The organism is Pseudoalteromonas sp. MMG007, from assembly GCF_018100985.1.
GTDB lineage: Bacteria > Pseudomonadota > Gammaproteobacteria > Enterobacterales > Alteromonadaceae > Pseudoalteromonas.
In genome coordinates this window covers 173014-230684 of sequence record NZ_JAGJEI010000004.1, presented here as the reverse complement: position 1 = coordinate 230684, position 57671 = coordinate 173014, and the positions used below count along the sequence as shown (strand labels likewise).

Below are 57671 nucleotides of genomic sequence, written 5' to 3'. Positions count from 1 at the left end.
GGGCGAATAGAGCAAGGTGTGGTGTACAGGCTTGGTTCAAAACAAACCTTTGAGCGACGCAATAGCCACGATAACCCCGAAATACTCACCTCGGACATAAGCCAACTTATGCTTGAAGCAAAACAGTGGGGTGCAAATATTAGCGAACTCACCTTGCTTGATAAGCCAACGGCTCAGCAATGCACACAAGCAATGAGCTTACTAACTATGCTTGAAGCCATCGATGGCAAAGGCAAACTAACAAAGTTAGGCATTAACATGCTGGGTTTTGGGGCGGATATACGCTTAGCGCATATGCTTTTAAAAGCGCAGGCGCTTGAGACAAAGCTCCCTGGTATTTATCGCTTAGCACTTTATTTAGTGGCGCTGCTTGAGAGCAGAATAAACAGCGCCAACGAGCTAAGCTTAGCGTTACACAGCCAGCAGCAAAGACCACACCCAGTATTTAAACAGCAGTTAAAATACTGGCAAAGCCGCTTAAAAGTAACCGACAGTAACAGCGAACTAAACACCGAGTATTTAGGTTTGCTGGTGGCATTAGCTTACCCCGATCGCATCGCAAAAAAACGTGGTAATGGCTACTTACTTGCTAATGGTGCGGGTGCTGATTTAAATACTGATTACTGGCATAACGATGACTACCTGGCTATTGCTACCATGGGTGGCCATAAAGGCGCACGTATATTTGCAGCTACAGCGCTTAGCCCATTTGAGCTACAAGATTACTTACCGCATTTGTTTACTACGCTCACTCGTTGTGAGTTTGACGAAAAAACCGCGCGCTTTATTCATCAAGACGAAGTAAAGCTCGGCGCTATTACGCTTACAAGCCAGGCGAGTAAACAAAAGCTAGATAAAAGCGAGCGTGCCAAAGCGTGGCTTAATTTATTTACTAAACACGGCTTTGCATTATTTAATGAACAGCCCGATGCACAACAATTATTAATACGCATGAGTTTAGCCAGTCAGTTTATGCCTGATAAATTCCCAACTATTAGCGAGCAACACCTTATACAAATAGCTGAAGATTGGTTAGGCGTGTACTTACAAGATATAAAAACACTCGATCAGCTTAAAAAGTTTAACTACTTTGAAGCGCTGCAAAATTGTTTTGACTGGCCACAGCAAACAGCACTAAAAACATTGTTACCGCTTAGATTAACGGTACCTAGTGGCTCAAATATAAAAATTAATTATCAGCTAGATGGCCCCGCAAAGTTAAGCGTGCGCATGCAAGAAGTGTATGGTTTAACCAGTACGCCTATGCTTGCCAACGGTAAGCTGCCACTGCTTATGGAATTACTATCGCCAGGTAAGCGCTCATTACAACTTACTCAAGATCTTGCGCACTTTTGGGCAAGCAGTTATCGCGATGTGCAAAAGGAAATGAAAGGTCGCTACCCTAAACATTTTTGGCCAGACGATCCGGCCAACAGCGTGGCAACCAATAGAGTAAAAAGCAAAATGTAGGTTTATTAATTTAAAAGTATTTGTTTTATTTTTGAACTTATAAATGTAGTGTACCTATAAATAAATACTTTTAACTACAAGGAAGAAGTGATGAAACTACTTTTTACATTAGCTTTGCTATTAGTGACTCCCTTTTCGGTTTATGCTGAAAAGTCACTGGACTTAAAAATGTTCGCACAGCATTACTACACTACAATGACCGCCACGCAAGCCCCTAATGCAGGAGCTAAAGAGCTTGAAACCTACCTTGCTTTATTAACAGACGATGTAGGCAGCCAGCATATACCGTATCAACTGGACGACTCACGTACTCCTGATGGTAAAAAGCAGATGCGCAAAGGCATGAGTTTTTATTTAGGCGCGCATACCCTGTATGAAAGTGAGCTACTCAATACCTTTATATTTAACGATAGCGGTTTTGCGATTCGTTATAAAAACCACGCTAAAGGCATTCACCCACAAAGCAAACAGCCAATAGAGTACACCTCAGTAATGATGGAAGTAATAGAGATGGAAAACGGTAAAGTGGCGATGATCCGCAAGTATCACGAATAATAAATAAGGATATATATGAAATATTTACTTATCGCATTATCAATATTAATGCTTAGTGCGTGCGTTAGCACAAAAAATGACTTTAGATTTGATGGCTCCACACCTGAGTCTACCCAAACGGGGGTTACTAAGGTATTAAAAAACTGAAACCTAAAGATTCTATGATTTTTATTGGGTCATTAATTGCTATTCAGTTTTCTGATGTGCAAAGCGCAGAAGATGTTGTTGGCGACCCAACTATGACTAATGAAATAAACTATTTTATTATCGGTAAAAAATTGATGGCCTAAATTATTACGAAGTACTTGATTTAGCTAAACGCTCACAAAATACATTTAGTATTGTTGAGGCTCAGTAGGCTTAAAATGTGCGCCGATATTGTGACCTCATTGGCGCTATATAGATAATACTTAATAACTCACTTTATTAGTTAAACCTCTTTACCATCGTGTTGCTCGGCTAAATCATCAAGCTCGGCAGAGGTGTAATCAAACCCACTTTCATCATACTCATAAGTTACTTTTACACTGTCGCCGCCGTTAAATAAGCGTGTTTTAACATCGCTTATGGGCCAGTCTTTTAGTACATGCACGAATCTGTTAGCAACTTGTGAAGATTCAAAACGGTAACGAATTTCTGTTTTCATAAATAATAAGGCTCTGGCTATAACCCCAAGCAAACAGCTTTGTTAATGGGGGGTTCATGATTCGGTTACAAAAAATAAAAGGTTAAATTGTAAATTTTGTGTTTCAATAATTGCAATAAACTCGGTACAGCTTAATGTGCTGTAATTAACAAATAACGACGACTTTATGCATTATAAAATTTCTTTAATCGCAAGCTCAATATTTATACTTAGTGCTTGCGGTGATTCAGGCTCAGATGATACGCCAACCATTAACGGAAATAAAATCCCTATTTTATCAGTCGCTAATATACCTACCGAAATAGCCAAAGGGCAAACCATTGAACTAACTGCAACTGCCAGCGATAAAGACGGCACTATAAGCAGTGTTGTGTGGCAGCAAACCTCAGGTACTGTATTACTTAATAAGCCAATAGAGGCTACAAGCGCAACAATCACTCTGGCACCAGCATTAAGTTATAAACCAATTGATTATGCATTTAGTGTGACTGCCACAGATAACGAAGGGGCTACAAGCTCTCAGATTGTTTCTTTTACGGCACGTAATAGTATGGACGATCACAGTGCCGCAAGGTTGTTACACCAAGCAAGTATGGGGCCTACCTACACTGAGATACAAAGTGCACGTGGTTTGAGCGAGCAACAATGGCTTGATAACCAAATTGCACAGCCAATTAATTACCACAGTGAATACTTAATAAAAGTAGATGACGACGATGACTTCAAATACATAAGCCGTATTGATGCGTGGTGGAAAGCTGTATTACAAAGTGATGATCAGCTTCGCCAACGGGTCGCGTTTGCGCTCAGTGAAATACTTGTGGTGTCGGATGAAAATAGCGATTTACGAGCACATCCGCAAGGGATGATAGGTTACTACGATTTATTGCTTAAGCATGCCTTTGGTAACTACCGTGACTTACTTGAGGATGTAACGCTTTCACCCATAATGGGCACTTATCTAAGCCATTTAGGTAACGAAAAAGCGGATGAAACTCTTAATATTCGCCCTGATGAAAACTACGCACGCGAAGTAATGCAGCTATTTACGATTGGGCTTGAAGAGTTAAATCTAGATGGCAGTGCTAAGCTTGATGCTAGTGGCAATACCATAGCAACGTATGGGCAAAGACAAATAGAAGGTTTTGCCCGTGTGTTTACAGGTTGGACATTTGCAGACAGCGGAACCTTTAAACGTAAAAGTTACGATTACTTAAGCCCAATGCAAGCGTTTGATGAGTACCACTCAAGCTTGCAAAAAACATTATTGAATAACGAAGTAATACCACAAGGTTACACCGCTAAAGAGTCTTTAGCTATCGCGATCGATAACTTATTTTATCATCAAAATGTCGCTCCGTTTATTTCTAAACAGCTTATTCAACGGCTGATTACTTCAAATCCTACACCGCAATACGTAGAGCGTGTAGCACATGTATTTAATGATAATGGCGCGGGAGTACGTGGTGATCTAGCCGCAGTGGTAAAAGCGATTTATTTGGATGATGAAGCACGCCATTTTGGCTCGGTGCTGAGCTATCAAGGTAAAATTAAAGAGCCACTTTTAAAAACGGTACAATTTTGGCGTAACCTAAATGCAAAATCGCAAGAAGGTGTTTATAAAACCTGGAATTTAATTGACAGTTATGGGCAAGGACCCATGCAGTCGGCTTCTGTGTTTAATTTTTTTCGACCTGATTATCAAACGGCTTCTTTGCGTAATAGCGCTTTAGTGGCACCGGAACTACAAATTGCTAACGACGCCACCTTAATTGGTACCATGAACGCACTATATTCAAGTTTAGTATGGAGTACAGCTGAAGCGCACACAAACCTTAACCCTTCAGGTATTTATGTATACGTGCAAAATGATATGGATTACTTGGCTCAAAATGGCATCAATGCACTTTTAGACAGGTACAACACCTTATATTTTGCAGGCAATATGAGTACCGAGACCAAGCAAGCTTTAAATGATTTAGATGCATATTTTGATGAAGACCAATACCGAGAGCGGGTATCGTATTTATTATACATGATTGCAATTTCACCTGAATTTAACGTGCAGTATTAGGAGCGCATAATGAGCGTTAATAGAAGAGATTTTTTGTCATTATGTTTAAAAGGCAGTGTGTCAGCTGCGGCTTTAACAAGCCTACAATTACAAGCATTAACAGGTGCTACCAATGCTGTTGAGCTAGGCGATTATAAAGCGCTAGTGTGTGTGTATTTGTATGGTGGGAATGACTCATTGAATATGCTGGTACCGCTTGAGGCAGAGCAACGTAACTTGTATGAGCAAAGCAGACAAAACCTAGCAGTAACAAGCCCCATAGAGCTTAGCATTAAAAATCAATTTGCTGGTGGAGTGGGTATTCATCCATCGCTAGCGCCTATTCAAAGTGTGTTTGAGTCTCAAAATTTAGCCTTTATAGGTGGAGTAGGGACTTTGTTAGCACCAACATCGTTAAATGACTACAAAAATAAAGCGGTGCCATTGCCTCTGCATTTATTTTCGCATAATGACCAGCAAGCATCGTGGATGTATGGCCGTGAAAAGGCATCTTTAAACAGTGGCTGGGGAGCGCGTTTACTTGAACGCTTAGCCGTACATGATGAGTTTGCTGCTAATATTTCACTTGATGGTACTAACCTGTGGCAAACAGGAGCTAGCACTAGCGCATTTGCATTAAATAAAAGTGGTATAAGTACTATAAATGCTTTTGGTGGATACCAGCCTCGTACTGAGCATGTAACGAATATAATGAACCGCATACTAGGTAACACCAACCATGTGTTAGGCAGCGCTTACGCAGATGGTTTAAACAGCGCGATTAACAACACGCAAAGTATGAATAATGCGTTAGAAGATGCACCAGCGCTTATTACCTCATTTAGCGAAACAAGTTTTAGTGAGCAACTTGCAGCGGTGGCTAAAACAATCAGTGTTCAAGCTAAATTAAGCACACAACGCCAAGTGTTTTTTGTGTCTATGAGCGGGTTTGACACGCATGATAATCAGTTAACAACGCACCCAGCACTATTAAACACATTGGCTAATGGTTTAGCTGAATTTAATAATGCAATGACTGAGCTTGGTATGAGCGATAAGGTAACCACGTTTACTATGTCGGATTTTGGTCGTACGCTCACTTCAAACGGAGATGGTACAGACCATGGTTGGGCTGGTAATCAAATAGTGATGGGCGGGGCTGTAAAAGGGCAAAATATTTACGGCGACTTACTCACTCAACAACTTGATGGCCCACAAGACACGGGTGGTGGGCGTTTAATACCGCAAGTTGCAAACGAGCAATACTTTGCAACGTTAGCGCAGTGGTTTGGCGTTCCAAGCTCTGAGCTTGTTGATATATTTCCTAATTTAAGTAACTTTAATAACACAACGTTGGACTTTTTTGTGTAATTGGTCGCTAATAGTAATCTAAACGCAGTGCTTGGCGGTATAGTGTACTCGTTAGGTTATTTAAAATAAAAATTACACACAGTAAAGGAATCTTAAAATGAAAGTTTTAGTGAGTTTAGTAAGCTTAATTGCGTTTTTGTTAGTTATATTACCAGGGCCTTTATATAAATTTGGCCTTGTTGAACTTGGCACTGCCTTTACCGGTTTTAGGTTTGGTGTGTACGCGGGTGGTGCGGCATTAGTGCTGCTAATAGTACAAGCTATCTTTATGCGTAAAACGTTAACGCTAAGCAGTGGTTTAATTGCTTTTGTATTTTCTGCCGTCGCCATTGCAATGCCGCTTAATATGATGAATAAAGCTAAAAGTGTTCCTGCAATTCATGATATTTCGACAGACCTGGTTAATCCACCAAAGTTTGTAGCAATTGCTCCACTTAGAGCCGATGCGTCTAACCCTGTCGCTTATGCCGGTGAAGAAACGGCAGCTCAACAACGTAAAGCCTACCCTGAGCTTAAAACATTAAGCTATGCACAATCAAAAACTGATTTGCTGGCTGTCAGTGAGCAAGCAGTTAAAAACTTAGGTTTTGCTTTGGTTAATACAAACTCGGCAACGGGTATTGTAGAAGCCACCGACACAACTACTTGGTTTGGGTTCAAAGATGATGTGGTTATTCGTATTACAGATGATGCTAATCAGCGTTTTGTCGATATTCGTAGTAAATCGCGTGTTGGACGTAGTGATTTAGGTAAAAATGCACAGCGCATCCATGCAATCATTGACGAAATAAATACTTTACTCGAAAAATAAAATAGCAGAGCGTATATAAATCAAAGCCCAACATTGTTGGGCTTTTTTTTGGTCAGTTTAAATTCACAGCTTGTACGTTAACGTGAACTCGACTTAAATTTTTATAAACTATGGAGTTATTATGAAAACAGTAGGATATGCAGCAAAAAGCCAAGGTTCTGAACTTACAGAGTTTGCGTTTGAGCGCCGCGATTTACGCAATAACGATGTAGAAATTGAAATTTTATACTGCGGTGTGTGCCATTCAGATTTACATGCTGTGCGAAATGATTGGGGCGGTGTTGAATACCCGCTCGTACCTGGCCATGAAATTGTTGGTAAAGTTAAGTCGGTTGGTAGCGACGTAAAAAATATAAGCAAGGTGATACAGTTGGTGTGGGCTGCATGGTTGATTCATGCAAAAGTTGCGATCAGTGCGACAACAACGAAGAGCAATTTTGCCGAGAGGGCATGGTTGGCACTTACGCAGGTAAAGATAGAGAAACCGGCGAAATGACCCAAGGCGGTTATTCTAAAAGTGTGGTTGTACGCGAAGAGTTTGTACTTTCAATTCCTGAAAATTTAGATCTTTCGCGTGTGGCCCCCTTACTATGTGCAGGTATTACTACGTATTCTCCACTTCATAAGTGGGGCGTTAAAAAGGGCAGCCGTGTTGCTGTTGTAGGGCTTGGTGGCTTAGGGCACATGGCGGTTAAAAATGCCGTAGCGATGGGAGCAATTGTTACTGTTGTTGGGCGTAGCGAATCTAAAAAAGAGGATGCCGTTAAACTGGGTGCCCAACATTACTTAGTGTCAACAAACGATGATGAAATGAAAAAGTCGCTGTCGGCATTTGATGTAATCATTGATACAGTGCCTGTGAAGCACGACCTATCAATTTATACACCGCTATTAGACATTGACGGCGCTTTAATTATTGTTGGCCAAGTGGGGCCTGTTGATGAGTTAAATACTGTGCCTTTATTAATGGGGCGTCGCCAAGTGGCAGGCTCACTTATAGGCGGTATAGCAGAAACACAGCAAATGCTTGATTTTTGTGGTGAGAATAACGTGCTACCAGAGTGTGAAATGATCAACATAGACGAAATTAATTCAGCGTACGAACGTATGGAAAAATCAGATGTGCGTTATCGATTTGGCATTGATATGGAATCACTCAGTGCATAATGCGCAACTATAAAAAGAGCCGCTACTTAGCGGCTCTTTTTGTATTTGGGAGTGTCTTATTTTGAAATGTGTTTAGCACGTTTGTGCTACTTGCTGCTTTTTATTTAACTGTATGTAGCTTAATAACCACATAAAAAACCCACCAATAAATAAAATTGCCGCAACATAGCCTGTTTGATTTGGTGCTGCACCTTGAGCAATCGCTATACCGCCAACCCAAGGGCCAATCGCATTGGCTATATTAAATGCACATTGCACCAGTGCACCAATCATTGCGTGGCCATCAGGTGATACATCCATTAATAAAGACTGGATAAGCGTTGCTAAGCCTACACTACAGCCAATAAAAAATACTACTGCATAAAGCATCCATATATTATGGCTTGCACTAACGTAGGCAAAAGCAAATACAATAGTACAAACAAGGGCAAAGCCCGTGGTTTTAATTGCTGATTTATCAGCGGCTTTACCTAATACGTAATTACCGAGTGTACAGCCAATACCAAACATTACCATCGCGATAGATATAGTATAAGGCGCTGTTTTAGTTACATCTAAAATAGTGTCGGCAATATAAGTGTATATACAAAAAACACCGCCAAAACCAATAATAACAATACCTAAAATTGACCAAACAAGTTTGTTTTTTAGCACGCCAAACTCGTTTAATAAGTTAGAAGGCTTAGCGTTATCAATATTAGGTACCACTTTATAAACAAAAATAAAGGCGATAAATGCTAAAACAGCAGCACCTGCTAAACAGTAACGCCAGCTAAGGTTTTGCCCAACTAAGGTAACAATAGGCACGCCGACTATTGTTGCGATTGTTAACCCCATAAATACTTTAGACATAAAGCTGGCTCGTTTGCCTTGAGGTGCAATATCAGACGCTAGCAATATAGCTGCACCAAAGTAAGCGCCATGGGGTAAGCCACTTAAAAATCTAAAAATAACTAATTGTTCTAAAGAGGTCGCAAGGGCGCTTAAACCGTTAGATATGCACATTAAGCTTAAAAATATTAGCAGTGCTTTGCGTTTGCGCATATTGGCTGTAGTTAGCATTAAAATCGGGGCACCTATAACAACACCAATAGCGTAGGCACTAATAGCATAACCAGTTTGTGAAGGTGTGGAGCCAAACGTTTCGCTAATTAATGGCAGCATTGGCATCATTGAGAATTCTGATAAGCCTAAAATAAAAGTGCCTAATGCTAATACCACTAAAATAGCAGTTCGGTTTAGTCCGTTTGGCGTCGACGCGATATCTGCGCTCATGAAAGATCCCTTAAGGTTTTAATTTTAAAATAGAACAGCGCTGCAAATCTTAAATAGAGGGCTGAGTATTAACTTAAATTGTGGTGTGAGAGTAGATGTTAAGTGAGAGGGGTATTTTAATTTAAAATGAGTATTGAGTCATGCATAAAGTTAATGGTTTTACAGGGTTTTTTAAATGTTAATTAGAATAAATAACTTTTAAAAAAGCTAAAAGCAAAAAAACTATTTATAAAGCATGAAGCTATAAGATCTTAAAATATTAGGTTATCATCTATTTTAGGCCTATATTTACAGTGTAGCTACATTTCAATATCACATTATTACTTTTAAATTTACTCCTTAAGGTTTTTACATGTTTGGTATTTCTATAAAAAACGCAAAAATTGAAGAGCTGGAGCTTCAATTAATTCAAAAGCAATCGATCTTGTCAGCGATTAACAAGCACGTTGCTTATATTGAATTTTCACCTGAAGGAATAATTTTAGACGCTAATAAACTGTTTTTAGAGACTATTGGTTATAGTAAAGAGCAGATAATAGGCGAGCATCACAAAATATTTTGTGAACCTGAATATGCAAACTCTAAAGAATACAGTCTATTTTGGCACAACTTACAACAAGGTAAATCTACTTGCGGTTCTTTTTTACGCTTTAAAGCCAACGGGGATAAGCTTTGGTTAGAAGCTACATATTTTCCTGTGGAAGAAAATGGCATTGTTACTAAGGTTATAAAAATAGCCTCAGACATTACAACGAGCTATTTACAAAGGCAGGCGCAGGAGGCGATAGCAAAGGCACTTGATAAAGCTTTAGCAACCATAGAGTTTACTCCAGAAGGGAATATTATAAGCGCCAATCAAAACTTCTTATCTACAATTGGTTACAGCCTAAAGGATATTGTTGGGCGGCACCATAAGATGTTTTGTACCTCATTATTTTATGAGAAAAATCCACAATTTTGGAATGAGCTAGCACAAGGCCAGTTTAAGTCTGGTAAGTTTAAGCGCATTACCTCTAATGGCTCAGAAATTTGGTTAGAAGCGACCTATAACCCCATATTAGATAGTAAAGGCAATGTTGTTAAAATCATTAAATTTGCATCTGATATAACCGCTCGTATAAACGACAATACCGCAGTAAGCGATGCCGCAGCAATTGCACACGAGTCGGCTGTGGCTACGGTAGAAACAGCTAAGCAAGGCTCTGAAATACTACAAAGCGCCATTACTAACTCAGATGCAATTGTAAGCCAAGTGCTTAAGTCGGTCGATTTAATTAAAAACCTAAATGAGCAATCAGCCGTTATTGGTTCGATTGTATCGACCATTAGCAGTATTGCCGATCAAACCAATTTATTAGCGCTTAATGCCGCCATTGAAGCGGCTCGCGCAGGTGAGTATGGCAGAGGTTTTGCTGTGGTTGCAGACGAAGTAAGGCAGCTTGCAGCAAGTACAAGTAAATCGACTAACGAAATTGCGACCGTGGTTAAAAACAACCAAGAACTAACAAACGATATTTCTAAGCAAATTACCTCAGTGTCAGACTCGTCTGAACAAGGTAGAGAATTAATATCTAATGTGTCTGAGGTGATTAAAGAAATTGAACGCGGTGCAGATGTGGTTTCGCAAACTGTAGCACAGCTTAATAGCTAATTACTTAATAAAGTGCGACATTATGTCGCGCTTTACATAAACTCCCTCGTTATATAATTATGCCAATTATTACAGTGGCATAACCTCCTATGACTTATAAAAGTAAACCAAATAAAATATTTTTACTTTCTCCTTTAACAATAATTATTAGCGGCTTTATATCGTCAGTTGCTGTTGCCGATGATAACGACTTAGAAGTAATTGAAGTGCACGGGCATGCACAAAATAAGCACTTAGCACTTGGTTCGTCAGAATCGTTATTAAGTGACTTAGGTGTGGATTTTTCCGCTGCGGGTGGGGTGTCTAACTTACCTATTTTAAATGGTTTAATGGGCGATAGAGTAAAAGTACTTGTTGATGGCGCCGATGTAACAGCGGCGTGCGCTAATCATATGAATCCGCCTCTTTCTTATATATCTGCAAATCAAATAACGTCTTACAACGTAGTAGCTGGTGTTTCACCAGTAAGCGCGGGGGGCGATAATATAGCAGGTGTGATTAGTGTTAACTCGATTGCACCACAATACAGTGAAAGTAGTGATTTAGCGTGGCACTCAGGTTATGTATCTGCTAAGTACAGCAGTGTGGATAATGGACGTAAGCTTGGCGCAGGAGCACGCTTAGCAAGCGACACGTTTAGCCTTAATTACCAAGGGTCTTTTAGTGATGCTGATAGTTACGAGGATGGAAATGGCAATGTTGTGCTTGATACATTATACCGAGCACAAAATCACAGCTTAACGGGTGCCATACGCGATGAAAAACAGCAATTAGTTATAAAACTAACACATCAAAAAATTCCGTACCAAGGATTTGCAAATCAGTATATGGATATGACCGATAACACCAGTTACGGTGCGATTGCTCAATACAAACGCTCTTTTGATAATAGCGAATTTGAAGGGCAGTTTAATTGGCACAGTGTAAAGCACGAAATGGGTTTTTTTAGCCAAGAAAAAACAGGCATGATGCCAATGAAAACCGATGCACAAGATATAAGCACACAGCTTAATTGGCGCATTAATCTAGATAAAAATAGCACATTACTGCTTGGTCAAGAATACTATAACTACCGCATTGATGATTGGTGGCCGGCTATTGAAGGCTCAACAATGATGGGGCCAAATGATTATGTAAATATAAATAACGGCAAACGAGAGCGCATAGCTGCATTTGCTGAATACGAGAGCCAAATAAATACAAAACTGTGGTTAAACGCAGGCGTACGTATTGAAAGTGTTAATACCCAAGTAGGAAAAGTTCAATCTTATAACGACGGTATGAGCGTGATGGATATGGGCGATATGAGCGACATGGGTAGTATGGAAAGTATGACCATGAGCGATACGTCTACAGATAATACTGTTGCTGCACAGAACTTTAATGTTGGCGACAGAGATAAAATCGACACTGTAATTGACGCTAATTTATTAATTAACTACCAAATAACAAATTATGATGAGCTACAATTTGGCCTTGCCCGTAAAAACCGCGCCCCTAATTTATATGAGCGATACAGTTGGGGTGTAAGTACCATGGCAACCACTATGATTGGTTGGTACGGCGATGGTAATGGTTATATTGGTAACCCTGATTTAGATGTTGAAACAGCGCATACAATAAGTGCTACTTATATTAAATCGGCAAAAGATGATCGTTGGCGGTTAAGTACCAATGTTTGGTATACCGATGTGAGTGATTATATTGATGCTGATAGTGTAAGAAGCTTTAATAGTTATGACTTGGACAATACAGCGCGTAACATTTTTCAGTTTACTAATGTAGATGCGATTTTGTACGGTGCAAAAATAGATTTATCAGCCAACATTTATGAATCTAAGCAACTAGGTAACTGGCAGTTACACGCTAATGTTACTAATACGAGAGGCAAGCGCGACGATACTAACCAGCCGCTTTATCAAATTAAACCACAGCAAACTCAGCTAGGTATTAGCCAGCAAGTAGGTCGATTTGAAAACGCGTTGTCTTGGCAGTGGGTCGATACTAAAAGCCGTGTAGATAATAATCGTTTTGAAAACCAAACAGACAGCTACAGCTTGGTTAATTTAAGCTCTAAAGCCACATGGGATTCATTAACGCTAAGCGCAGAAGTGAGTAACGTGTTTGATGAGTTCTACCAACTTCCACTAGGGGGCGTAAGTATTGCAGCACTTAAACAAGATAGCAGCAACGGGTTTGAACAACTTGCAGGGCAGGGTCGTTCATTTAATGTAAGCGTTAGTTACGCGTTTTAACTAAACTAAATTTTAAAATAAAGTAAAAGCCATAGCCATAGCCATGTTATGGCTTTTTTGCGTGCTTAAATAATTAAGCTGAAAACTTTTTTTTATGAAATATTTGTATGTAAAAAGCGTTCTATTAAATACGTTTGTATTAATTTTGCAGCGTTATTTTAAGGTAATGCAGTAAATGTTCATTACCCAGTGATTAGGAAGCTCAGTGTTTAAGCAATTTAAAAACAAGGTGATGGGTGCGCCAACAGCCATGAGCGGTTTAGCTTTAGCTATTGCTAGTATGGGGTGGACATGGGAAAACGTTTTTAACTTAAATAATCACGGGCAATTTTTAGGAGCGGTACTCGCTGGCTTATTAGTTTTACTTTTGGCTGCTAAGTTTTTACTACACCCTCATTTATTGAAAGCCGATTTAGCACACCCAGTTGCAGGGAGTGTGATCCCTACATTTGCAATGGCTAATCTTGTTATTTCAAACTCAGTTGGGCAATTTAACCCATTAGCTGGCGACATTATGTGGGTTTTAGCTTTGGTGCTGCATCTCATATTTTTGGTGAGTTTTTTATACCAGCGAGCAAAAAAGTTTAATTTTGAAGATATGGCGCCCAGTTGGTTTGTGCCACCTGTAGGGATAATTATTGCAGATGTTACTTTTTCGGGAAATCCAACATTAGCGTGGTTAGCTTATAGTGCGTTAGTTATTGGTATATCAACGTACGCTATAATGCTGCCAATTATGTTTTATCGTTTTTTGTTAGCGTTAAAAAGTGACTACGAAATACAACCAACACTTGCCATTTTAGCAGCACCAGCTAGCTTAACGTTAGCGGGGTATTTTCATATTGTAGCTAACCCATCATTCTTTATAGTGGGCGTATTATTTATATTGGCGATAACAAAAACACTGATTGTTTATGTGTTATTTATAAAGTTATTACGCAGACCTTTTACGGCTAGCTACGCCGCTTTTACGTTTCCAATGGTTATTGGAGCAACTGCATTATTTAAAATGAAAGATTGGATGCAAAGTACAAACTTCACAATGCCATATATTGATACAGTTAATTATTTAGCTACGTTTGAACTTACAGTTGCCACGGCAGTAGTCGCATATGTGAGTACTCGGTACTTTTGCCACTTTAAATTATCAAAGCAACAGGTAACGTAAAGCTACTCTTGGATTACCTGTGGTTCATTATTTTCTTGTTCAGCTAGTTTTTCGCGCTCAGCTTTTGACACATAAGCTGGTTTGCCGCTTTTATGTAATTTGGCATTAGCGCGTTTATCTTTCTTTTGAAATTTAGTGACGATTTTTTTACGACGATTCACAGCTAAAACCTTTAAGCTAAATAAATTTAAGTCGCGCATTATACTGCTATCTACACCAAACCCGCTATATAAATATTTTACGCTAATAAGTTGTGAGTCCGTCGCAAAGCATTGTTTGCAATACTGTGTGGGCGTTATAATTAAAGCTCTTAGTTATTAATGAAATAGGATCAGTTTTGAAAAAGTTAGCTTTAGTCAGTGCTCTTTTATTTGCGTTTAGCACGCATGCACAGTTACATGAAAATATTGATAGTGTTGCCGATTACGCTGTAAACACCTACCAAAATGCGCAAGTACATACGCTAACTAACTTAGTTGCCTTTCCTACAGTAAATAAAGATTCAATACCTGCACCACAAAACCCAGACTTTATTAACTTTAAATCTGTATTAAAAATGAAAGCCGCAGAGTTGGGGTTCGATTACCAAGATCTTGGCTACACTGTGCTTATTGGCATGGGTAAACAAACAGACAAAGTAACAGTCGTTACCCACGGTGATGTACAACCAGCTAATGCGAATAAGTGGAAGCAAAGCCCATTTATTATTGATACCTCAGAGCCTGGAAAATTAGTTGGGCGCGGTACCGAAGACGACAAAGGCGCCATAGCCACTGCGCTTTACGCTATGAAAGCGATTAAAGATAAAGGCATAGAGCTTGATAACCGCATAGAGCTGATGATTTACCTAGCTGAGGAGTCTGACTGGGGCCCATTGACCGAGTTTATGAAAACTTACGATCAACCAAAGTATGCCGTAACCATTGATGCATCATACCCAGTAGTTGTTGCCGAAAAAGGCTGGAGCTTAATTGCACCTACATTTAGCGCTACTTCAAAACAAACTGGTGTATATGTAAGCGATGTTGCTGGTGGGGCGTTTAAAAGCCAAATACCAGAAGATGCAAGCTTAGTACTGCACAATGCAAGCGAGAGCTTAGTTGATTCATTAAAAGCTAAAGCTAAAACACTTAGTGACGTTGAGTTTAGTTTTAAAGAGCAAGGTGAAGGCTTAAAAATAACTGTAAAAGGAATGTCTGCGCATTCATCAGAGCCAGAGTCGGGCGTTAATGCTATTGCACACCTAAGCGAGTTATTTAAAGACGTCGCACTTGAAAATAATAGCGATGGCCAGCTTATAAAATTTGTAAACCAGTTAATTGGCTTAGATATTCATGGTAAGCAATTTGGCAATATTGCCTACGAGCATAAATTTATGGGCCCAATGACAGTAGCACCTACTGTGATCGAACGTGATGGTAACGCATTAACATTAGCTATTAACGCGCGCCGCCCAGTAGGCAAGGATGAAGATGTACTTAAACAACAAATAAATAGCGCTATTAAGGAATGGGAAACGGTAAATAACGTAATGCTTAGTAAAGTAGATACGGTTATTGGTACACCTATGCTGTTAGATAACGCGCCGCACGCGCAAAAGCTACTCGATATATTTAAGCATTTTACCGGCGACAAAAAAGCTGACTTTGTATCAATTGGCGGCGGTACTAACGCAAAACTATTTGATAATGCCGTGTCATTTGGCCCTTCAATGCCAGGTAAACGTTATACAGGCCATTCAGAACATGAATTTATCACGCTTGAGCAATTAGAGCTTAATTTACGCATGTATACCGCAATGATGATAGAGCTAGGTAATATGTAAGCTATAGATATTTTTAATATAAAAGCCGCCTTGTTTAACTGAAGTGACTCCAACAAGGCGGCTTTTTTGTATTTATTAAAACTGAGCTACAAAACTAAGATTGTATATATCGTAGTCATTGTTATCTGTGTAATTAGCGCTGAAATAGTAGCTATCGTTAATAAAGTATTTACCCTCAATAACCAAATCAGAGTCATTTAAACCAACGCCGACCGCGACATGTTTATTAAAGTAATAATTTGCCAGCACATTTAAAAGAGGGTCATCGCCAGCATCTAGGTAATCAATATTTATAGTAAAGTAGCTATCATCGTAAAGATGGGCAAAGTAACGTGATGATAAGTCCCACGAGTCTATTTCATCATCAGTTTCAACCGTAAAGCCAATGTAATCGGTGTCATTAATTTGATGATTATATTGCGCTTTAAATAGATAAACCGTATCACCATATTCATAATCTACCATGCGTGCAGATACCTTTAACGAATCAGCAAATAAGTAACCTAAACCAACTGAGTAGGTATCATTATCGCCAACATTAGGCAGCTCTACGGTTGCAAAAGTATTACCGTAAAAGCCTTCTCCAAATATTCCTTTTTGGCTATAACCATCTGAATTAAAGTAATTTAAGCCTATGTTACTATCTGTATCTAGGTAGCCATAATCATCCCACACGCCAGAGCTTTGTTGTTCTTCAAAATAATAATGAGTAGATAATCCGTACACATTATCGCTGTAATAGCGTGAATCAATTTTTGCGTAGTTAATTGTATTAAACCATTGCTTTGACGCTGATTGTTCAGCGTTTACTGATGCTGCACAGCTAAGTGCAAGCAAAGAGAGTGGCATTAAAAATCGCATAAGTATCCTTTCTTAAAAAGTTAATTAGTTGTATCCAGAAAGGGTATTATAGTGAAGGGGCTTTAAAATGCATTTAAATAAATGTAAGCAACTGTATGTTTTTATGAGTATTTGTAGGAGGGGGTAAATCTACCGTTAGTGCCTTTTTAAACATGACTGACATTCGTGACAAGTGTCATATTAACTGATGACAAATAACACCTCCAAAGCTTAAAAATTAAGGCAATAATGACCTTACATTTTTAGAGGAGAGTAAACATGAGTACATCAACATTTTTCGAGAACCTAAAACGTTACTTAGCTGTATTAGTATTTTTTACGGTAATTAATTTAATTACATCGCCAAATAATTTATGGGTAGTTTGGCCCGCGTTGGGTATGGGGATTGCGCTACTTAAAGATATGTTAGATTTAACCACTTCAAAAAGGTGTGGGTAGTGCATAGTAAGCCAAGTAATAATTTACTTGGCTTAAGCTTCTTAATTTTAGGATTTAAGTATTAGCGGTCTATGAGGCGCTTTCGAGCGTTGCATCAAGTGATATTTCGGTATTGAGCAGCTTTGAGATAGGGCACTCTTTTTTAGTTTGCTCACACAATGCCTGAAATTGCTCGTTAGCAATATCTTTAATACGTGCGTTTACTTCAAGTGCTATGTGCGTCACTGCAAAGCCATCATCTACTTCATCAAGGCTCACTGTGGCTTTGGTATCAATTTTATCGGCTGTAAAGCCAGCATCACCTAATGCAAGTGACAACGCCATACTAAAACAGGCACTGTGCGCCGCACCTACTAACTCCTCAGGGTTTGACCCAGGCTCATCTTCAAAGCGGGTATTAAAGCCATACGGTTGTTTATCAAGTGCGCCACTTTGTGTAGAAATACTGCCTTTACCTGTTTTAATATCACCAGACCACGTTGAGTTTGCCGTTTTTTTAATCGTCATCATCTTCTCCTTGCTATGAATGTAAACTTTTCAGACCTAATGAGCGTTATTTACATAAAAGCTTGAGTAAGGCCCTGTAAAGCAAAGTTAGCAGTAACGCTGCAAAATAAGCGCCAGTTAGTAAACACTGATGTGGAGGAGTGATGAAATCTAATTTTAAAGATAAATAGGCGCTAATTTTTATTACGTTTACAGCGCTCTGAGCAGTAAATAACGTTATCCCAATCGCGTTGCCATTTTTTACGCCATGCAAATGGCTTATTACAAACAGGGCATATTTTTTGTGGCAGATGTAATTTTTTATGCGCCATGCTGATGACTCTTAGTTTTTTGTTTTACTGTGCGAGTAAGCCCCACGTGTCTTTTTAATATATTAGGAATAGCGCGCCTAACGTCTGCTCGCTCGCGGTATTGCCATAAGCGTTCGCGTGCTTGCTTTGAAGCATCGGTCAAATCAAGCATGGGTTCTGGGTAATCTTCTCCTAATCTAAAGTCGTTAAATAATGCTTCCATTGGTGTTTGTTGCCAAGGCTCGTGTAAATATTCTATTGGTAGTTTTTCAAGTTCGGGGCACCACTTTTTAATAAAGGCGCCGGTGGGATCTTGATCTTCAGATTGCTTAATCGGGTTGTAATGCCTAATAGTATTAATACCCGTAACAGAGGCCTGCATTTGTATTTGCGGGTAGTGGATACCAGGTTCAAAGTCTAAAAAGTAATTTGCCAGCGGTAAACTTGCCTGCTGCCAACTGATATTTAAATGATGTGTTACAAAGCTTACAAGCATAGCGCGCATTCTAAAGTTGATATAACCGGTTGCTTTTAAGCAGCGCATGCAAGCGTCAATAATGGGGATACCCGTTTGGCCTTGTGCCCAGCGCTCAATATCGCGTTCTACATGCTCATCGGTACGATACGGAAATACATGATAACCCGGGTTTAATGCTTTAAATTCCATCGTGCATTCGCTCTCAAACTTTTGCATAAAATGGCAATGCCAATGCAAGCGCGATACAAATGCAGCAAGTGGGCGTTTCCAGCCTTTTTTATTGGGGTGTTTTGAATAGTATTCATCAATAGCCTTTTGGTACACCTGTTTAAGGCTTATATTACCCCACGCTAAATAAGGCGAAAGCCTAGAGCAATGAGTACGGCTTAAACTTGGGCTAGATATTCCTTTTTGATACCCCTTGCCGCGCTCTGCAAAAAAACTGTGTAATACACTATGGGCGTGTAATGGCCCGCCTATTTGAAAGTTGTCATTTTCTCGCGTATAGCTTTTTGGCAGCTCTGGAGTGACATAGTTATTGAGCGCAACGGTATTTATGTTTTTCCAATTAGGGGTTGCGAGGTCAGCTTGCATTGTTTGTTGCCAACGTTCGTTCCAATGACTGCGATTTTTTTTGCCACGAATAACAGCGCCCGTTTGTGACTCAAACCAGTTAATATTTTGTGTTTGACACCAATGGCTAACTAACTTATCTCGATCAAAGGTGTTATTTAGGCCAATTTCTTGATGGCTAAATATATTTTCTATACGGTATTGTGAGTTTAAGGTGCTCAATAGCTCAAGCATGTCTTGGTTAAAAACATAAAGGGTGGCATTAAAGCGCTTAAGCTGCGTATTTATTTCCATTATAGATTGATAAACAAATCGCCAATGTCGCTCGTTATAATGCGGATCTGCAAGCATGAGTGGCTCAAAATTATAGAGTAGTAATGTGGGTAAACCATTACTAAATGCATTTTTAAGTGGCTGATGATCGCTAAGGCGTAAATCGCGTTTAAACCACACTATGTTTATTTTTTTAGGCATGTATTTGTTTATAACTTTAAATAATAAAATTAACTCATTACTAATTTAGGTTTGCTAGGTTTATAACTTATGCTGTGGTTAAATTAGTCTAAGTTTTAACATTAATAATTAAACCAGCGCGAGTTTGTAAGTACCTATACGTAAGATATTAAAATTACGATTTAGCTTTAAATATTAAAAAGGAAAAATATGTTTTTAGATTTAACTAAAAATAAAGATTTGAATGTGTACTCATACCTAGTGGGAGGGATTAGTCCTCGTCCTATTGCATGGGTAAGTACATTAAATGAAGATGGAGTAGCAAATGTTGCGCCATATTCTTTTTTTACTGTAGCGAGCTGTAACCCGCCAGTACTGAGTGTTACGCAGGTAAACCCTCGAGATAAAGCAATCAAAGATACTTTAGCGAATGTATTAGCTACTAAAGAGTGTGTAGTTAATATTGTAAGCCATTCTCAGGTTGAAAAAATGAATCAAAGCTGCGCAAACTACGCCAGTGATGTGAGTGAATTTGATGCGGCTAATATTACTAAAGTAGCGAGTGAAATGGTTGCTGCCCCTGGGGTTGCCGATTCAAAAGTACGCTATGAATGTAAGCTTAGAGAAGTGATTACTTTTTCAAACGCACCCGGTGGTGGGCAAATGATACTGTTAGATATTGTCGGTATTTGCGTTGAAGATGAAACATTTGTTGATGGTTATATAGATCCTACTAATTTAGATTCAGTAGGGCGCATGGGCGGAGATTACTACGCAACCACAAGGGATAAATTTGCTGTAAAACGTCCATCATAGTGTGGGCGTTTAATCTTTCATAATTCGTGCACATTGTTTGCACTTTTACTTGTTAACTTTATTTTATTAAACGTTAATGTAAAAGGTTAAATAGTGAAAGTACAATTTAAAAATAATACCTCAAACATCACCAAATTATTTGCGTTAAGTACACTGTGTATAGCTTTAACGGCATGTAACAGCGACTCAGCAGACACAACGTCAGACAGCGATACCGTTAGTAATAGTGTACCTAGCATTGATGCGGGTATTGATCAAACAGTTAACGCAGGCGATACCGTCTATTTAAATGCAAGCGTTGAAGATGATGATGACGTATCTGTAACTTGGTCGCAAACATCGGGGACTGCTGTTACTCTCACATCAAGTACAACATTAACGAGCGAATTTACCGCGCCAGAAGTACTCGCTGATGAATCGCTAGTATTTGAGTTAAGCGCAGATGATGGCGTAAATAGCGCTGTTATCGACACCGTTACTATTAATGTTGTTGCCTCTGTGGTTGTATCAAATACAGATGCAAAGCTTGCAAGCTGGATAATTAACAACGATACCACATCTACTTATATTCAAAATAATGGTGGTGTTGTTGAAGATGTGCAGTCGGTCGAACTGGTAACTGTATCTGAACAAAGCACTGATGTTGAATACATGTATGTGCAAGCAACGGATATTCCAAAATATGATATTACTCTTACGCAAGATCAGGTTGATGCGTTAAACAATCGCCCGCGCGCAGCAAGCGACTTTTATAATGGGGTTACCTCTGCAGTTGCAGGGCAAACCGTTTTGTTTGGCGAAGACATTGGTTATAAAAGCAGTACCCAAAACTGTAATGACACTGGTGGCGCAGGTTATTGGCCGCCAGGACCAAGTTGTCCTACAGAGCAAAGTGTAGAAGCTTACTTTCCCGTTACGCCTACTGATTTATCAGACACCGATACATGTGAAACAGGTTTAGGTACTGTTGGCTTAATGGTAAATGGTACCAGTATATTTAACTGGGGTGATGGTATGAGTTATGGCAATAATGTGTGGTACACATTAGCCCCAATTGCAGAGCAATATGATGTTGATATATGTGGTGGACATGCTGCAAATGGGGAATACCATCATCATTTTTACACAAGTTGTTTAGCTGATTTATTAGAAGATGATGGCGATGCACATTCTCCTATTTATGGTTTTGCAGCCGATGGTTATCCTCTTTATGGCCCATACGAAAGTAATGGAGAGCTTGCTTTAAGTGGATGGGAAATGCGTGACTATGGTGCTCCTACAAGTGAAGGGGGCTGTGATAGCGAAGGAGAGCGAAGCTGTACGTTAGTTGATCAGTACGATATTAGCCAAGGTACGCAAGAAAGTGAAGCAGGTCCGGATATAGGTGAAGAAGTAACAACACTTTCTGGAAATACACTTAATGCTGACGATGGTTACTATTTTGAAGACTATTATTACGCCCATAAAACGGTAACAGGCGCTCAACTTGATGAGCATAATGGCCATGATACAAATGATGGCAAGGGCTATCATTACCATATAACACTCACGCTAGATAGCGACGGTAAATTACAACCTTCATTTCCTTATCAAATAGGCCCGCGCTTTAAAGGTGAGCTTGCTGATAACTCTATTGGTAGCTGTGATACTGGCGAAACGATGGGTCCGCCGCCAGGCGTTTAAGGAGTTTCTATGCGTTATATTAAATACGCACTGATCCTTGTTACTACTGCGCTATTGAGCTTTAAGCTCTTTGCGCAGCAGGAAATGATGGATCATAGCCACATGCCTATCGCAGTGCCAAATGATGCACCTACACCGGCGCTGAGTCTTGCGTTATTAAAAGATAGTATGTCGGGCTATAACTTAATACTAGACACTCAACGTTACGACCTATCGGTACCGCCGGCGGGAAAGATGAATATGCAGCAAATGATGACTGCTACGATAAATCCTAATAACGGGTTTTTACAAGGGCATGCACATTTGTATATTAATGGCGTTAAAATACAACGAATATACGGACATGCACTACATTTACCCTCGTCTTTATTTAAACGTGGTATAAATACTATATCAGTGACCCTTAATAATCATGGGCATATGTATTGGACAGCACAAGGTAAAAAAATAGTCGCTACATTGTATATTAACGACGAAAGTGAAAAGTTAATAACGTACAGATTTGAAAGCTTCCCAAGTAAGGTTGAAGACGAAGATTAATGAAAATTCATAACAAACTTTTTTTAATTTTATTTAGTTTCACATTCAGTATTATTGCTGGATTGGTTGGGCTTATACAGTACAGTATAGGCCAAGGCGTTATTGATTTTGTAAACGCAAAAGAAGTAAAAGCGCTTGAGCCTTTAACTGTGACATTGGCTCAAAAATACGAAAAAAAGCCATCGTGGGATTACATTATTGGCAGTGATATGCAATTTTTGAGGTTGGTTGAATCTCAGTTGCGCTCAAGCCAGTTTTTATCTGATTTACCCGATATACCACAAAGACCTTTTATGCGAGAAGATAGAAGGCCTAGAAATCACGAACGTTTTGAACAACGAGAGCGCCGACCACCACCTGAACATACAGCACATTATGCTTTGCTTGATGAAAATGGGCAGCGTATTTTCGGTAAATATTTTAACGACTTAACCTATATAAAAACCCCCATTGTTGTAGATGATAAGGTTATTGCATATCTTGCAGTGTCTAAAAGAGATAGTTTAGCTGATGGTTATGAACTCGACTTTTTAGAGCAACAAACTAATTATGTTTGGCTGATAGCGTTAACTGCGGTATTACTCACACTTTTATTATCCTTTTTACTTTCACGCCACTTGGTTGATCCGGTTAAACAAATAGCAAGCGGTATGCATAAGCTCACGAAAGGGCAATACAGCACTAAGCTTTCATTGGATCGAAAAGACGAATTAGGCCAACTAAGTGAAGACTTTAATACACTTGCGTTTACACTTGCTAAAGACGAGCAAGTACGTAAGCGTTGGCTTGCTAATATTTCACATGAGCTAAGAACACCCATGAGCATTTTACTTGGTGAGCTTGAAGCTATGCTACTTGGCATACGCGAGCCCAATAGTAAAAATATTAGCTCTGCTAATGATGAAGCGCTTCATTTAAAACGCTTAATTGATGATTTACATATGCTCAATAGTGCTGAGCTTGGCGGTATGCATTACACCATAGAGCCAACAGATATTGGCCTATTGTTAAACTCTATTGAGCACAAATATCAAGTGTTGTTTGAACAGCATAAAATAAATTTTTATTTATTAAATAGTGCTAAACATGCCATTGTTGAAGCAGATAAAACGCGTATATTACAATTACTGGATAATATTTTAATGAATGCCGTACATTACGCACAGTGCACAACTATTTCTTTAACTGCGAGTAATATAGAGGTTAAAAATCAACCTTATTTAGAAATCGCAATTGAAGACAATGGCGTAGGTGTTGATGAATCTCATTTATCACACTTATTTGAATACTTATATCGAGTAGATAGCGCGCGTAATCGTCAAGAAGGTGGCTCTGGTTTAGGCTTATCAATTTGCCAACATATCGTAAAAGGCCACCAAGGTGAAATAGCCGCAGAAAAAGCGAGCTTAGGCGGTTTAGCGATTATTATTCGCCTGCCCTTAATAAAGGTTTAGAGGACAGAATGGAAGATCAAATACTTATCGTTGAAGATGAAATAAAATTAGCTAACTTAATGAGCGACTTTTTAACAAGCCATCATTACGCAACGCATAAAATTCATCATGGGAATGAGGTGTTACCTTGGCTTGAGCACAATAGGCCAAGTTTAATATTACTCGATATAATGTTACCAGGACAAAGTGGTATTGAACTGTGTAAAGCGATAAGAAAGTTCTCTAATGTGCCTATCATTATGGTATCGGCGAAAGTAGAGGAAATAGACCGTTTACTAGGCCTAGAGCTAGGAGCCGATGATTATATTTGTAAGCCGTTTAGTTATGCGGAGCTGGTGGCGCGCGTAAAGGCAATTTTAAGGCGCTTAACAAGTGTTGGTGAGCTTAGTTCATCAACAATGAAACTAAATGAAAGTACTTACAGCGTGCAATACAAAGCGAGTAGCATAGAGCTTACAAATTTTGAGTTTCAGTTATTTAAACCTCTATTTAATAACCCTAATCGTATTTTTTCGCGTGATAGCTTAATGGATACTATGTACGCTGACCAACGGATCGTGAGTCATCGTACTATTGATAGTCATATTAAAAAGTTACGTAAAAAATTAGATGAAGTCACCCAAACCGCCAGTGTTATTCAATCGGTTTATGGGGTGGGTTATCGATTTGTTCATCCTCAATAGTTAAGCTTTGAGTATTTTTATTCTTCGTCAGCGTTTTTAATACGTTCTAAACGGTCGAACTCTTCATATTCGGCCGCTTGAATTTCATCTAAAACTGAATCAACATCAGCAAGCTCATCACTTTCTTCAAATGTACCGCTTAACACTGTATTAGGTGTTAGATTTGCTTCTTCAAATAAAGCCCACATTTCTTTTGCGTACTGTGTTTGTAATAAGCTTGGTGCAAACTGCCCATAATAACGGCGCATATTGTTCACATCGCGACTAAACATCGCTTGGGCGCTGTTATTAGCTGCTGCATTAACGGCCTGAGGTAGGTCGATAATGACAGGGCCATTACTATCTACTAATACGTTGAATTCAGATAAATCGCCATGAATAAGGCCCGTACAAAGCATCAATTTGATGTTGTGGATCATTATTTTGTATTGTTCAATGGCTTGCTCTTGAGTTAGCGTAATGTGGCCTAATTGCGGCGCTACATCACCCTCTTCATCACACACAAGTTCCATTAACAGCACGCCATCAATACAGTAATAAGTATCAGGTACTCTCACCCCAGCACGCGATAAACGTGAAAGGGCGTCTACTTCAGCATTTTGCCAAATTTCTTCTTCTAATTGACGGCCATAGCTTGAACGTTTACCCATTGCACGGGCTTGTCGACCACCTCGCACTTTACGACCTTCTTGATATTGGGCTGCTTTTTTAAAGCTACGTTTTACCGCATCCTTATACACCTTCGCACAGCGAATTTCACCGCTACTGCGTACTACAAATACGTCGGCTTCTTTACCGCTCATTAAGCGGCTGATTACTTCGTCAATTAAGCCATCATCAACGAGGGGCTGTAGGCGCTTTGGTATTTTCACTGTGATGCAACTAGAAAAAGAGAAAGATTAAACATGTAATTAAATAAGCCTTTATATATTTGTTGAAAGTTTGAACAGTTAACTATTTTCAATAATTATTTAGCACAATAACTGAAATAGTGAGCAAGGTAAAAATAACATGCTAAAAACCGTACTTTTTTCACTTCCTTATTGTTTGCACAATGTTTGCTATTTTTCAGCGTAGTCTATCAGTACACCCTAATTAATATTAAACGCAAGGTTACCACTATGAAGCATTTTTCTATTTTTGCAGCTGCTGCATTATTATCAATGGCTTTTTCTGCCAATGTGGCTGCTCGAGGCGGTGATAACCCACCACCTAAACCTGACTTTTCAACTATAGATGCAGATGGCGATGGTGTTATAAGCTTTGCCGAATTTAGTGAGAGCGCACCACCACAAGGTGATGCACAAACTATTTTCGATGAAATAGACGCAGATGGAAATGGCGAAATTAGCGAACAAGAATTAAGTGAACATAAGCCACCACGTCGTAGCCGCTAAAGGAGATATTAAATGATCAACAGTATTGGTAGTTCATCTAATTTTGTAACTCAGCAAAGTAGCCAGGCGAGTGCTTTAACACAAGAACAAACTGACTTTGTAAAGGAAACGCTCGCTGAGTTTGATGCAGAAAACTTAAGTGCAGAAGACGCGCAAAGTATTCAAGCAGCATTGGAAGAGCAAGGTATTTCGCCTACAAAAGAGCTTGCCGATTTAATGGGTGAACTTGAATTTGATGCCAAGAGTATTGGCGATGCAGGTCGTCCTGAAGGTCAACGTCCGCCGCCACCGCCACAAAATTCATTAGAGTCTGTTGATACTGACGAAGTAGTAAGTTACTTAGATGAATTACTTAGCGAATATTCAAACCAATTATCTGATGAAGATAAAGAGTCCATCTTATCTTCTGTACAAGAAAAGTTTGGTTTAAGTGAAGGCGACTCACTGCTAAATGTAACAGCTTAGGTGTTATAACTTGAGGTAAAGCTGACTGTTTATCCTTAGGTCTTAAGTCCAAAGCTCGGTTAATGTTTTTACATTACCGAGCTTTTTTTATGCATTTTCAAAGCTATTAATTTAGCTGTGTTTCAATTTTGTTGGTGCCATCTTTTTGTGTAAATTTAAAAACAAAATCTTTTTTTCCGTCTTGGTTTACATCGACTAACAAAATATCTTTATTGTGTTTAGGCAGTACTAATTTTAACTTTTTACGTTTTTTGTTCAGCAGTGAGTTTTGCTCACCATAGTAGATATGCAGAGTTTTTTTACTGTATTTATACACTGCATCAATATGACCATCGCCATTTATATCACCTAGATAAAGAGCCGGAGAAGACTCACTTCCATTCATATCTACTTCCATTTCTAAATCGAGCTCAATGTTGGATTCATTAGAAAAGGTTCCATCGCTTTGCTGTTTATATAAATTCATTTCTACATCTACATCGGTACTACCGCCGCCCATAGCCATTGAGGCGATTGTGCCTAGGCCAATATCTAAATCTATTTTTTGTAAATCAATGAGCCCATCGTTATTAAAATCTGTTTTTAATACTAGCTCGCTTGGCCCTTCTGTATTAAATAGATTAATAGGTGTAGTCGCAAAGCCTGTCGCATTTCCTAAATACAACGTATGAGCAATTTTAATATCAAGCGAATCCATGCCTTGTGTAGGCTTAAATTGCCTAGTAGTAAAATCTAAAAATCCATCGTTGTTTACATCTAAGAGCTGCTTAATTTTTCGGGTTTCGCCGTTACTCAGCTCGCCTAGTTCAATATTAAAATTAATAGGGGTCAAGGCATCGGCATAGCCTTGTGCATCCGCTAACAAAACATTAGCACCAAAGTCGCTGGCAAAAACTAAGTCGCTTACACCATCTTTATTAAAATCAATGACGACAGGTTGGTTGTTTATATTAACCTCAAGAGATAGCCCTTCTTTTGAAAATCGCCCATTATACTCAGCTGCTTGTTCAAATTTATGTGGCTTGAATGCTCCCTCATTATTTTGAATATATAAGGTACTGCTTGATAATCCTGGAATTAAAATATCGCTAAGGCCATCGTTATTGGCATCAAAAACAAAATTTATTTTTTCAAATTTATCGACTTTTAATTGGCTAATCACTGAACTGTAATTAAATAAAAGCTCAGCTTCTTTTGCTGTACTTTTATAAACACCGTTATTAGTTAACACAAGGGCTTGTTTATCTGTTGTATTTGCAATGGTAGCTATATCAAAACCAAATGCATTTTTAGGTAAGGTAAGCTCATAGCTCTGCGAGCTCAGCAAGTTTATTGCCTCTAGTTGCTTTGACTCTTTGTTATAAGCGAATAGAGTGGGGGTATCGGTAGTGATCAATTTATCTGTTGTTTTTATTACCATTGTTTGTGCAAAAACGCTTGCTGGTGTAAGTAAAATGGCAAGTGAGTAACAAAGAGGCTTTAGCATGTTAAATCCTTTTACAAAAATTAGTACCACTACAAATAAGTGAAACTGTAGTGATTAAGATGCAATTAGACTACGCTATAAAAGATTTTCTTAGTGTAAGTAATTGTAATAATTTATTTAATAAAATGTGTTTATAAGGACTTGGAACAAAATTTAAAAAAACTAGCTACAGAGCTTATTTTGCTCATTTAAATATGAGTCTACAAATGCTTGCTCCATAGGTTTTGAAAAGTAGTAACCTTGTAAGTGAGATACGCCAATATCTGTTAGTGTATTAGATTGCTCTATGGTTTCTACGCCCTCAGCTACGACCATAAAATCAAGTGAAGAGGCCATCTGAACGATTGCATGGATAATACTTAAACCGCGTTTATCCATATTTTGAATAAAGCTTCTGTCTATTTTTACTATATCAACACCAATATCAAGCATACTAGAAAGTGATGAATAGCCGGTTCCAAAATCATCAATTGAAATACAAAAACCTTGCTTTTGTAGTGCTTTAACAGCAGTTAAAAATGTGAGTTTGTCTTCTGCGAATACAGATTCGGTTATTTCAATATGTAAGTTTTCAGGTTCTACAGTATATAAATTGACTATTTCAACTACTTTGTTAACAAAGTCTGGGTCTTGTAGCTGAATAACCGACACATTAACACTCACTGCAATTTGAGGTTTTAGGTTATTAAACTTTTGCGCTTGGATACATGCTTGTTCTATGACCCAAATGCCTAAATCGGTAATTAAACCGTACTGCTCAGCAATAGCGATAAATTCGTCAGGAAAAATATCTTCTCCATCAAGTTGCCAGCGTAATAGCGATTCAAATGATGTAACTTTATTTGTTTTACTATCAACAATTGGTTGAAAAACAAGCCTCAAACTATTTTCTTTGATTGCATTGGCTAAGCGGTAGCTTAATAGAGTCTCGCGTTCCTGCTTGAGTCTAAGAGAATCGTTATAAATATTTACGTTACTTTTTGCTATGCGCTTTTGATGGTACATAGAGATATCAGCAGAACGAATCAATGTATTTAGTTCATTGCCATGCTCAGGATACATGGCAATACCGATAGTGGCTGAAACCCATTTTTGGTATTTATACTTTTCATGATCTGCACCAATACTTAGTAGTACGTTATTTGCAAACTCTAATAGCTGAGCTTTACTTTGGTACATCGTTAAAATTAAAAATTCGTCACCACCCCATCTGCATTTATACAGGTGCTGATCGCATACGTTACTAATTCTACGGGCGACTTCTTTTAATACTTTATCGCCTACTTTATGCCCTAAAGTGTCATTTATTTGTTTAAATCCGTCTAGGTCTACAAATAATAAAGCAAATGGCTCGTCTGGGTTTTCCTTTAAACGCTTATTTGCATTTTTTAAAAACGCGGTTCTGTTGAAAAGATTTGTAAGAGGGTCTGTGTTTGATAAGCGATAAATTTCTTCGGTACGTTGCTCTACTTTGTCTTCCATTTCATCGAGTAATTCTCTATTTTGATTTCTTAGTTTTATAGCGCTTTGAGTAAATGATGCCGACTTATAAGAGGAAGCCATCATGATCGCAGTAAATGTCAGTCCTAAAATGCCTAATACGTGGTTATAGTTAGCATCAGACAACATTAATAAAAACGAGTAAGGTGCCAGTAATATAAAGCTATAGACAACCGCGGTAATTCTACTGCCAGAAAGTAGGTTAGCAGAGCCTCCAGCAAAGGCAGACAAAATAGCGATAGTAGTGGTTATTTCTATTGTAGATGATCTTTCATGAAACCAAAGCGCATAACCACACCATGAGATAGATGTTAAAATACACCCTAATGAAAAGCGCTTTAGGTAATTATTCGCATAAAATAATGGGTTGTTATTTTTATCCCTTACGAAGCAAATGACATCAACAGCGCGCGCAGCTAATAACGAAATCATGATAGTTAGCCACATCCCTTTTTCATAGGACGTTTGTTGGTTGCTTAAATCAAATGCAAATACCAGTATAAAACTTACAACAGCGGAAATAGCAATGCCTGAAATAGCATTAGAGTATAAAATTTGAACGGCTTCTCTGCGTTCTTCACTATTTAAATTTCTATATGGCACTAAGTAAAACCTTATACAAAAACTACGTTTAATAATGTGTAGCTTTGAAGAAAAGACACCTAATGCTACAGGTAAGAATGCATTAAACACACTTACTCGCAAGGTGCTAATTGTTGGTATAAATATAGTTTATGAGCTTAAAAGAAAAAAGTGCAGGTAGTGAATAGGCCCAAAAATAATATTATGGGCCTATTAAATAAGGTTGTCTATACTATTTAGTTATTAAAAATCGCTATCATTATGGCGCTCAGCCATTTGCTCTTCCTCGGGGCCCCAAACGCGGTTTACACGGCGTCCGCGCTCAACAGCAGGGCGCTGCGATACTTGTTTAGCCCAGCGCATAACGTGCGTATACGAAGCAACATCTAAAAATTCGGCAGCATCGTACAAGTCACCCAGTACTAGTGAGCCATACCATGGCCAAATTGCAATATCGGCAATTGAGTACTCATCGCCTGCCATGTATTCGTTTTCGCTTAAATGGCGGTTTAGTACATCAAGTTGGCGCTTAACTTCCATCGTAAAACGATCAATAGGGTATTGCATTTTACTCGGCGCATAACTATAAAAGTGGCCAAATCCGCCACCTAAATAAGGTGCAGATCCCATTTGCCAAAATAGCCAGTTGCGACACTGCGTTTTAGCTTGGAAGTCTTTTGGAATAAGTACATCAAATTTTTCTGCGAGGTATTGAAGTATTGAACCTGATTCAAAAATACGGGTCGGAGGCGTTGTTGAATGATCCATTAATGCTGGTATTTTTGAATTAGGATTAATATCAACAAAGTCAGAACCAAACTGATCGCCTTCACTAATATCAATTAAATATGCATCGTAATCAGCATCGGTGCAGCCAAGCTGTAAAAGCTCTTCAAACATGATTGTTGCTTTTTGACCATTTGGTGTAGCTAATGAGTAAAGTTGAAATGCATGCTCACCAATTGGTAGGCTTTTGTCATGAGTTGCGCCTGCAATAGGGCGGTTAATATTTGCAAATTTACCACCACTTTCACTTTCCCACGTCCAGACTTTTGCCGGCGTGTATTCGTTATCATTGCTCATATAAACCTCAATTGTTGAAAAATATTGACTGATTAATAATAAATAAGGGCAAAAGAGAGTAATTAAAGGGTGACTAAACGCCCTTTAACCGATCTGATTTTGCTAACTTATAACCTAAGAAGAACCCGCTTAATGCACCAAATAAATGGCTTTCAAATGAAACGTGGAAGCGTTGCGGTAGCACTCCCCAGATAAATCCACTGTAAAGCACTGCAACTACTAGAGCAATTACAATCGATTTGAAGGAGCGTCTTACTATGCCATAGCAAAGTATAAAGCCCCATAAACCATATATAACACCACTTAAACCAACATGATAACTACTACGACCAAAGGCCCATACTAATAGACCACCAGTTAAGGCAGTAAAAATAAACACGGTATAAAAACGTTTCACACTATATTGGCAAATCAACCAACTAAGAACGGCAAAAGGAAGCATATTGCTTGCAAAGTGCCACCAACTACCGTGTAAAAATGGCGCGCATAAAACACCAAATAAGCCCTGTATGCTGCGCGGATATATACCTAATCCATTGAGCGTAATACCAGGTAAACTATTAATTACCTGTAATATTAAACAAACGAACACCACACTAAATATTGCAAAACGAGTACTTTTAATTAATGAAGATGATGAAGGCTTTGTGGTCATTTAAACGTCCTAAGGGAATTATTTTGTCCCAGTATAGGAGTTAGGTTTAGCTATTAAAAGCGATTTACTGTCAGTGCTATAAAGTATAAGAGCGGTACTAAGTACCGCTCTTTAAAACTTAGTTAGCTAAGTTTAGCTAATAATTTTTTAGCAGCTTGTTCAGAGCTTGCAGGATTTTGTCCAGTAATGACTAAACCGTCTTCAAGTGCTAATACACCCCAGTCATCCGTCTTTTGATAATCGCCACCTTTTTTGATTAGCTCATCTTCAACTAAAAATGGCACGATATCGGTAAGCTGCACAGCTGCTTCTTCTGAATTAGTAAAGCCTGTTACTTTTTTACCTGCAACTAAGGCATTGCCGTCTGCATCTTTAACATTTAAAAAGGCTGCACTAGCGTGACATACCGCTGCCACTGGTTTTTGTGATTTTACAAAGTCTTCGATTAATGAAATTGAATTTGTGTTATCTACTAAATCCCAAAGTGGGCCGTGGCCGCCAGGGTAAAATACTGCATCGAAATCGCTCGCACTTACTTCGCTTAGTACTTTAGTGTTTGCCATTAGAGTTTGTGCTGCGCTGTCTGCATCGTAGCGCTTAGTTGCATCTGTTTCAAAATCAGCAAGTGTGCTTGTCGGGTCAATTGGTGGTTGACCGCCATCAGGTGAAGCAAGTGTTACCTCTACGCCTGCATCTACAAATGCATAGTATGGTGCTGCAAACTCTTCTACCCAAAAACCTGTTTTTTCACCTGTGTTACCAAGTTCTGAATGTGACGTAAGTACCATAAGTATTTTTTTAGCCATAACAATATTCCTTCGATTATTGAGTAAATTAATTAATGTTTGGTTTTTACCAAAGCGTTGTAGTTACTATATGAACTTACAAAGCTTTAAACAACGTTGATAAATTAAACTTTATTGATTAAATAATTGATACAATGTTGGCATTGAATAGGTAAAACGGGTTTTATTATGAAAGTGTCGTTTGAGCAACTTAAAAGTATGGTGGTGTTTGCACAAATTGTAGAGCAGGGCAGTTTAACAGCTGCCGCCAAACAATTAGGGTTAACCCGTGCAGTGGCAAGTTACCACTTAAAAAAGCTCGAAACACAGTTAGAAGTAACATTGCTTAATCGTTCAACCCGCACAATGGCGCTAACCGAAGCTGGGGTTGCTTATTACGAGCGTTGTAGGGTAATTACAGAGCAAGCCAATGCGGCAAACCAGCAAATAGAGAATATTAAAAGCGAACCGCAGGGCTTATTAAAAATTAGCTGCCCGGTTAATGTTGGTATGCAATTAATAGTGCCCGCGATTAATACGTTTAAACGCCAATACCCTAAAATTGACATAGACTTACAGCTAAGTGATGACGTGGTTGATATTATTAAAAATGGTTTTGATTTTGCTATCCGAGGCGTTGCACTAGGTGATTCAAATTTACGAGCGACTAAATTAACCACAATGAGCACGTGCATTTGTGGCTCGCCTGATTATTTTGAATATTTTGGTAAGCCTAAAACCCCACAAGCGTTGGCTGATCATAAATGGGTGGTTTACCAATTGGGTAGTAAAACATTAACACTTCAAAAAGAGGGCAAAAAACACGACATTACAATGCAAGGTGGCTTAAGCACTAATAATGCGGCGGCTCGTACGGCATTTGTAGAGGCAGGGCACGGGCTTGGCCGTATTCCGCTTTATGATGCTTGGCCTAAAGTACAAGCTGGGCTGCTAGAAATAATACTTGATGACTATAAAAGTAAAGATATAGAGCTTTATGGCGTATTTCCGCCAGGAGCAGCAGGCTCTAAAAAGCTTAGGTTGTTTATTGATTACTTAAAAGCATATTTTGTAAAACAGCACACCGCGTTGGGCATGCTGAAGAACGTTTAAATAACGAAACAACTAAAATAACTAGGTGTTAAAGCGAACGGCTAAATAACGCAACAGCTTGCTGATACATAGTGATTGCAAGTGCGGCATCGTAGCGCTCGCCCTCATCACGCATAAACGCATGCTGCGCGTTTACTTCTTGCCATTGGTAGTTAATACCCATGGTTACACATTGTTGATAAATTTTACTACGGCCTTCTTGTGGTACATGTGGGTCTTGTTTACCCCAAATAAAGTGTATTTCGCCTTGGATATCGGCCATGCGTTCAAATGAGTTATTACCCGCTTGAGCTGGTAACGTATCGCTGTGAATATCGGTTGCGTATAAGCAAAATGCGGCTTTTATGTGTGGGTTTAATGCGGCTCTGTAAGCTAAATGCCCGCCAATACATACACCCATAGTTCCTAGCGTACCCGTGCAGTAATCTTGCTGCTTTACAAAGTCGATAAGCGCTTGTGTGTCGCTATCGTGGTGCTCAAGTGGCTTTTCCCACTTATCGGCATTACCTTTATCTTTGCCTGCATCATCGTACGCAAGTACAGTACCGATAGGGTTTAGCTCATGAAATACCTCAGGTACTAATACAACAAAACCATGGCTTGCTAAAATAGCGGCACTACGTGCAATCGGTGCTGTTTGCTGAAAAATTTCTGAGTAAAAAATAATAGCGGGGTATTGGCCCTGTGCTTGTGGGCGGTAAACGGTGGTTCGCATTAAACCAGTGGGTGTGTTTAGGTCGGTATTATGGTGTTGAATTATCATAAAGCGCTCAGTTAAATTATTTAATAAGGTTATGGTAACTGAGCGCAAAAAAATAAACGACTACTGATACTGGTTTTTTAAATGCTTGCTGGCATTTTATTACAGCTAGCGTAGTAACTTACCGTTGCTGGCCAGTCTGAAAATATAGCCATAACGCCCACATCTTGTGCCAGCACATCAACAACCTTCATCATGTCGCCATCGTTATCTATTACATCCGCTATCGATTGATAGTAATAACCACCGCCTTCGTTAAGCGGTCCTGAGCGCTCAAGGCTCCATGCTATAAGTTCAAGGCCTGCGGCTTTTGCATCAATTGCATATTGAGAAGGCACAATATCACTATTGTTATCGATACTTAACATCATCCAAATAGGGGGCGCTAAAATTTTAACGCCATCGGTAACCAGTTCTTCCATACTTGGCTGCCACGTATCTGGGTTACTTGGATCAAATCCCGCTTCGCTGTCGCGCCCATCTAAATAAACACTTTGATTAGCAAAGTCGGGGTTGTTATTTATCCAGTATTTAACATCATCTAGATTAAATGATTGCGGATAAACACGATTACTCGGTACATCTAATTGGGTGTACTCATCTAGCATTTTTTGAGCATATTGCTGCTGCGTCATCCCATCAAAAGGCATACTCACCTGAGGCGACTTAAGCTCAGGGGTCATTTTTACACCAAGGGTTTTAAACAATTCAATACTTTGCTTGTGAGTCATTAAAGTACCGCTTGTGGCGTATAAATCTGTGCGCCAGCTGGGCGTGCCTTGCATGTATTCATCGACTGAAGTGGCTTGTGGATTAGCCCCATCCATTTTACCTTCAAGCGTTAAAAACTCAGCTAAACTTATATCACTGGTACAACATTTAGCTGAAGCGGCAATACCACTTGCTGAGTCTGCGGGTGTAAAAGGGACGCTACATTTAGCAGCAAGTTCATCAATGGCTAAAATATTAGTAGTGGTGTGTAAATCACATTGTGAATGGCGACACACTAGCTCTTTGTCGCTTGTAAATGTAACATCGCACTCAACAACACCCGCGCCCATTCGCGCGGCAGCAGTATAAGACTCTTTAGTGTGCTCTGGGTATTGCATAGGGGCGCCGCGATGCCCAATAGAAAAGTCGGTTTTATAAAAGGGGCCGTCTTTACACGATTCTAATTTAGTTTTTAAATCGCTCTCATCCATATCATCAATAAGGTAATCGGCGCGAGTGCCTAGCTGAATGTCTGGCGCATCGCCTTTTGCCACTTCAACAATAACAGGCGTGGGTACTTCAATTACTTCTACTGTGGTATTGGTTACGACAACGTCTTTTTCGACGATTTCTACATCGTCGTCGCAACCGCAAAGAAGCACAAATGCTAAAGAGCTGGTTATTAGGGTGAGATGTTTCATGTTTGTTCCTTAACGTTATTTTCCTCAACCCTAACTGGATTTAATGACAAATTAGCTACACTGATGTGACGTTCTGTTTATTCGACCCGATTTGATTAATTATTAGTGCTGCCAACATAATAGCCCCACCAACACTTAACCTTATAATGTCGGCATCTTTATTCCAAATGAGTACGTTAACTATAATTCCGGCTGGGATCAGCAAGTTATTCATTACCGCTAATGCACCAACGTTTACTTTGGTTGCCCCTTTATTCCATAAAAAGTAGCCAAGGCCCGATGCAATAACGCCTAAGTAAATAAGTATGCCCCATTGGGTAGAAGTGCTTGGTAATTTATTTGAATTGCCAAATAACGCATAACACATTGTAGCTAAAATAAGCGCGCCTATAAAAAACCAGCCAAACACGGTTTTATCATCAAGTTTGTTATTAGCCATTAAGCGTTTGTAAGTAACTTGCCCGGTCGCAAAGCTAAGGTTAGCGCCTTGAACGAGTAATAACCCCATAATAAAATTACTATTTAAGTTTTCCCAGCGAATAGCCACAGCACCTAGCACGGCAATTAATGCGACTATAAAAAAGCGGGGGTTAAAGTGTTTGTTTAAGCCATCGTTTAAAAGTGTAATGTAAAGCGGCGTCATTACTGTAAATAGCAGTACTTCTGGCACAGTTAAATATAAAAACGAATGGTAGTAAAAGCTGTACATTACGCCTAGCTGCACCGCGCCTATTAGCATAAGTTTAAGTGCAACGGGTTTTGGGGTATTTTTGAGTTTTAAAAAAGGTAAAAAAATAAGTGTTGCCAACGCTATACGTATTAAAACGCTAAACCATGCGTCAACTTGGCCTGCTAAATACACACCAATTAAACTAAACGAAAACGCCCAAAGCAAAGTGACTGCAAATAAGTACTGCATAACCATCATCTTTTAAAAAATATTGAGCTAAGTTTATCTGTTATAGGTGAGGGTATAAACAATAAAAGCCCGCAAGCGGGCTTTTATAAAAGTGAGCTTAATAAGCTAAGTTATTTTACTCAACTAAACCACGGCGCTTAAGTAGCGCGTCTGTCGTTGGTTTTTGACCTCTAAACTCAATGTAGCTTTGCATTAAGTCGCGGCTATTACCTTTAGATAGAATTTCTTTACGGAAGTTGTCGCCGTTTTCACGCGTTAAGCCACCGTTGTTTTCCATGTGAGCAAAGGCATCGGCTGCAAATACTTCAGTCCAAAGGTAGGCGTAGTAACCTGCAGAGTAACCACCAGCAAAAGTATGGCTAAAGTAGTTTGACTTATAACGCGGCGGTACAGGGTAGTAATCAATACCATGTGCTTTTAGCGCATCGCTTTCAAACTTTTGTACATCGCTGATTTTTTTATCTGAACCAAACGAGTGCCATTCCATATCAAGTAAAGCAGCGGCTAAATATTCAGTGGTACCAAAACCTTGGTTGAATTTTTGCGAAGCGAGTACTTTATCAAGTAATGCTTTTGGAATTGGCTCACCTGTTTTGTAGTGTTTAGCGTAGTTAGCAAGTACCGTAGGCTCAATCATCCAATCTTCGTGTGCTTGTGATGGAAACTCAACAAAGTCACGGGCTGTAGCTGTACCTGCTAGGCTTGGGTATTTAACGTCTGAGAATAAACCGTGCGCCGCATGACCAAACTCATGGAACATAGTAGACACTTCATCGAAGGTCATTAGCGTTGGCTCGCCTGCCGCCGGTTTTGGAATGTTTTGTGCGTTGTAAATTACAGGTTTAGTGCCTTTTAAGCCACTTTGGCTAACGTATGCACTCATCCATGCACCGCCACGCTTACCTTCACGTGCATATGGGTCCATGTAAAATAAACCAATTGCACTGCCGTCAGCGTTAAATACTTCGTAGGCCGTTACATCTTCGTGATAAACCGGTAAGTCTTTACGCTCTTTAAATGTAATACCGTAAAGCTTATTCATCGCAAAGAATAAACCATCGTGAATTACAGAGTTCATTTCAAAGTATGGCTTAACTAGCGCAGGATCTAGGTCGTATTTTTCAGCACGTACTTTTTCTGCATAAAAAGCCCAATCCCATGGTTTAAGCTCAAAGCTTTCGCCTGAATCGTTAATTACTTTTTGAATTGAAGCGGCTTCAATTTTAGCTTTTTCAACTGCTTTTGGTGCTAGGTCATCTAAAATGCCGTACACGTTATCAGTTGTTTGAGCCATACGCGACGTCATTACATACGATGCCCAATCTTTAAAGCCTAGTAGTTCTGCTTTTTGAGCGCGTAAGTTAGTTTCTTCAATAATAATTGGACCGTTTGTCTCAGCTGCACGATTAGCTGACGCTTTGAAAATTTGCTCGCGAAGGTCACGGTTTTCAAGGCTTGATAAAATTGGTTGTTGCGTAGTATTTACTAGCGTGATCATGTAACCATCTTTACCTGCTTTTTTAGCTGCAGCTGCAAGGCTTGCGATTTCACCTTCTGAAAGGCCTGCAAGTTTTGATTTATCTGTAACTACAATTACATCTTCTTTAAACGATTTTAAAATGTTTTGAGAAAACGCAGTAGAAAGCTCTGCAAGTTGCGAGTTGATTTCACGCATTTTTGCTTTTTCAGCGTCATTTAACTTTGCGCCTGCTTTTACAAATTGCTTGTAGTAAAAATCTACAAGGCGTTGATCTTCAGCGTTAAGCGAGTCTTTGTTGTCGTAAATAGTTTGTACGCGCTTAAATAATGCACCATTTAGGTAAATGTCATCAGAGTGAGCAGATAAAACCGGCGCCATTTTTTTACTTATACGCTGGTATTCATCATCTGAAATTAAACCAGAAAGGTTATAAAATGCAGCCGATACACGGTTTAGTAGCTCGCCAGACATTTCCATTTCAACTAATGTATTTTTAAAAGTTGCAGGCGCTGGGTTGTTGGCAATAGCTTGTACTTGTGCAGTATGCTGAGCAATACCAGCGTCAAATGCTGCTTCGTAGTCTTTTGTACCAAACTTATCAAACTCTGGTGCCATGTATTGCAATGGGCTTGGTTTGAATAAAACATTGTTTGCGGTCATGTCTTGCACTTGTGCTGCGCTTTCTTTTGCCATGTCTGTAGGCTCATTAGATGAACAAGCTGATAGGATTAAAGCACTAGCAATAGTAGTGGCGATCAGGGTTTTACGCATAATAACTCCATAAAAAGATTAGCCGAAATAGGCTTTGCGAGTCGAAAAACCTAGTTAACTTATCAAATTTGGGGGTTTATACAATAAAGTTTATCGGTATTAAGCGGGATTTGAACGCAAATTAGCTAATAATTGGGAGTAGGTTGGGTAAAAGTAGCTCTAAAATCATACGTTAGAGCTACTAGATTATACGATTGTGTGTTTAAGAGGGGGGTTAGTTATAACCCAAAACAAATTTTTTCTCTGAGCCAAAGCTATTAGATTGCTGCCCAAACTCTTTATTAATAGTTGCTAGAGTTTGTTCTTGTTCGGCCAGCAAGCACAAAACTTTATTTCGGTAATCTAGGCTGCTTTCAAACAATTTCAAATCTACCTGCGGCTGCAAAGTAGCGAGTCTTTGATTTAAAGTAAGTTGTGTCATATGTGTTCTCCAGTGCTTGTACACTATTTATATAGCACTCGGTGCAATAAATAGTTAATAAATTACAGAAAAATTTATACTGAATTTATTAACATGGCGGTTTAACACTATTATGCCGTGCTAAGCTTAGCGAAAACTGAACCATACTTATTTTTAATGAATAAATAATAAACAATAACGATGTTGGAAATACTATGACCTTTGATGAAATAAATCATTATCTCGCTTTTGTAATATTCACTTATAACGATGTGGACATTACGGTTGCAAAAGTAATCCAAGTGCCGCTTATATTGTTTGCTATGTGGTTTTTAGTAACGCGCATGGGCAAGCTTATTAAAAAAACACTGCTTGCTAAAAATATAAGCCAAGACGCCGTGCATTTGTTTACACGCATTTATTTTATTCTGAGTATTGCTATTTTAATTTTTACTTCTTTAGAGGTATTAAGTATTCCTCTAACAGCATTTGCATTTGTATCTGGGGCTATAGCAATAGGTGTAGGTTTTGGTGCACAAAACATTATTAATAACTTTATTAGTGGTTGGATACTCATGTGGGAGCGCCCAATTCGCATTGGTGACTTTTTGGAAGTAGGTAACGCAAAAGGCGTTGTTGAAACGATTAATACACGCTCTACACGTATTCGCCGAAACGATGGCGTACATATGCTTATACCTAACTCCCAACTTTTAGAAAACACTGTAACAAACTGGACGCTAATAGATGGTAATGCACGCTCGTCAGTAAGCGTAGGTGTTGCTTATGGCTCTGATGTTGTACTTGTTAAAAAGCTCATTCAGCAAGTACTTGATGATCATGATGCTATTTTAGCTAATCCAACGTCGTCAGTGATGTTTGATGACTTTGCAGATAGCTCCTTAATATTTAATGCTATTTTTTGGGTGTGCGCCGAGTCGGAAACCATGCTTAGGAAAGTACGCAGTGATATTCGCTTTAGCCTTTATGATGTGTTTGAAAAGCACGATGTTTTAATTGCATTTCCACAGCGCGATATTCACATTGATGGCGAAATTGCATTTAAGCGTTCTTAGCGTCAATAGCACAAACTTTAAAGTCACTAATGAGTAACTTTTTTATATATAAAAAATGTAGCTTTTAAATAATATGTAAACTAATCAAAATTTCCTACTTGAATTTACAACCCTCAATAAAGGACATATGTCCTCATTACTGGGTTTTTACATCTAAAAACAGATAAAAATGCATGTTTTTGTAGTTAAATGTTGCAAAAAAGTTTCTAAATTTACACATATTTATGCAGTAATATTATTACACAATGGTATAATATTAACCGTTCGTTCAGCCTTATCACTCCGTTTTTGTACTCTCGGTGATGAGGTCCGCGCGCCATAAAGCAAGACGCGAAAAATTGTACGAGCCCGCAATGAATACATTGCGCAACACAAAAAACCGTTGAACAAGAGTGCATACAAAAGGTTAATACCCGACATGAAATCATTAAAAAAAACTGCAATAGCGACCATTATTAATGCTGCTCTACTATCTGCTGCTGGTACATCTATTTCAGCCTTCGCTGCTGAGGAAGATACCGCTAAAAAAAGCAATCAACTAGAAGTTATTCAGATTACAGCTCGCAAACGTGTAGAAAACGCTCAAGAAGTACCAGTTTCAGCATCAGCATTACAAGGTGATAGTTTAGATGCCTATAGCTCTGCAGGGATGGATATTCGCTTTTTAAATGCGAAAATTCCAAGCCTCTCTGTTGAATCTTCATATGGTCGTACGTTTCCACGTTTTTATGTTCGTGGATTGGGTAATTCTGATTTTGACCTTAATTCCTCACAGCCAGTATCATTAGTTGTAGACGAAATTGTTCAAGAAAGTCCTATATTAAAAGGCTTCCCAGTATTTGATACTGGCCGCGTTGAAGTGTTACGTGGCCCTCAAGGTACATTGTTCGGACGAAATACACCTGCTGGTTTGGTTAAAATTGATTCTGCTCGACCAACACAAGATTTAGAGGGGTACGCTTCGTTATCATATGGCTCATTCAATTCGGTAGACTTTGAAGGTGCTATAAGTACAGGTTTAACTGATAAACTTTCGACTCGGGTTTCTGTTTTAAGGCAAGAGAGAGACGACTACATTGATAATAGGTTAGAAGGGAATATTATTGATGATGCCACGGGTGGTTATCAGGAAACGGCTGCGCGTATACAATTTTTATACGAAGATGATAATTTTAATGCTTTATTTAACTACCACACGCGTGACTTAAATGGTTCTCCTATAGTTTTTCATGCAAATGCTATTGAAAGCGGAACAAATAACGCTGTATCGGGCTTTGATCCAGAGGTTATAACTCAAGATACTGTCCAATATTCTACGCAAGATGTTGAAAGTCAAGGGGCAAATCTAAAGCTAGAATATGACTTTAATGATTATACATTAACCTCTATTTCTGGGTGGGAAAGTGCAGAAATCTATTCTCGAGCAGATGTGGATGGTGGTTTTGGTTGTGGTAATAACTTTGTCCCGGGATGCCCAACTCCTGAAATGGGACCAGGCTTTATCTTTTTAGCTTCTGAAACTGCAGATGCATTACCAGAGCACGACCAATATTCTCAAGAGCTGCGTCTATCAAGTAATTTTGATGGCGATTTCAATTACCAAGTTGGTGCTTTTTATTATAAAGAAGATCAAGTAATAGAAACATACGGTTACGATGGCTTAGGTGCAAACTTTTTGACAGGGTATGTTAGACAAGATCAAGAAACTACTGCATGGGCATTATTTGGCTCAACAGAGTTTCAATTAACAGAAAAGTTAGAGGTGACAGCTGGCCTTCGCTATTCTGACGATGAAAGAGATTTTAATGCTTCTCGTTATTTATCTTCAGATGCTGTAATTACTGATTTAACTAAATCAGTTTCACCTGAAGATAGCCATGTTTCATGGGACTTAGCTGCCGCGTATAAATACTCTGATGATGTTAATTTATTTGTACGCGCCGCGAACGGGTTTCGTGCGCCTAGCGTTCAAGGCCGTATTTTATTTAGTGACGATGTTACTGTAGCTGATTCTGAAACTATAAACTCTATTGAAGCAGGTATTAAATCTGATGTTTTAGATGGTAGTGGTCGTGTTAATGCAACTGTCTTTTATTACCAAATGAATGATCAGCAATTAACAGCCGTTGGTGGTGAATTTGGAAATACAGCAAGGCTATTAAATGCTGATAAAACAGTGGGCTATGGATTTGAAGTTGATACGCAGTGGGTTTTAAACGATGAGTTTGATATGACGTTTAACTTCAGCTACAACAATACAGAGCTGCAGGATGATGAACTATTTGCTTCAGGTTGTTTTGCATGTACTATTACGGATCCTCTAACTGAGCAAGGCTATAGTTTAGATGGAAATAGCCTACCGCATGCCCCAGAATGGATCGCTAATTTTACTCTTCGCTATACTAAAGAATTTGGTGACGGTGAGTTTTATGCTTACACTGATTGGTCTTATCGTAGTGAAATAGATTTCTTTTTATATGACTCAGTAGAGTTTACTGGTGAGGCGTTGCTTGAAGGCGGTGTGCGTGCTGGTTATAAGTGGTTTGATGGTGACTATGAATACGAAGTATCTGCTTTTGCTCGCAATATTACGAGTGAAGAAGTATTTATTGGTGGTGTAGATTTTAGTAACAATTCTGGGATTGTTAATGAACCTCGCTTTATTGGCGCTGAATTTAAAGTTAGCTTTTTCTAAAGATAACCTTAAATTATATTAATTTTTAAAAGCCTGCCTTGTGCAGGCTTTTATGTTTTTATAAAGCTGGTAAAGTAGCGTTAATTAATTTAAAGAGATAAAGAAATGGCTGGATTTTGGAATTACCGTGTAATTTTTTGTGAAGCAACAAAAGATGAAGCAGCGCAATATCAAATACACGAAGTAGAATATAACCTAAATGGTAAAGTGACTAACTGGTCAGAAACCGGTGCTGCACCTTTTGGTACAACGCTTGATGAGTTATCGGCTGATGCTGATAGATTAAAAACTGCCCTAGAAAAGCCTATATTAAAGGTTGTACGCAAAACGCGTGGTTATGAACTGGTTGATGTTGAAACTGGGGAAGAAGCTTATGCTGAGCCGCCAGTAGGCTTGAGCGAGTAATACAAAAAGGCGCCCAGGCGCCTTTTTTTAACGCTAAAATTTAAGGAGTAAGAATGAGCTTAAATGCAGTATTATTTGATATGGATGGTACATTAGTAGATTCAGAAAGCATGCATTTCGTATGTTGGAGTCAACTACTTAAGCCTTATGGTGTTAGCTATTTAGAAAATGACTTTTGTCAGCGCTTTTCAGGGCGACCCACTTTAGAAGCTGCAATAGAGATTAAGCAAGAGCATAACTTATCAGTAAGCGCGCAATTTTTAGCAGATGAAAAATACCGTTTATTTGGCGAGTACGTAAAAAGTAATTTACCGCCTATTATGCCTTATGCTGAGCAAACACTTAAAGCAGTTAAACGCAGCGGCTTAAAAATGGCATTAGTCACGGGCAGTGCAAGCGCTGAGGCTATGCCTATTTTAAAAGGGTTAGGCTTTTACGAATTATTTGATACGGTAGTCACTAAAGATGATGTGATTAACCCTAAACCCGCAGGGGATCCTTATTTATTAGCGCTTAAAAATATTAACGAAGCAGCTGAGAATGCAATAGCAGTTGAGGACACTTTTACAGGTGTAACCGCTGCAAGTAATGCGTCTTTAGATGTTGTTGCTATTGCTAACAGTCATACTCAAGATCACGATTTTAGCCGAGCTACATATAAAATGAGCGACTTAGGTGAGTTTTGGCAATGGGTAGAATCTCAACTATAGTTTAAGCCTTATTTACTTTGCAGGAGTGCAATAATGGCTTTCACAAAATACCTTTTAATATGCTTAAGTGTTGTTTTTGTACCCGCTATTTATGCGGCTCAGCCAGATGTGCTTTTAGCAAAAGTATATGACGAGTCTAAACATGGCAATGTTGAAGATTATTTAGTCAGTGAAAAGTTTGACGGTGTAAGAGCAATATGGACAGGTGATAAATTTGTAACTCGTAAAGGTAATACTATTAATGCACCTAGTTGGTTTACTAAAGCATTGCCACAGGTTTGGCTTGATGGAGAGCTTTGGATAAAGCGTAATCAATTTGCACGTGTAAGCGGCATTATTAGAACCAAAATTCCTAATAACACGGATTGGGAAGGTATTAGTTATCAAGTATTTGATATGCCAGATCCGAGTGTTCCTTTTAGCACTCGCTATCAAAATTACAGTCAATTAGTTGAGAAGCTTGATTTACCTCATATTAAAGCGGTTAAACAACATCGCTTTAATAACCTTCAATCATTAACTACCTATTTTAAAGGCCTAACTACACAAGGCGCAGAAGGGGTTATGCTTCACCTTGCAAGTGCTAAGTATAAGAGCGGGCGCACTGATGCGTTATTAAAGTTAAAGCCTTACCTAGACGCTGAGGCCGTTGTAATTGAGCATTTACCTGGTAAAGGTAAGTATCAAGGTATGCTTGGTGCTATAAAAGTAAAAACATCGGACGGACTTGAGTTTAAAATAGGTACTGGCTTTAGCGATGTGCAGCGTAAAAGTCCGCCTTTAATAGGCAGTACTGTGACGTACCGATACCATGGCCTAACAAAAAATGGTTTACCACGCTTTGTGAGCTTTTTAAGAGTTAGAGAGCCTTTATAGCGTTTATAATTATTATAAAGTGTGCTAAATTGCGCGGCCTTTTTGGTAATGTGTGGTGAAGTATGTTTGTAGGTTTTGATTACGGTAGTTCTAATTGTGCTATGGGTGTTATGGACGAAGGTCTGGTTCAATTAGTACCACTTGAGCAAGGAAAACATTACTTACCTTCTACGCTTTATACCCATCATAGTGCTTTGGTTGTTGATTTTGTTGCTAAGCATTTACACGGTACAGCCCATGAGCACGACTTCTTAACGCAGCGCCAAGCATTATTAAATACCTTACCTCGTATTAAATCAGACCTTGATTTACAACCCTCGGACGAAACGCTTTTTATTGGCCGTGAAGCCATTAGTGAGTATGTACAGTTTCCTGAGGAAGGTTACTTTGTTAAATCTCCTAAATCATTTTTTGGCGCAACAGGTTTAAAGCAAGGTCAAATTAACTTTTTTGAAGACATTGCAACCGCAATGATTTTAAAAATTAAGCAACGCGCTGAGCTCTCTTTAGGTAAAACACTTACACAAACCGTGATTGGTCGCCCAGTAAACTTTCAAGTTGTTGGCGGTGAGCAATCGAATCAGCAAGCTGTCGGTATTTTAGAGCGAGCAGCAAAACGCGCAGGCTTTAAAGATGTTGAGTTTTTATATGAGCCATTGGCTGCAGGGATCGATTATGAAAGTAATTTGACCCAAGATCAAAAAGTATTAGTTATTGATATAGGTGGCGGTACAAGCGATTGCTCGTTTGTACAAATGGGGCCTAGTTTTAGAGGTAATAGTGAGCGAGATAATGACTTTTTGGCGCACAGCGGTAAACGCGTTGGCGGAAACGATTTAGATATAGCGCTGAGCTTTCATGGCTTAATGCCATTACTTGGTTTAGGGAGTACGTTTAAATCGGGCCTTCCTTTGCCTAATCAACCATTTTGGCAAGCGTGTAAAATTAATGATGTAAATTTACAAAGCCAATTTTATAGCGAAAATCATTACCGAGAATTAAGCGCCCAATTACGTGATGTAAGTGCACCTGCGCTTTATAAACGTTTAATGCATTTACAGCAAAACAAACAGGGGCATCAACTTGTACAGCAAGGTGAGGCGGCTAAAATAGCGCTTTCATCGTCAGCTGCTTTTGATTGTGATCTAAGCTTTTTAGATAATGGCCTTAATAAAAATTTATCAGTAAGCGATTTAGCATTAGCGGTAGAAAGTAGTATTAGCCAAATAGTAACGTTAGCAAAACAAGCAATTACTGATGCAGCAACGACACCAGATGTTATTTATTTAACAGGTGGCAGTGCACAATCGCCCTTAATTAAAGCAGCGCTGAGCGAACACTTAGGTGATATAAAAATGGTGAACGGGGATCACTTTGGCAGTGTAACAGCCGGCCTAACAAAGTGGGCCAGCATGCTTTACAAGTAGCTTTAACAGATTTTAAAGACTGATTTGTCGGGTTGCGAGGTATTTTTCGTAATCTGGCAAAGTTCGCTCAAGTTCAGTATCCATCAGTGGTGAACTTAATAGCATATCTGCACTCACTTCATTACACGCTACCGGAATATTCCAAACAGCCGCTAAACGTAGCAAAGCTTTCACATCTGGGTCATGTGGTTGTGATGCCAACGGATCCCAAAAAAACACTAATACATGAATTTCATGTTCAGCAATTTTTGCACCTAACTGCTGATCGCCACCCATTGGGCCACTTAATAACTGAATGACATCAAGCCCGGTGGTTTTTTCAATTAAATGTCCTGTAGTACCTGTGCCATAAAGGGTGTGTTTGCTAAGAGCGTTTTTGTGCTTTTCACACCATAGTTTTAATGCGGCTTTTTTACCGTCATGGGCAACTAAGGCAATATTTTTATTTGCTGGTAACGACTGTGTTTTTTGTTCCATACTGCATCTTATTATTAGTTAAGCAATACTAATTATTTGTAATTAATATAATAAATTTATGGCAAGCGCAATAAACACTATACCGGTGACTCTATCAATCCAAAGCTGACTGTTTGGATGATTCCTGAAAAACTGGGCAATTTTATCGCCAAAATAAATATACGTGCAGTCAATCGGAAAAGCAAAAATAGGATAGAGCAAACCAAAAAAAGCGAGCTGAAAAGTAGCTGATGATAAAGTTGGATCTACAAATTGGGGTATAAACGCAATAAAAAACAACGCAACTTTAGGGTTTAACACTTCAGTCATCATAGCCTGAAACATTACGTTAGATTTTTTACTTGTACTAACGTGCGGTTTTTCTTCGCCAGCGCAGTCGGCCATGGAAGTCGGGTGCTTAAATGTGCCCTTGATCATCATAAACCCTAAATAACATAAGTAAACAGCACCAGCATATTGCACTGCGCTATAAGCCATGGAAGAGGCTTTTAGCACTGCGCTTAAACCAATCACGGCAAAAAAGGTATGTACAACCCCACCTAAAGCAAACCCAAAAGCACTTTGCATGCCGGCCGCTCTGCCATTGGCAAAAGTTTGTGCCATTAAAAATGCATTTGATGGCCCAGGTGCGACAGCCATTAAAAAGCTAGCCAATAAAAAAGAAACTAAAAAATCGGGATTGATCATGTTTTAGCAGGGTGTAACGTATGGGCTTTTTTACTCATTAAAATAAGCCACAGCGGTGCTAGCAGCAATAAATGAAATGCAATTAGCCAAGGTGTACTTAGCCCCAAAAATTGAGTTAAAAATACCAGCATGCTTGCTCCACTCATTTGCATTGCCCCAAGTAATGCAGACGCTGTACCAGCTTGCTTAGGAAAGCTTGAAAGAGCCATACCTGCTGCAGAGCCTAAACTTAACGCAAAACCTAAAGCTGAAATTAAAATGGGTAACATAAGAGCAAATGCGGTTTCTATATGGCTTAATGCAAGCATTAAAATCCCTGAAAAAACCAATAGGCTTACCCCTAAACGCAGTGCTCGTTGGCTATTGCGCTTAATATACATAGGCGTTATAAAACTTGCCACTATGCTCAGTACCGCATTTAGAGTAAACCAGAAGGTAAAGTCGCCAACAGTGCCACCTAAATAGGTAATGATCCAGCCAGGGGCAAGTGTTACATATACTAATATGGCTGACATCGCGACCATACACAGTAAACTATTAAACAAAAATACGGGCGTTTTGATAATAGGTTTAAAACGACGTAAATCTAAAATATGACCTTGGTAATGGCTATCGGCAGGGCGCGTTTCCCTAAAAAAAAGTAAAGTAACGAGTAAACCGACAATGGCAAAAGCAGTTAAAAACATAAAGTTCATTCGCCAACCAAATTGCACGGTTAGCCATGCACCTAAAATAGGGGCCATAGCGGGTATAAAGCATACAATACCATTTAAGTAGGTGATCATTTGCCCGCTGCGTTCGCTGCCATATTTATCGCGCACAATAGCGAATGCAACAACAAATGTGGCGCACGCACCTAAGCCCTGTAGCGCACGTGCAACCATTAATATTTCAAACGAAGGTGTAAAGTAGGCAAGCAATGCCGAACCCGCATAAAGGCTAACCCCAACTATAGCGACTGGTTTTCGACCAAATTTATCAGCAAGTGGCCCTGCAATTAGCTGCCCTAGGCCCACGGTTAACATAAAAATAGCGACGGTTTGTTGTACTTGTTGCTCTGATACAGCAAATTGCTCTGCGATAGTAGGAAAGGCAGGTAAATAAATATCGATTGCCATAGGGCAAAAAATAACGAGTAGCGCTAAAATGAGCAGTAAAACTAAATTGGGTTTAGCTGGGCGTGTTTGCATTGATTCTCCTTTTGCTGGGTATTTTAGGTGTCCACCCATAAAAAAGAAAGGGCTTATGCCCCCTGCATACGTCGGCATTCGTATTTTTTACTTAATTAGCTACAAATAGACGCTTTAATTATCTTTTTTAAACTGGTCTGATGTGTTAGTTTTGAAAAATACATAAATGTTTGGACAAAATAATGAGTAATAAATCCGCACTTTTAAAAACATGGCAAAAATTTAAAAGCCTGCCATATGGGAATTGGCTGTTTAGTAAAGCGGTATGTTTTAAAGCGCCTTATTTTGGCTCAATGAAACCGTATATACTTGATTTAAAAGAAGGGCACTGTAGCGCGGTAGTAAAAAATCGTCGCAGCGTACACAATCATATTGGGACTATCCATGCTATTGCACAGTGTAACTTAGCTGAACTGTGTGCAGGCGTAATGGTTGATGCCACTGTTCCTTATAAAACACATCGCTGGATCCCAAAAGGGATGACTGTTCAATATTTAGCGAAAGTAGATACTGATGTGACAGCAATTGCTGAGATTGACTTACCGCATGAGTGGGTAGATAAAGAAGATTTAGTTGTTCCGGTCAAGCTTTATAATACCCGCAATGAATTGGTATTCAGTGCAGATATTACAATGTATATTACTGAAAAAAAATAGCGCTTAACTTTACTTATTTTTTTCTGCGGCTTGTTTATTAACAAACGATAAGTCGCTATCGCTATCATCGAGTAATGTTTTTACTTCTTTTGCAGGTTTTGAATCATTACTTATTAGCTCAGGCTCTTCTTTTTCAAATCGTTGTTTTAAACTGCCTTCAATAATAGCACCGGCGTCTATGCTTAGCGTATCGTTAAAGACATCTCCGTGTACGTGTGCACTACTTTGAATTTTAACTTCACTTGCGTTAAGTGAGCCGATAATTTTACCTTTTACGATGACACTTTTAGCTTCAACGATGCCTTCAACTATACCAGTTGAGCCAATAACTAAGTGTTCAGCTTTAATGTCACCGTTAATACGTCCATCTAGCTGAACTTCACCTTGGCTAGTTAGAGTACCTGTTAAGCGTACGTCTTCAGATATAATTGAAGGTGTGTGGTTAACCCTTTTTAAGCTAGTATTATTTGTATTTTGCTTTTTTTTACCGAACAAGAGAAAGCGCCTTTGTTATTTTTAGAGGGTTGACGTGCTTGCCATCAATTAGTACTTCATAGTGTAAGTGCGTGCTTGTACTTCTGCCAGTACTGCCCATTAAACCAATGACATCATTTTTAGTAATGGTTTGACCTTTTTTAACTTTAATTTTATTTAAGTGCCCAAAGCGAGTTACTAAGCCATTTTTGTGCTCAAGCTCTATAAAGTTACCGTAACCGCCGTTTCGACCAGCACGAAGGACTACAGCGTCTGCAGGCGCAAATATTTTTGTTTTGTGCCAACCTGCTAAATCAACGCCTTTATGAAATGCTCTGCGGCTGTTCATTGGATCTTTACGAAGTCCAAAATTACTTGATATGTAGTATTTTGCAGCATCTAACGGTAGTGAGTTTGGTAGCTCAGTTAAAAAGTTTTCTAGGTTATTTAATAATAATAGCTTATCGGCAATGGCTAAAAATTGCGTAGGAATTTTTGCTTCATCAAATAAATTAAGTGGGCCACCTTGCGCAGCTGTTTTAGCGCTTAATGTTAAATGTTGCTCTAAGACAGACTCAAGCCCTGCGCCTTTAAGCATGGCAATAATAGTGTTGTGGCGTTTATCTATTTCGCTATCAAGAAGCGAAAAATTCTCTTCGTAATGTTGTGTTAACTGCTTAGCGCGTGCTGCAAATGTAGTGGTATTAATCAAATTTGCATGTTTAGTTTTTTGTTCTTCATCGACTAATGGCTCATGAAATTCGCCATTATCATCGTTAATTGGCGACTCAAGCTCATCTTCAATTTTAATTGTCTCTTTACTAATTGAGGCAGGGAGTGACTCTATCATGCTTTGCAGTAGCGCTTGCTTTTGCTCAAGCACAGCCAGTTTTTCTAATTGTTTTGCATGTAAGGCTTGTTGCTCACTGACTTTTTGCTGCCAAAGAGTTTGTTTACTTAATTGACTCTTTTCGATGTTTGAAATTTGATTTGTTTGCGTATAAACACGAAAGCTAGAAATGCTCACCCAAACTACAGTCGCTAAAAGCAGGGTTACTATGAAAAGTTGCAACCAAGAGGCTAAAACAACATGCTTAACTTCGCCATTTTGGCGGATAAGAAGCTGTCTAGCGGGGAATAATTTTTTATAAAAAGACTTTAAAGATAATGACATGGCATATAAATACTGGCTGTTAACCGGATTAATGTATCAACCTGAGTTTAAAAAGCCAGAAAAAAATTGTAACTGTTCAAAAATTAATAAAAAAGGGCTGCTTATTAGGGCGTGTTGATCTGTGATGGTTGAATTTGCAGCAGCATGTTTGGTTTTTAGGCTAGGCGGAGCCTATGAAGTGTGGTTATTCCCCATTAATAGGCGATAACGCAGCATAAATGCCAAACATGCGCTGCCCTTCGGGTTCTGCCTAGGGGCGATAAACTCTTTGTTACTCGGTTTTTACTTAGCCCACTAGGTTACAAACCTCGCGCCGCGATTTAATCGCCCCTAGATTGAACAAATTTCAATCCGCAAAGATCAACACGCCCTAGGCAGCCCTTATAAAATGTGATTTTTTACGTTTTAATTATTTTGCAGCTAAAACAGTGCTTTCTACAGATCCGAACCCAATTCGTGCAAAACCTGATTTTTCACACCAGCCGCGCATAATCACGTTATCGCCATCTTCTAAAAAACTGCGTTGTTCGCCATTACTGAGTGTTATTTTTTCTTTACCACCACGAGAAAGCTCTAATAAAGAGCCTGCTTCTTCATGTGTTGGGCCTGACTGCGTACCAGAGCCCAGCATATCACCTGGCATAAAGTTACAACCGTTTACTGTGTGGTGCGTGACCATTTGTGCCACTGTCCAGTAAGAGTGCTTAAAGCTAGAGGTTGATACGTGGGTAGGTGAGTGGCCTTCGCTGCGCATTTTTTCAGTCTGAATTTTAACATCCATTTGAATGTCAAATGCACCTTGCTCGCGGTTAGCTGCAGATTCTAGGTACTCCATAGGTTGCGGATCGTTTTCATCACGTGTCCAGCTTGTTCTATAAGGAGCGAGTGCTTCTGTGGTGACAATCCAAGGCGATACGGTTGATGCAAAGTTTTTTGCTAAAAATGGACCTAACGGCTGATATTCCCAGGCTTGTAAATCACGTGCTGACCAATCATTAAATACACAAAAACCAAATACATGATTTTCAGCATTTTCAATGGCAATAGCATCGCCAAGTGCGTTGCCTTTACCCAAGTAAATACCAAGTTCTAACTCATAATCTAGGCGTTTACATGGACCAAAAGAAGGGGCCTCTGCATCAGGTGCCTTTGTTTGCCCTTTAGGGCGATGAAACTTTTGTCCTGATACATCAATAGATGATGATCGGCCATGATACCCAATGGGTACCCATTTATAGTTAGGCAGTAACGGGTTATCTGGGCGGAATAAACTGCCAACGGCTGTTGCATGGTAAATCGAGGTATAAAAGTCAGTGTAATCACCAATGCGACACGGCAGTGAAAACTCTATATCAGCTTGGGATAGTAATGTACTTTCAATTTCTTTTTGTTGCTGTGCGCCTTCGCGAAGTACTTTTGAAAGCGCTAAACGCAGTGCAGACCAATATTGTTGGCCAAGGCCCATCAATGTATTTAACGTTGATTCGCTTGCCGCATCAAGCGCTGTTTTAGCATCACCGGTAAAAATATTTAAGACGCTCAATTTTGCTAAATCAATAACCTGATCGCCAATAGCAACACCGCCACGAAACGCCTCATCAGTGCCCTTAGTACGAAACTCTGCAAAAGGTAAATTTTGAATAGGGAAATCAGATCCCGTATTATTTGCCGAGCTGACCCAGCTCGTTAAATTAATATCATGGGTTTCGTTAATAAGGCTCATTACATTTCCTTTTTATTTTCTACATGGCGACAGATATAATTTATTGAATTTAGTAGAATCTGGCGCTGTAATTTTAAATTTGAAACGACAAAAGCAGCGAAAATCGCTGCTTTTAAATTACTCAAATAATTATAAAACGCCGCGGCGCTCTTGATCGCGTTCAATTGATTCAAACAGCGCTTGAAAATTCCCTTCGCCAAAACCACCGTCATCTACACGTTGGATCATTTCAATGAAAATTGGCCCAAATAGGTTCTTAGAAAATATTTGTAATAAGTAACAATTTTCACTTTGGCTATCGACTAATATTTGGTGCTTACGAATTTTTTCTTTATCTTCAGCAACCCAAGGTACACGGTCAAAAATAGTGTCGTAGTACTCAGGGATAATATCTAAAGTAGCAATGGTCGATTTATCAAGCTTATCAAGAGAGCTAACTAAATCATCTGTTAAAAAGGCTAAATGTTGCACACCTGGCCCGTTATATTCGCCTAAGTATTCATCAATTTGATTATTGTCGTTGCCTTTACCTTCATTGATTGGAATTGAGAAGGTACCGCACGGTGATTTAAGTGCATACGAAACTAGCGCTGTTTTTTGACCTTTAATGTCAAAATAACGGACTTCTGTAAAGCCAAAAACATCTTTATAAAAGTTAGCCCATGTTTCCATTGTGCCTTTATAAACATTATTAGTTAAATGATCGATGCGTATAAACCCTTTGTCCTCAACAATATTAGCGTTGGATAAATCTTCAAAGTCACTTTCATAAATAGTCCCTTTGTCACCAAATTGCTCAATAAAATAAATCAGGCTGTCACCAATACCGTAAATAGCAGGGTAAGGTAAATCTTTATATGTAGAGTTGGTTGCTGGTTTTGCACCACGCGCCACAGCAGTTTCAAATGCGTGCTGCGCATCGTTAACACGCCAGCCCATAGAGCAGATTGCCGGGCCATGGTTTTTCGCAAACTCAGCAGAAAAACCATCGCGTTCGTTATTTAGTAAAAAGTGAATGTCGTTTTGGTTGTAGTAGACAATATCTTTGCCTTTGAATTTTTTTAGTTTTGAAAAACCAAAATCAGTAAACACTTTATCCATATAGTCTGCATCGGGTGTGGCGTACTCAGTAAATTCAATACCAACTAAACCTAGTGGATTATTTGCTTCACTCATTTTTATTACTCCTGCAATAAATATTGCTACTGCGGTTATGTGTTGTTTGCGTGTTGGGCTAGATAATCAACCAGATTTTTAATTTGTGAAAGAGTAGGGAGGCATTTAGAAATTAGTTAAACTGTAAATTAAATAAGACGTTTATTTAAATGTTAGTTTTTAACAATACACTTTGGATAAATAGAGACTTAATTGGTCGGCTTAAATAGACGTCTTAACATTTAACTTTTTGTTTAATATAAATAAAAAAGAGGTTTTAAATAATTAAAACCTCTTTGAATATTACTGCATTTTTTGTTTTTATGTATTAAATTGTTTACATCTTACTTGTATTTGTTAAAAAACTTGTTTCGTTGCTCTAACCATACATTGGGCTGTATTGTAGGGGCTGCTTGATAGTGACGTTCAATAGTTTGGTTTAAAACGCGTGTCGTAGGTTCAAACGTGAGCTTTGATTGTGCCCCGCCAATGCTTTTAATTTCATCTCTGGTCATTGCGTGGCCAGCGTATAAAAGTGCATTTAAATAGCCTGGCTCTGTTTCAAAATTGTTATCAGCAAACAATAATGCGGCTTGCGTAAGCGCCCATCGGCTATTTATTTCGCCATCTTCTTTAACTCCTACAAGCTCACCATCAATGTATATTTCGTATACCCCATTTATTGGCGCTGCATAAAAAACAAATGCTACGCGATGCCATGTTTCAGGCTCGGTAGTGCCAAAGTAACCGCTGTCGCTAGTTGCTTGACCGTAGCCACCAGAGGGGTCAATAAAAATGTCAGCATCATCAGTTAAGTAATCAGTGGTATTTGCTTGAATAATTGGACGATATATATCCTTCCCTTCAATAGGCCAGTATAAGTCCATAATTATAGTGTAGTCTGATACCATGCCTTGCTCGGCGTAATCACCATTAGCTTGAGTATTTAAAGTTAGTAATAGCCCTTGCGTAGGTGAATGATCAGTAAAGGCCATCACTCCAGAAGGTCCATCATTTAAATCTGCAATAGAAAATGCTGTTGTTGTTTTATATTGGGTCTTATTTGGCCCCCATAGAGTATTTTCAGGATCAAAATAACTTAACACTGAAGGGCCGTAGTCTGCGGTTAGTGGGTTGTTTTCGTCATCAAAATTCCACACTGTAATGTCGTTTTGATCATCACATGAAAACAAACGATTATCTGTATCTAGGTATAAGCATTGGCTCGTTCTGAAGCGCGCATATTGATCAAGAAGCCACCATGCTTCGTTGATAACTTCTACATTCGAGAATGTCACACCATTAAAAAATAGATCAGGATTGAGCGCAGCACCCTTAAATAAAGCTACCTGGTAATTGCTATCGGCTTGTATTTCATCTGGTTTAAGTAAAAACCAATCAGGTTGACTGGCAAACATACTGTTTAAGTCAGTACCAGATACTGTAACTGTATATACGGAGTTAAAGCCTGGCGTATTAGAAGGTTGTCTCTCAACGTAATAGGCTTTGTGAAAGTCTTCCTGTGTAAGCGTACCTGGGGTCCAGCGTTTTTGTACTAAATCTGGGTTTAGCAGTGCTGCGGTAACATCACTTGTATGTGCTGCTGCTAACGCTGTTATTTCTGCTAATTCTAAATTGCTAGGGTAGTTTTCAGAAATAGCAATTTCAGTATTAGCATCGGGAGCATAACGACCCATAATTTCATCGATTGCGAGTTTGGTGGCTTCATCACGCTCAGCCACACTGTCGGTATCAATGGTGTTATAGTTAATTAAGGGCGATGTTTTATCTTGTAAGTTAAAGGTAAGTGTTACATCGGTAATACCTTTAGCGTAAAAATCTGGCTGAATAACCACAGCGCCGTTATCGAGAGTATTATAGCTTTCTCCGCCATGAGTGTGGCCGCCAAGAACTAAATCAATGCCACTCACATCAGTGGTCATATCAATATCAAGGCCTTCACCTAAATGGCTTAGCATAACCATGTAATCAACGTCGTCTTGATACTGGCTTACTATACTTTGCGCTATTTTTTGCCACTGCCAGCTCATTTTGAACTGTTTGATAAAATCAGGTATGGGCTCAAGATCTATTGGTTCATCTAGTTCGTTCCACGGTACAGAGGTCATGCCAAATACACCCAAGGTAATACAGCCAACTTGCACTTTTGCAAAGCCCACAGCTGCAAAGTCTTGTAATTGTTCACCCTCGTAGCGCGTATTACTTGCAAGTACAATGGCGCTGTCATCTTGAGAGTAACTCAATAATTTTTCAGGTCCCCAAGCATAGTCGTGATTACCTACCACTCGCAGGTCAAATTGCATTGCTTTTACTGCTTCCTCAGTTGCGCTGCCTTGTGATAACTGTTCAGCAACAGTGCCTTTTTCGTAGTCATCACCACCATTAGTAAATAATGTGTGGGGAGTTTGTGCTGCGGCTTGGTTATAGTAGGCTTTAATACGGCTAAAGTATTGCTCCTCATAGCCAAATCTTGCATGTAAGTCGGCAACATGAATAAACCTAACTGATTGCTCAGCTGCACTAATATTACAAGTAGGTCCAATATCAGCAAAGGCTTCGTTGCGCTGCATTATTATTGCAAACGTCCCAAGAGTAGATACTTCAGCGCTTACAAAACCATCCTCTACAATTGAATTTTCAATAACTGTCCAAGACTCTCCTGACTGGCGAGCAATAAAGAGTTGTCCGCCTAGTTGATAGTCATCGGGTATTTTTATGGTTACTGTAATTGGATTACTAAAAGAGAGCGTATTTGGAGTGAGTGCATGTATATCAGAAATAATATTTAGCTGTGCGTTGGCATCATCTAAAAATGCTTTTTCATAAGTAAGATCTGTATTTTGTGAAACAGCACTTGCGGGTACCGTTAACAAAAAGCTTCCCTCGTCAAGGCTCACGTCTAAACCAGCACTTACAGATACGGTTAATTCGCTTGGTTCTAGCGCTACTGGATCATTAGGATTAGTTGTAACTTGATCGCCTGAACCACCACAGGCAGACAAAAATAGAATACAGAAGGTTAATAGCGTGGTGCGAGATAAAGTTAACAAGCGCATGTACTGCTTCCTAAAGATTAGTTAAAAATCAATCAGGA

Annotated in this window: 54 protein-coding genes (1 of these 54 running past the window's edge); 28 read left to right on the top strand and 26 right to left on the bottom strand. The window is 39.1% G+C overall.

Going from position 1 to position 57671, the window contains the following annotated elements:
• The 3 genes from hrpB to J8L71_RS18610 form a co-directional block, all read left to right on the top strand.
• Positions 1-1470, top strand: partial view of an ATP-dependent helicase HrpB gene (hrpB, locus tag J8L71_RS08015; protein ID WP_211000071.1) — the 3' portion only. 957 nt of this gene lie to the left of the window's left edge; 1470 of the gene's 2427 nt are visible here — the last part of the coding sequence; its start codon lies off the left edge, out of view; it ends in the stop codon at positions 1468-1470.
• A gap of 90 nt (positions 1471-1560) precedes the next feature.
• The gene (locus tag J8L71_RS08010) at positions 1561-2025 is read left to right on the top strand and encodes a nuclear transport factor 2 family protein (RefSeq protein WP_211000070.1); all 465 of its coding nucleotides are present in this window, start codon (positions 1561-1563) and stop codon (positions 2023-2025) included.
• Positions 2026-2186: 161 nt separating this feature from the next.
• Positions 2187-2315, top strand: coding sequence for a hypothetical protein (locus tag J8L71_RS18610; protein ID WP_282098389.1), 129 nt, complete (start codon positions 2187-2189; stop codon positions 2313-2315).
• 140 nt (positions 2316-2455) lie between these two features.
• Here the strand turns inward: J8L71_RS18610 and J8L71_RS08000 are convergent, their stop codons facing one another.
• A complete protein-coding gene (locus tag J8L71_RS08000; RefSeq protein ID WP_058547298.1) occupies positions 2456-2671 on the bottom strand; it encodes a hypothetical protein in 216 nt (71 codons plus the stop codon).
• Between the two features lie 166 nt (positions 2672-2837).
• Between J8L71_RS08000 and J8L71_RS07995 the strand changes: the two genes are divergently transcribed.
• From J8L71_RS07995 to J8L71_RS07980, 5 genes are all read left to right on the top strand, one after another.
• Entirely contained in the window at positions 2838-4745 is a 1908-nt protein-coding gene (locus J8L71_RS07995; protein WP_211000069.1) for a DUF1800 domain-containing protein, read from the top strand.
• A 9-nt stretch (positions 4746-4754) separates the two neighbouring features.
• A complete protein-coding gene (locus J8L71_RS07990; RefSeq protein ID WP_211000068.1) occupies positions 4755-6095 on the top strand; it encodes a DUF1501 domain-containing protein in 1341 nt (446 codons plus the stop codon).
• Between the two features lie 97 nt (positions 6096-6192).
• Entirely contained in the window at positions 6193-6906 is a 714-nt protein-coding gene (locus tag J8L71_RS07985) for a DUF1499 domain-containing protein (RefSeq protein WP_211000067.1), read from the top strand.
• Positions 6907-7027: 121 nt separating this feature from the next.
• Positions 7028-7402 carry an alcohol dehydrogenase catalytic domain-containing protein gene (locus J8L71_RS18510; RefSeq protein WP_247655238.1) on the top strand — a complete coding sequence of 125 codons (375 nt, stop codon included), beginning with the start codon at positions 7028-7030 and terminating at the stop codon, positions 7400-7402.
• Entirely contained in the window at positions 7291-8073 is a 783-nt protein-coding gene (locus J8L71_RS07980; protein WP_247655237.1) for an NAD(P)-dependent alcohol dehydrogenase, read from the top strand. Before J8L71_RS18510 ends, J8L71_RS07980 begins: the two co-directional genes overlap by 112 nt.
• A 72-nt stretch (positions 8074-8145) precedes the next feature.
• On the opposite strand, the gene J8L71_RS07975 is transcribed toward J8L71_RS07980, so the two are convergent.
• On the bottom strand, positions 8146-9348 hold the full coding sequence (locus J8L71_RS07975; RefSeq protein ID WP_211000066.1) for an MFS transporter: 1203 nt from the start codon (positions 9346-9348) through the stop codon (positions 8146-8148).
• A 352-nt stretch (positions 9349-9700) separates the two neighbouring features.
• On the opposite strand from J8L71_RS07975, the gene J8L71_RS07970 reads away from it, so the two are divergent.
• From J8L71_RS07970 to J8L71_RS07960, 3 genes are all read left to right on the top strand, one after another.
• Positions 9701-10999, top strand: coding sequence for a PAS domain-containing methyl-accepting chemotaxis protein (locus tag J8L71_RS07970; protein WP_211000065.1), 1299 nt, complete (start codon positions 9701-9703; stop codon positions 10997-10999).
• 89 nt (positions 11000-11088) lie between these two features.
• Positions 11089-13254 carry a TonB-dependent receptor gene (locus J8L71_RS07965; protein WP_211000064.1) on the top strand — a complete coding sequence of 722 codons (2166 nt, stop codon included), beginning with the start codon at positions 11089-11091 and terminating at the stop codon, positions 13252-13254.
• A 205-nt stretch (positions 13255-13459) separates the two neighbouring features.
• A complete protein-coding gene (locus J8L71_RS07960) occupies positions 13460-14422 on the top strand; it encodes a TDT family transporter (protein ID WP_211000063.1) in 963 nt (320 codons plus the stop codon).
• Between the two features lie 2 nt (positions 14423-14424).
• Here the strand turns inward: J8L71_RS07960 and J8L71_RS07955 are convergent, their stop codons facing one another.
• The gene (locus tag J8L71_RS07955; RefSeq protein WP_211000098.1) at positions 14425-14583 is read right to left on the bottom strand and encodes a DUF2986 domain-containing protein; all 159 of its coding nucleotides are present in this window, start codon (positions 14581-14583) and stop codon (positions 14425-14427) included.
• Between the two features lie 176 nt (positions 14584-14759).
• Between J8L71_RS07955 and J8L71_RS07950 the strand changes: the two genes are divergently transcribed.
• Positions 14760-16247, top strand: a complete 1488-nt coding sequence (locus tag J8L71_RS07950; RefSeq protein WP_211000062.1) for a dipeptidase — start codon at positions 14760-14762, stop codon at positions 16245-16247.
• 75 nt (positions 16248-16322) lie between these two features.
• Here J8L71_RS07950 and J8L71_RS07945 read toward each other — a convergent pair whose 3' ends face one another.
• Complete coding sequence (locus J8L71_RS07945) at positions 16323-17108, bottom strand: putative porin (protein WP_211000061.1); 786 nt, start codon at positions 17106-17108, stop codon at positions 16323-16325.
• A gap of 258 nt (positions 17109-17366) precedes the next feature.
• Here J8L71_RS07945 and J8L71_RS07940 point away from each other — a divergent pair, with 258 nt between their 5' ends.
• Positions 17367-17546, top strand: a complete 180-nt coding sequence (locus J8L71_RS07940) for a 2TM domain-containing protein (protein ID WP_211000060.1) — start codon at positions 17367-17369, stop codon at positions 17544-17546.
• Positions 17547-17615: 69 nt separating this feature from the next.
• Here the strand turns inward: J8L71_RS07940 and J8L71_RS07935 are convergent, their stop codons facing one another.
• The 3 genes from J8L71_RS07935 to J8L71_RS07925 form a co-directional block, all read right to left on the bottom strand.
• A complete protein-coding gene (locus tag J8L71_RS07935) occupies positions 17616-18053 on the bottom strand; it encodes an OsmC family protein (RefSeq protein WP_211000097.1) in 438 nt (145 codons plus the stop codon).
• 173 nt (positions 18054-18226) lie between these two features.
• The gene (locus J8L71_RS07930) at positions 18227-18364 is read right to left on the bottom strand and encodes a DUF2256 domain-containing protein (protein ID WP_138540660.1); all 138 of its coding nucleotides are present in this window, start codon (positions 18362-18364) and stop codon (positions 18227-18229) included.
• Positions 18354-19868: a deoxyribodipyrimidine photo-lyase gene (locus J8L71_RS07925; protein ID WP_211000059.1), complete on the bottom strand. Its 1515-nt coding sequence runs from the start codon at positions 19866-19868 to the stop codon at positions 18354-18356. Before J8L71_RS07925 ends, J8L71_RS07930 begins: the two co-directional genes overlap by 11 nt.
• 189 nt (positions 19869-20057) lie before the next feature.
• On the opposite strand from J8L71_RS07925, the gene J8L71_RS07920 reads away from it, so the two are divergent.
• The 5 genes from J8L71_RS07920 (at position 20058) to J8L71_RS07900 (ending at position 25023) form a co-directional block, all read left to right on the top strand.
• The gene (locus tag J8L71_RS07920) at positions 20058-20663 is read left to right on the top strand and encodes a flavin reductase family protein (RefSeq protein WP_211000058.1); all 606 of its coding nucleotides are present in this window, start codon (positions 20058-20060) and stop codon (positions 20661-20663) included.
• A gap of 93 nt (positions 20664-20756) precedes the next feature.
• Entirely contained in the window at positions 20757-22346 is a 1590-nt protein-coding gene (locus J8L71_RS07915; protein WP_211000057.1) for a YHYH protein, read from the top strand.
• A 9-nt stretch (positions 22347-22355) separates the two neighbouring features.
• A complete protein-coding gene (locus tag J8L71_RS07910; RefSeq protein WP_211000056.1) occupies positions 22356-22886 on the top strand; it encodes a hypothetical protein in 531 nt (176 codons plus the stop codon).
• Positions 22886-24340, top strand: coding sequence for an ATP-binding protein (locus J8L71_RS07905; protein ID WP_211000055.1), 1455 nt, complete (start codon positions 22886-22888; stop codon positions 24338-24340). Before J8L71_RS07910 ends, J8L71_RS07905 begins: the two co-directional genes overlap by 1 nt.
• 8 nt (positions 24341-24348) lie before the next feature.
• Positions 24349-25023 carry a response regulator gene (locus tag J8L71_RS07900; RefSeq protein WP_211000054.1) on the top strand — a complete coding sequence of 225 codons (675 nt, stop codon included), beginning with the start codon at positions 24349-24351 and terminating at the stop codon, positions 25021-25023.
• A gap of 17 nt (positions 25024-25040) precedes the next feature.
• On the opposite strand, the gene J8L71_RS07895 is transcribed toward J8L71_RS07900, so the two are convergent.
• Entirely contained in the window at positions 25041-25895 is an 855-nt protein-coding gene (locus J8L71_RS07895) for a PA4780 family RIO1-like protein kinase (RefSeq protein WP_211000053.1), read from the bottom strand.
• Between the two features lie 249 nt (positions 25896-26144).
• On the opposite strand from J8L71_RS07895, the gene J8L71_RS07890 reads away from it, so the two are divergent.
• Positions 26145-26420 (top strand): EF-hand domain-containing protein, encoded by a 276-nt coding sequence (locus J8L71_RS07890; protein ID WP_211000052.1) that lies wholly within the window; start codon positions 26145-26147, stop codon positions 26418-26420.
• Between the two features lie 12 nt (positions 26421-26432).
• A complete protein-coding gene (locus tag J8L71_RS07885; RefSeq protein WP_211000051.1) occupies positions 26433-26885 on the top strand; it encodes a hypothetical protein in 453 nt (150 codons plus the stop codon).
• A 106-nt stretch (positions 26886-26991) separates the two neighbouring features.
• Here the strand turns inward: J8L71_RS07885 and J8L71_RS07880 are convergent, their stop codons facing one another.
• The 5 genes from J8L71_RS07880 to J8L71_RS07860 form a co-directional block, all read right to left on the bottom strand.
• Positions 26992-28371 carry a VCBS repeat-containing protein gene (locus J8L71_RS07880; RefSeq protein WP_211000050.1) on the bottom strand — a complete coding sequence of 460 codons (1380 nt, stop codon included), beginning with the start codon at positions 28369-28371 and terminating at the stop codon, positions 26992-26994.
• A 162-nt stretch (positions 28372-28533) separates the two neighbouring features.
• On the bottom strand, positions 28534-30474 hold the full coding sequence (locus tag J8L71_RS07875) for a bifunctional diguanylate cyclase/phosphodiesterase (protein WP_211000049.1): 1941 nt from the start codon (positions 30472-30474) through the stop codon (positions 28534-28536).
• Between the two features lie 222 nt (positions 30475-30696).
• Positions 30697-31536, bottom strand: a complete 840-nt coding sequence (gene yghU / locus J8L71_RS07870) for a glutathione-dependent disulfide-bond oxidoreductase (RefSeq protein WP_211000048.1) — start codon at positions 31534-31536, stop codon at positions 30697-30699.
• A 73-nt stretch (positions 31537-31609) separates the two neighbouring features.
• Positions 31610-32191 carry a rhomboid family intramembrane serine protease gene (locus J8L71_RS07865; RefSeq protein ID WP_211000047.1) on the bottom strand — a complete coding sequence of 194 codons (582 nt, stop codon included), beginning with the start codon at positions 32189-32191 and terminating at the stop codon, positions 31610-31612.
• Between the two features lie 122 nt (positions 32192-32313).
• Complete coding sequence (locus J8L71_RS07860) at positions 32314-32997, bottom strand: type 1 glutamine amidotransferase domain-containing protein (protein WP_211000046.1); 684 nt, start codon at positions 32995-32997, stop codon at positions 32314-32316.
• A 168-nt stretch (positions 32998-33165) separates the two neighbouring features.
• On the opposite strand from J8L71_RS07860, the gene J8L71_RS07855 reads away from it, so the two are divergent.
• The gene (locus J8L71_RS07855) at positions 33166-34089 is read left to right on the top strand and encodes a LysR family transcriptional regulator (RefSeq protein ID WP_211000045.1); all 924 of its coding nucleotides are present in this window, start codon (positions 33166-33168) and stop codon (positions 34087-34089) included.
• A 28-nt stretch (positions 34090-34117) separates the two neighbouring features.
• Here J8L71_RS07855 and J8L71_RS07850 read toward each other — a convergent pair whose 3' ends face one another.
• The 5 genes from J8L71_RS07850 to J8L71_RS07830 form a co-directional block, all read right to left on the bottom strand.
• Positions 34118-34852 carry a dienelactone hydrolase family protein gene (locus tag J8L71_RS07850; protein WP_211000044.1) on the bottom strand — a complete coding sequence of 245 codons (735 nt, stop codon included), beginning with the start codon at positions 34850-34852 and terminating at the stop codon, positions 34118-34120.
• Positions 34853-34929: 77 nt separating this feature from the next.
• Positions 34930-36261 (bottom strand): glycerophosphodiester phosphodiesterase family protein, encoded by a 1332-nt coding sequence (locus tag J8L71_RS07845; RefSeq protein WP_211000043.1) that lies wholly within the window; start codon positions 36259-36261, stop codon positions 34930-34932.
• A gap of 55 nt (positions 36262-36316) precedes the next feature.
• Positions 36317-37180: a carboxylate/amino acid/amine transporter gene (locus tag J8L71_RS07840; RefSeq protein WP_211000042.1), complete on the bottom strand. Its 864-nt coding sequence runs from the start codon at positions 37178-37180 to the stop codon at positions 36317-36319.
• A gap of 115 nt (positions 37181-37295) precedes the next feature.
• A complete protein-coding gene (locus J8L71_RS07835) occupies positions 37296-39431 on the bottom strand; it encodes a M3 family metallopeptidase (RefSeq protein ID WP_211000041.1) in 2136 nt (711 codons plus the stop codon).
• A 214-nt stretch (positions 39432-39645) separates the two neighbouring features.
• Complete coding sequence (locus tag J8L71_RS07830) at positions 39646-39852, bottom strand: hypothetical protein (protein ID WP_002958182.1); 207 nt, start codon at positions 39850-39852, stop codon at positions 39646-39648.
• Between the two features lie 194 nt (positions 39853-40046).
• Here J8L71_RS07830 and J8L71_RS07825 point away from each other — a divergent pair, with 194 nt between their 5' ends.
• The 6 genes from J8L71_RS07825 (at position 40047) to yegD (ending at position 47020) form a co-directional block, all read left to right on the top strand.
• Positions 40047-40907, top strand: a complete 861-nt coding sequence (locus J8L71_RS07825; RefSeq protein ID WP_211000040.1) for a mechanosensitive ion channel domain-containing protein — start codon at positions 40047-40049, stop codon at positions 40905-40907.
• A gap of 418 nt (positions 40908-41325) precedes the next feature.
• Positions 41326-43602 (top strand): TonB-dependent receptor, encoded by a 2277-nt coding sequence (locus J8L71_RS07820; RefSeq protein ID WP_211000039.1) that lies wholly within the window; start codon positions 41326-41328, stop codon positions 43600-43602.
• Between the two features lie 105 nt (positions 43603-43707).
• A complete protein-coding gene (locus tag J8L71_RS07815; RefSeq protein ID WP_211000038.1) occupies positions 43708-44007 on the top strand; it encodes a hypothetical protein in 300 nt (99 codons plus the stop codon).
• A gap of 53 nt (positions 44008-44060) precedes the next feature.
• A complete protein-coding gene (locus J8L71_RS07810; protein WP_211000037.1) occupies positions 44061-44717 on the top strand; it encodes an HAD family phosphatase in 657 nt (218 codons plus the stop codon).
• Between the two features lie 33 nt (positions 44718-44750).
• Positions 44751-45593 carry a DNA ligase gene (locus tag J8L71_RS07805; RefSeq protein WP_211000036.1) on the top strand — a complete coding sequence of 281 codons (843 nt, stop codon included), beginning with the start codon at positions 44751-44753 and terminating at the stop codon, positions 45591-45593.
• A 62-nt stretch (positions 45594-45655) separates the two neighbouring features.
• Positions 45656-47020 (top strand): molecular chaperone, encoded by a 1365-nt coding sequence (gene yegD, locus J8L71_RS07800; protein WP_211000035.1) that lies wholly within the window; start codon positions 45656-45658, stop codon positions 47018-47020.
• A gap of 12 nt (positions 47021-47032) precedes the next feature.
• Here yegD and J8L71_RS07795 read toward each other — a convergent pair whose 3' ends face one another.
• Genes J8L71_RS07795 through J8L71_RS07785 form a run of 3 tightly spaced genes read right to left on the bottom strand, consistent with a single transcriptional unit; the run spans position 47033 to position 49374 of the window.
• Positions 47033-47497, bottom strand: a complete 465-nt coding sequence (locus J8L71_RS07795) for a methylglyoxal synthase (protein WP_058547341.1) — start codon at positions 47495-47497, stop codon at positions 47033-47035.
• A gap of 42 nt (positions 47498-47539) precedes the next feature.
• Positions 47540-48184, bottom strand: a complete 645-nt coding sequence (locus J8L71_RS07790) for a LysE family translocator (RefSeq protein ID WP_211000034.1) — start codon at positions 48182-48184, stop codon at positions 47540-47542.
• Complete coding sequence (locus J8L71_RS07785; RefSeq protein WP_211000033.1) at positions 48181-49374, bottom strand: multidrug effflux MFS transporter; 1194 nt, start codon at positions 49372-49374, stop codon at positions 48181-48183. The genes J8L71_RS07790 and J8L71_RS07785 overlap by 4 nt, the downstream gene beginning before the upstream one ends.
• 182 nt (positions 49375-49556) lie before the next feature.
• Here J8L71_RS07785 and J8L71_RS07780 point away from each other — a divergent pair, with 182 nt between their 5' ends.
• Positions 49557-50030, top strand: a complete 474-nt coding sequence (locus J8L71_RS07780) for a hotdog fold domain-containing protein (protein WP_211000032.1) — start codon at positions 49557-49559, stop codon at positions 50028-50030.
• A gap of 9 nt (positions 50031-50039) precedes the next feature.
• Here the strand turns inward: J8L71_RS07780 and J8L71_RS07775 are convergent, their stop codons facing one another.
• The 5 genes from J8L71_RS07775 to J8L71_RS07755 all read right to left on the bottom strand — a co-directional run bounded on the left by J8L71_RS07775 (position 50040) and on the right by J8L71_RS07755 (position 57633).
• Positions 50040-50525, bottom strand: coding sequence for a polymer-forming cytoskeletal protein (locus tag J8L71_RS07775; protein ID WP_211000031.1), 486 nt, complete (start codon positions 50523-50525; stop codon positions 50040-50042).
• Complete coding sequence (locus J8L71_RS07770) at positions 50515-51678, bottom strand: M23 family metallopeptidase (protein ID WP_211000030.1); 1164 nt, start codon at positions 51676-51678, stop codon at positions 50515-50517. Before J8L71_RS07770 ends, J8L71_RS07775 begins: the two co-directional genes overlap by 11 nt.
• Before the next feature lie 409 nt (positions 51679-52087).
• Positions 52088-53401, bottom strand: a complete 1314-nt coding sequence (gene fahA, locus J8L71_RS07765; protein ID WP_211000029.1) for a fumarylacetoacetase — start codon at positions 53399-53401, stop codon at positions 52088-52090.
• 129 nt (positions 53402-53530) lie between these two features.
• Complete coding sequence (hppD, locus tag J8L71_RS07760; protein ID WP_211000028.1) at positions 53531-54577, bottom strand: 4-hydroxyphenylpyruvate dioxygenase; 1047 nt, start codon at positions 54575-54577, stop codon at positions 53531-53533.
• A 323-nt stretch (positions 54578-54900) separates the two neighbouring features.
• Positions 54901-57633 (bottom strand): metallophosphoesterase, encoded by a 2733-nt coding sequence (locus J8L71_RS07755; RefSeq protein ID WP_211000027.1) that lies wholly within the window; start codon positions 57631-57633, stop codon positions 54901-54903.
• Positions 57634-57671: the final 38 nt, after the last annotated feature.

Excerpts from the sequence above, each read along its gene's own strand:
- J8L71_RS08010 (WP_211000070.1), top strand. The coding sequence starts at position 1,561 with ATGAAACTACTTTTTACATTAGCTTTGCTATTAGTGACTCCCTTTTCG.
- J8L71_RS18610 (WP_282098389.1), top strand. The coding sequence starts at position 2,187 with ATGATTTTTATTGGGTCATTAATTGCTATTCAGTTTTCTGATGTGCAA.
- J8L71_RS08000 (WP_058547298.1), bottom strand. The coding sequence starts at position 2,671 with ATGAAAACAGAAATTCGTTACCGTTTTGAATCTTCACAAGTTGCTAAC.
- J8L71_RS07995 (WP_211000069.1), top strand. The coding sequence starts at position 2,838 with ATGCATTATAAAATTTCTTTAATCGCAAGCTCAATATTTATACTTAGT.
- J8L71_RS07990 (WP_211000068.1), top strand. The coding sequence starts at position 4,755 with ATGAGCGTTAATAGAAGAGATTTTTTGTCATTATGTTTAAAAGGCAGT.
- J8L71_RS07985 (WP_211000067.1), top strand. The coding sequence starts at position 6,193 with ATGAAAGTTTTAGTGAGTTTAGTAAGCTTAATTGCGTTTTTGTTAGTT.
- J8L71_RS18510 (WP_247655238.1), top strand. The coding sequence starts at position 7,028 with ATGAAAACAGTAGGATATGCAGCAAAAAGCCAAGGTTCTGAACTTACA.
- J8L71_RS07980 (WP_247655237.1), top strand. The coding sequence starts at position 7,291 with ATGGTTGATTCATGCAAAAGTTGCGATCAGTGCGACAACAACGAAGAG.
- J8L71_RS07975 (WP_211000066.1), bottom strand. The coding sequence starts at position 9,348 with ATGAGCGCAGATATCGCGTCGACGCCAAACGGACTAAACCGAACTGCT.
- J8L71_RS07970 (WP_211000065.1), top strand. The coding sequence starts at position 9,701 with ATGTTTGGTATTTCTATAAAAAACGCAAAAATTGAAGAGCTGGAGCTT.
- J8L71_RS07965 (WP_211000064.1), top strand. The coding sequence starts at position 11,089 with ATGACTTATAAAAGTAAACCAAATAAAATATTTTTACTTTCTCCTTTA.
- J8L71_RS07945 (WP_211000061.1), bottom strand. The coding sequence starts at position 17,108 with ATGCGATTTTTAATGCCACTCTCTTTGCTTGCACTTAGCTGTGCAGCA.
- J8L71_RS07940 (WP_211000060.1), top strand. The coding sequence starts at position 17,367 with ATGAGTACATCAACATTTTTCGAGAACCTAAAACGTTACTTAGCTGTA.
- J8L71_RS07935 (WP_211000097.1), bottom strand. The coding sequence starts at position 18,053 with ATGACGATTAAAAAAACGGCAAACTCAACGTGGTCTGGTGATATTAAA.
- J8L71_RS07930 (WP_138540660.1), bottom strand. The coding sequence starts at position 18,364 with ATGGCGCATAAAAAATTACATCTGCCACAAAAAATATGCCCTGTTTGT.
- J8L71_RS07925 (WP_211000059.1), bottom strand. The coding sequence starts at position 19,868 with ATGCCTAAAAAAATAAACATAGTGTGGTTTAAACGCGATTTACGCCTT.
- J8L71_RS07920 (WP_211000058.1), top strand. The coding sequence starts at position 20,058 with ATGTTTTTAGATTTAACTAAAAATAAAGATTTGAATGTGTACTCATAC.
- J8L71_RS07910 (WP_211000056.1), top strand. The coding sequence starts at position 22,356 with ATGCGTTATATTAAATACGCACTGATCCTTGTTACTACTGCGCTATTG.
- J8L71_RS07905 (WP_211000055.1), top strand. The coding sequence starts at position 22,886 with ATGAAAATTCATAACAAACTTTTTTTAATTTTATTTAGTTTCACATTC.
- J8L71_RS07900 (WP_211000054.1), top strand. The coding sequence starts at position 24,349 with ATGGAAGATCAAATACTTATCGTTGAAGATGAAATAAAATTAGCTAAC.
- J8L71_RS07890 (WP_211000052.1), top strand. The coding sequence starts at position 26,145 with ATGAAGCATTTTTCTATTTTTGCAGCTGCTGCATTATTATCAATGGCT.
- J8L71_RS07885 (WP_211000051.1), top strand. The coding sequence starts at position 26,433 with ATGATCAACAGTATTGGTAGTTCATCTAATTTTGTAACTCAGCAAAGT.
- J8L71_RS07880 (WP_211000050.1), bottom strand. The coding sequence starts at position 28,371 with ATGCTAAAGCCTCTTTGTTACTCACTTGCCATTTTACTTACACCAGCA.
- yghU (WP_211000048.1), bottom strand. The coding sequence starts at position 31,536 with ATGAGCAATGATAACGAATACACGCCGGCAAAAGTCTGGACGTGGGAA.
- J8L71_RS07865 (WP_211000047.1), bottom strand. The coding sequence starts at position 32,191 with ATGACCACAAAGCCTTCATCATCTTCATTAATTAAAAGTACTCGTTTT.
- J8L71_RS07860 (WP_211000046.1), bottom strand. The coding sequence starts at position 32,997 with ATGGCTAAAAAAATACTTATGGTACTTACGTCACATTCAGAACTTGGT.
- J8L71_RS07855 (WP_211000045.1), top strand. The coding sequence starts at position 33,166 with ATGAAAGTGTCGTTTGAGCAACTTAAAAGTATGGTGGTGTTTGCACAA.
- J8L71_RS07850 (WP_211000044.1), bottom strand. The coding sequence starts at position 34,852 with ATGATAATTCAACACCATAATACCGACCTAAACACACCCACTGGTTTA.
- J8L71_RS07845 (WP_211000043.1), bottom strand. The coding sequence starts at position 36,261 with ATGAAACATCTCACCCTAATAACCAGCTCTTTAGCATTTGTGCTTCTT.
- J8L71_RS07840 (WP_211000042.1), bottom strand. The coding sequence starts at position 37,180 with ATGCAGTACTTATTTGCAGTCACTTTGCTTTGGGCGTTTTCGTTTAGT.
- J8L71_RS07835 (WP_211000041.1), bottom strand. The coding sequence starts at position 39,431 with ATGCGTAAAACCCTGATCGCCACTACTATTGCTAGTGCTTTAATCCTA.
- J8L71_RS07830 (WP_002958182.1), bottom strand. The coding sequence starts at position 39,852 with ATGACACAACTTACTTTAAATCAAAGACTCGCTACTTTGCAGCCGCAG.
- J8L71_RS07825 (WP_211000040.1), top strand. The coding sequence starts at position 40,047 with ATGACCTTTGATGAAATAAATCATTATCTCGCTTTTGTAATATTCACT.
- J8L71_RS07820 (WP_211000039.1), top strand. The coding sequence starts at position 41,326 with ATGAAATCATTAAAAAAAACTGCAATAGCGACCATTATTAATGCTGCT.
- J8L71_RS07815 (WP_211000038.1), top strand. The coding sequence starts at position 43,708 with ATGGCTGGATTTTGGAATTACCGTGTAATTTTTTGTGAAGCAACAAAA.
- J8L71_RS07810 (WP_211000037.1), top strand. The coding sequence starts at position 44,061 with ATGAGCTTAAATGCAGTATTATTTGATATGGATGGTACATTAGTAGAT.
- J8L71_RS07805 (WP_211000036.1), top strand. The coding sequence starts at position 44,751 with ATGGCTTTCACAAAATACCTTTTAATATGCTTAAGTGTTGTTTTTGTA.
- yegD (WP_211000035.1), top strand. The coding sequence starts at position 45,656 with ATGTTTGTAGGTTTTGATTACGGTAGTTCTAATTGTGCTATGGGTGTT.
- J8L71_RS07795 (WP_058547341.1), bottom strand. The coding sequence starts at position 47,497 with ATGGAACAAAAAACACAGTCGTTACCAGCAAATAAAAATATTGCCTTA.
- J8L71_RS07790 (WP_211000034.1), bottom strand. The coding sequence starts at position 48,184 with ATGATCAATCCCGATTTTTTAGTTTCTTTTTTATTGGCTAGCTTTTTA.
- J8L71_RS07785 (WP_211000033.1), bottom strand. The coding sequence starts at position 49,374 with ATGCAAACACGCCCAGCTAAACCCAATTTAGTTTTACTGCTCATTTTA.
- J8L71_RS07780 (WP_211000032.1), top strand. The coding sequence starts at position 49,557 with ATGAGTAATAAATCCGCACTTTTAAAAACATGGCAAAAATTTAAAAGC.
- J8L71_RS07770 (WP_211000030.1), bottom strand. The coding sequence starts at position 51,678 with ATGTCATTATCTTTAAAGTCTTTTTATAAAAAATTATTCCCCGCTAGA.
- fahA (WP_211000029.1), bottom strand. The coding sequence starts at position 53,401 with ATGAGCCTTATTAACGAAACCCATGATATTAATTTAACGAGCTGGGTC.
- hppD (WP_211000028.1), bottom strand. The coding sequence starts at position 54,577 with ATGAGTGAAGCAAATAATCCACTAGGTTTAGTTGGTATTGAATTTACT.
- J8L71_RS07755 (WP_211000027.1), bottom strand. The coding sequence starts at position 57,633 with ATGCGCTTGTTAACTTTATCTCGCACCACGCTATTAACCTTCTGTATT.